Origin of the sequence: Lacticaseibacillus parakribbianus (assembly GCF_025490915.1) — a bacterium.
GTDB lineage: Bacteria > Bacillota > Bacilli > Lactobacillales > Lactobacillaceae > Lacticaseibacillus > Lacticaseibacillus parakribbianus.
This window is the reverse complement of sequence record NZ_JANQBA010000011.1, coordinates 57,672-98,785: the sequence shown is the minus strand read 5'-3', so window position 1 is coordinate 98,785 and position 41,114 is coordinate 57,672. Positions and strand designations below refer to the sequence as shown.

The following is a 41,114-nucleotide window of genomic DNA, read 5'->3' as shown; positions in this document are numbered from 1 at the left end:
GCTTGCCACTGGATCGCCGCCGAAGAAGGGTTTGTCACGGTGGCCGGCCACCGACCCCTATCCTAGTGATCACTTGAGTTTAGCTTAGCAGGTAAGCGGTTACCTGGCAAATTTTAAGCTCGCTAATGGCCGATATAATTTTTCGACTCTCTTGACAGCATAATAATTGTCTCAGTTCCCCTTGGCCAACCGCGGTGCGACGCGGTTGCTTGCGGCAATCAAAAAACTTCATGCAAACCGACAAAAAAGTCCATTCACGTTCTGGCTGGTTCAGGTAGACTCATCCCACGTAAGTCATTACTGACTGGTCTTATTGGTTTGTTATGGAAGGAGTTTCCCACATGAATCCGTACACCTGGGTCTGGCAATACGTCAGACGCAACCACGCCAAAATGGTTGTTGCGGTCATCTTAATTCTGCTCAATGCCCTGGCCATCGTGGTCGCCCCGCTGCTCGGCGGGATGATCGTCGACCAAGTCATCGAGCAGGGCCACACCGACCGCCTGATTCCCATGCTGGCGATTATGATCGGCGTCACCTTGTTTCGCACGGTCATTCGCTACATCTACTGCATCATCTTCGAGCAGATCGGCCAAAACGCGCTGTTCGACATTCGCCACGACCTGTTTGCCAAGCTGCAGTCACTGGACTTCAACTTCTTCAACACGGTTCGTACCGGCGACATCATGGCCCGAATGACCGGTGATACCGACGCCATTCGCCACATGATCTGCTGGGTGTCTTACAACGCCATCGAATGCGTCCTGTGGTTCTTGGCCGCGGTGATCGTGATGAGCGCCATCAACGTGCCGCTGATGATCGCGCTGGTCGTGTTGACCCCGATTATCGCGATTTTGACCTACAAAATGAGCTCGCAGGCGCTGCCAATCTTCTTTGAGATTCGCCAGAGCTTCGCGCGGCTCAACGCGATGGTCGAAGAGAACATCTCCGGTAACCGCGTGGTCAAGGCCTTCGCCCGTGAGCCTTACGAAATCGACAAGTTCGAAAAGCTCAACCTGGAGTACAAGGCGCGGAACATGGACTCCGCCGCCATTTCGCGGCGCTACCTGCCACCGTTGGACTTCATCGCCTCGCTGCTGTCCGTCATCGTCTTGCTTTTGGGCGGCGGTCTGGTCATCGCCGGCAAGATGTCCTTGGGCGACCTGGTCACCTTCAATGGGTTCTTGTGGATGCTCAACCAGCCAATGCGCATGAGCGGCTGGTTGATCAACGACATGCAGCGCTTCTCCGCCGCCACCATCAAGATTCGCTCGATGCTTGCGGCCAAGCCGGCGATCACCGGCAAGCCGGCGGCGGTGCCGGCCAAGGTTCGCGGCGAGGTCACCTTCGACCACGTCGACTTCGCCTATCCGGATGCCCCGGAGACTCCGGTGCTTGAAGACATCAACTTCGATGTGCTGCCCGGGCAGACCATGGGGATTTTGGGCGAAACCGGCTCCGGGAAGTCCACCCTGATGGACCTGATTGCCCGCTTCTACGACCCAACCGGCGGCCAGGTGCTGATCGATGGCAAGGACGCCCGGGACTGGCCGGTTCGCACCCTGCGCGATCAGATCACCGTGGTCATGCAGGATTTGTTCCTGTTTTCCGACAGCATCGAGGACAACATCAGCTACGGCAACCACCAAGCCGACGCGCCGTTCATCAAGCAGATGGCGACGGTCGCCTCGGCCGATGAGTTCATCGAGGAGATGCCGGAGGGTTACCACACCGTCGTCGGTGAACGCGGTGTTGGCCTGTCCGGTGGTCAAAAGCAGCGCATCAGCCTGACCCGCGCCTTGGTCAAGGATCCGCGCATCCTAATTCTGGACGACACCACCTCGGCTTTGGACATGGAAACCGAAGCGGAAATTCAAGACCACCTGAAGTCGGCCGCCGCCGACAAGACGGTGTTCATCATCGCCAGCCGGATCAGCTCGCTGAGGGCGGCCGATCAGATCATCGTGCTGCGCCACGGTCGCATCGTCGAGCGCGGGACCCACGAGACCCTGCTGGCGCAAAACGGCTACTACGCCGAAACTTACAAGAAGCAGCTCGGCGCCACCGACGGAGGTGATGACAATGGCCAAGCGTAACACCTTTGATGAAGACGAGGAGTACACCGAGAAGTTCAACCTCCACGACTACGCGCGGTTGGGCCACTACCTGCGGCCTTACAAGAAAAAGCTGGCGCTGGCACTGGGCTCGATTCTGATTGGGAACGTCGCCTTGATCCTCGGCCCTTATCTGACCAAGATCGCGATCGATGACTACATCCCCCACCACAACATGGCGGCCCTGGGCATTTTGTCCGCGGTGTTCCTGGTCACGTTGATTATCGCCTTTGCCTGCTACCGCTACCGGATTTGGACCATCACCGAAATCGGCCAGGACCTGCTGCGGGACATGCGAACGGACATCTTCACCCACCTGCAGACGCTGCCTTTCTCCTACTTCGACTCCCGGCCGCACGGCAAGATTTTGATCCGCGTGGTCAACTACATCAACACCTTGTCCGACCTGCTGTCCAACGGGCTGATCAACCTGATTTCGGATCTGATCAACCTTCTGGTCACCCTGGTCTTCATGTTCGCCATCAACTGGCGGCTGACCCTCTACAGCATGGTGCTGATTCCGGTGCTGGCCGTTTGGACCTGGGTGATTCAGCACTACCAGCACAAGGCCTTCCAGGAGCTGTCCAACAAGCAGTCCAACCTGAACGCCTACATTCACGAAGGCATCGCCGGCATCAAGGTCACCCAGGGCTTCGCCCAAGAGGCCAACGCGATTGAGACCTTCGACGGCGTCGCCGAGGAGAACCGCCAGACCTACATGACCGCCGTGAAGTGGCAGTACGCGCTGTGGCCGGGGGTCCAAAACATCTCGACTCTGACCACCGCCTTGATCTACTTCATCGGCATCCAGCAGGTCGGCGTCGTGGTTTCCACCGGGACCTTGATCGCCTTTCTCGGGTACGTCAACAACTTCTGGAACCCGGTCATCAACATCGGGAACTTCTACAACTCCCTGATCACCGCCAGCGCCTACCTGGAACGAATCTTCGAGACCTTGGACGAAAAGCCCGAGGTCACCGACCAGCCAGGGGCCTTCGCCCTGCCGCCGATTCACGGTGACGTGCGGTTCGACGACGTCTCCTTCCGCTACGAGCCAGATGAGCCCGAGATTTTGCACCACGTCGACTTCCACGCCGCCCCGGGCGAAACCATCGCTTTGGTCGGCCCGACCGGCGCCGGCAAGTCCACCATCATCAACCTGCTGTCGCGCTTTTACAACGTCTCCGACGGCCGGGTCCTGATCGACGGCGTCGACATCTCCCGCGTCACCATTCAGTCGCTGCGGGCTCAGATGGGCGTGATGCTGCAAGACACGTTCATCTTCTCCGGCACCATCATGGAAAACATCCGCTACGGCAAGCTCGACGCCACGGAAGAAGAAATCATCGAGGCCTCAAAGATTGCCCGGGCTGACGACTTCATCCGCGACCTCAAGGACGGCTACAACACCATCGTGCAGGAACGCGGCGTGTCGCTGTCGGCCGGCCAGCGCCAGCTGATTGCCTTCGCCCGGACCCTGCTGGCTGACCCGAAGATCCTGATTCTCGACGAGGCCACCGCGGCGATTGACACCCACACCGAGCAACTGCTGCAGGCTGGCCTGCAGGAGCTTTTGCGCGGCCGCACCAGCTTCATCGTCGCCCACCGCCTGTCGACCATCCAACGCGCCGACAAGATTCTGGTGATCAACCACGGCCAGATTGTCGAGGCCGGCAACCACGCCGAACTGATGGCCAAGCACGGCGAGTACTTCGACCTTTACGACGCCCAGCTGCGCATGCTCAAGGCGCTGTGAGCCACGTCAAAACGGCGACTGCCCCATCCGGGCGGCCGCCGTTTTTGGGCTGACGCGCATATCTGCAAATCGCGTTGACACCGCGCCGGCCGCCATGCTATAACCGGCGACAGACAGGAGGCTATGATGAAAAAAACAACGATGGGTGTGTTCATCGGCGTGGCGCTGCTCGCTTTGGGTGGCTGCAGTGCGACGCCAAAGGGGCCGGCCGCGACCGGCAGCCAGGCGGCCAGCAGTAAGCGGCAGGCCAAGGCCGGCCAAAAGGCGGCCAAGGCCGAAAAAGCCGCGAAGACCGAAAAAGCCGCGAAGACCGAAAAGGCCGCGAAGGCGAGCGAGCAGGCGGCCAGCACCAGCCGCAAGCAGGCGAACGCGACGCCTTGGGACCGCACCAAGGCGGCCAAGCTCGCGGCCTTCATGAAGCGCTGGGCCCCGACCATGGGCCAACGCTACGTCGCTTTTGACGGCACCCACCCCTTGAAGGTGGGGACCGGGCTAGTGTACCCGCAAGACCTCAACCAAGAGCTGGTCGAGTCGGCCCAGACCAAGATTGCCTGGTCGCCGACCGGCAAAGGCAACGCGACCTACAACGTCGTGGCGATTTACAATTACGACGGCACCGAGCCGCCCTTGCCCAATCGCATCACCTACTTCTTCGCCTTTCGAGACGGCCAGCCGGTCGCCTTGGTCGACCAAAGCCGAGACGGCCAGCCAAGCGCCGCCCCGACCAAAAACACCACGGTTCAATCAAGCTTTGCCACCATCGCCACCGGCGGCAGCGACCAGGCCCAGGCAACGCCCAATCCGGCGACCGCGGCCGACCACGCCACCAAAAAGGTCGGCCTGATGCTTTACGCCTTGGCGTTCGGCAAGGGCAACGACATCGCCGCGCTGTGGCAGGAACCGGGGCTTGCCGTGTACACCTACCAGACCCGCCTGCGCATCGACGCCGGCCACGCCGTCACGTCACTCGGGTTTGAAATCAGCGGCGACGTCGTGCATTACTGGCGCAAGGACGCAAGCTCCGGCAAGCCGACGGCCGAGCAGCCGGAAATCGAGCACACCATCAGCCTGAAGGCACTGACCGCGCGGTTCGGCGCCTCGACGCAGCAAAAGCGAGCGCTGAAGCAGGCAATCTCGGCGATGCCAGCGATCACCCACCAGTACTGACGCCCGGGCCCAGGTGGCCGCCATGGCGTGGACGCGGCGCAAGAGGCCCGACACGCGAAGGGCCAAGGCCGCGCCACCGCTGCGTCAAGCCTGCCGCCTCACGCACGGTCACCGAACCCCGACCGTGCGTGACCACCCGTGGTCACCAACACAAACAGGCCTGTCGCACTCGCCGTGCGGCAGGCCCTTTTGCGTCCGGCGCTCACACAATGCCGACCAGTCCCATCACGATGGCCAGCAGCAACACGCCCAGCAAAATCCAGTTGACGTTCACCTTCTTGCTCAACAGCCAGTAGCAACCAAGCGTCACCGCCAGCGGCACCAGCCCCTTCCACAGCTGATCCAGGTAGGTCTGAATCGCAATCGGTTTGCCGCCTTGAATCGGAATGGCCAGCTTGCTCTTGAAGGTGACCATCGTGGCGGTCATGCTGCCGATCATCATCAGCCCCAAGGTCGCCGCGGCCTTGCTCAACAGCTTCATGCTGCCGTTCTCGTACATGCGCTGAATGAACGTGTCGCCCAGCGTGAAGCCGGCGTAGGTCAGGTAGTAGCGCGTCAGAATCGATGGCACGTTGTAGATGATCAAAAACAGAATTGGGCCGAGCACCGAGCCCTGGCTGGCCAGGCTGATGCCGATGCCGGCGGCGATCACGCGCAACACGCCCCAGAAAATCGAGTCGCCGATGCCGGACAGCGGCCCCATCAAGGAGGTCTTCAACGCGACGATCGCCTCGGGGTCAAAATCCTTGGTCTCGGCGTTTTTCTTCTCCATCGCCGCGACCAGCCCCATCACGAAGGTCCCGACGTTTTGGGTGATGTTGTACCAGGTGGTGTGGCGCTGCATCGCCTCGCGGTGGCCGGTCGGGTCGCCTTTGTAGTAGCGGTCAAGGGCCGGCATCACCGAGTACATGAAGCCGGGCGCGTGGGCCTTGGTGGCCCCGGCGCGGCTGGCGAACACAGTGAACGACCGCCAGAAAATCCGGTTGAGCATTTTGCGGTCGGCCTTGGACACATTTTGCGTCAGCTTCATTCGAAAAACGCCTCCTCTTCTTTGGCTTGATCCGCAACGGCGGTCGGCTGAGCCGGCGCCTGGGTGCGACTTTGCGAAAGCGTCAGCAGCTGCTTGTCCAGGAGCCACTGCAAACACACGATGATGATGCCCATCGCCGCCACCGCGACCGAGGGCAGCGCCATGTAGGCCGACAGCACGAAGCCCAGGAAGTAGTACGGCGACAGCTGGCGGCTCCACAGCATCCGCATCAAAATGGCAAAGCCGACCGCCGGCAGCAGGCCCCCGGTGGCCGACAGCCCCGCCATCAGGTTTTGCGGAATCGCGGTGACCAGGTGCTGCACGGGCTTGGCCCCGGCCAAAACCGAGAAGAACGTCACCAAAGAGAACACGAAGTAATTCAAAAACCACATGCCAAAGTGCAGCCAGGTCAAGGCCCTCGGGTCGTTGTTGGCCGCGACGCGGTCAACCGCCGGGGCGAACACGTTCATCACCACGTTTTTCAAAAACATCGAGATGAAGGCAGCGAACACGCCGATCGGCACCGCCAGGGCCAAGGCGGCCTTGGTGTTGACATCCAGCGTGATCGCAAAGGTGGTGGCGAGCACGGTCGCGGTGACCGGCTCGGCCGACAGGGCCCCGCCGATGTCGACAGCCCCCATGAAGATGGCCTCAAGCGCCGCCCCCATCAGGATGCCGGTGCGAACATCACCGAACATCAGCCCGGCGATCAGGCCGACCACCAGCGGTCGTTCGATCATGGTTTGGCCCCACAGCCAGTTGCCGCCGAAGCAGACGAACACGCACAAGGCGGCCAGCGTTGCAGTTGGTAACATGGTGTAACCTCCTTTACAAAACGGCACCCGGCGCAGGGTCCCGGGCGGCCTGGGCCCGACGACGGCGCGTGGCGCGGTCGCCCAGGCTCGCCGGCCGCCGGTGCTGCGCCGGGCAGGGCGATTCTACGAGTGGGCGTTTTTCAGCAAGGACTGAACCGACTGCTTGGCGTTGCTCGGCAGCACCTGGCTGAAGGTCGGCACCCCGCTGGCGGCGAGCTGGCGCAGCGCCTTGACTTCGGGTGGCGTCAGCATCACCGTCGAACTCAGCGCCTGGGCGTCTTGGGCGTCTTGGGTAAAGCGGCCGACGTTGGCGACGTTGACCGCCTGCACCCCCGGCACCGCCGCCACGATGGTCGCGGCGTCTTGCACGGCGTTCACCAGCACGAACAGCCGCATGTCCTTGCCGCGCGGGTCCAAAAAGACCCGAATGGCGTCTTGCACCGAGCGAATCAGCAGCTTCTTGCCGGTCGGCGTCGCCATCTGCAGCGTCATCTGCACCGCCTTGGTCTTGGCCGCGTTGTCGTTGGCCACCACGATGCCCGGGGTGTTCAGCTCCTTGGTCCAGACCAAGGCGACCTGGCCGTGAATCAGGCGATCATCCACGCGAATCTGTACAATCATGCGTTCCTCCCTTCGAGGCGCTTGGCCTCAATCGAAAAAATCGGCGGTGCTGCCACCGTCACCGGTGGCGGCAAGCGTCACGCGCCGCACCTGGCTTTGGGCAATCAAGGCGTCCAGCCGGGCCGCGTCCAGCGGCTCGCTGTCCAAGAGCACCGCCAGCACCACCGCCAAGTTCACCTGGCTGACCACGAACACGTCCGGCGTGTCGCCGACTGCGCGAACCACGTCTTGGTTGACCGACCCGCCGTACAGATCGGTGAAAATCACCGCCGGTCGGCTCGCTTGGGCCACGAACGCCGCAATCTGCGGCCGGTCGTCGCCTTGGTCGACGTAGGCATCGAGCGCCGTCACTTGCTTGCCTAGCCCGGTCAAAAGCTGCAACGCGCTTTGCATCCCGGAGGCCAGGTGCCCGTGGCTGGCTATCATCAGACTCGTCATTGCCTCCCCTCCTTTCCCCTCAATCCTATCCCCCTCGCATCGTACCCGTCCATTATGAGGCTCGCCGGATGATGATAATTAGCGCCTCGGCCGAAAATATAAACGGAATATTCTTAAATATTGATTATTTAGTTATTAAATGTGTTATTTTATCGTGTAGCGTCACGCGTGTTATTTTCAGCGGCTGACCATTGACAAACCGCGGCAATCGCCCGATGATGGGCTTAGTTGTCGCCACAATTTCTGAAAGGATCTGCTCGCCATCAACCACAAAACTGCCAGTCCAATGCTCGTTGTGAGCGTCGTCGCCTTGATGTCGTTCATGGGGGTGTTGACCGAAACCTCGATGAACGTCACCTTCCCCACCCTGATGCATCAGTTCGGTGTCTCCTTGGGCACGGTGCAGTGGGTGACCGCCGGCTACCTGCTGACCGCCGCCTTGGTCATGCTGACCTCGGCTTACATGAAGCGGCGCTTCACCAACCGCCAGCTGTTCGCCACCGGCGCTATCCTGTTCGCGCTGGGCGATGTGATCTGCGGCGCGGCACCGGCCTTTTGGGTGCTGCTTGCCGGCCGGCTGGTTCAGGCCGGCTGCGTCGGGCTGTGTACCCCGCTGATGGTCAACATCATCTTGGACGTGGTGCCTCGCGCCAAGCTGGGCACCTACATCGGCATGGCCAACCTGATCATCCTGATCGCCCCGGCGCTTGGGCCAACCTTCGGCGGCGCGGTCGCGGCCTTTGCCGACTGGCGCATGATTTTCTGGTCGACCTTGCCGCTGGCCTTGCTCCTGCTGGTGGTCGGCCTGAAGGTGATTCGCCAGTACACCAACACCGAGCGTTACGCCTTTGACTGGGGCCGCTTTGCGGTGCTGGCCTGCGCCTTGGTCGCCTTGATTGTCGGCCTCAACGCCGCCGGCAGCGGCGGCTGGGTGACGCTGGCCGGCCTGCTGGTGGTCAGCGCCGCCATGTTCGCCTGGTTCTACCGGCTGTCTCGCCACCCGCGTCGCGCCTTGTTTTCGCTTGACGTGTTCAAGCAGCCGGCCTTTTTGTACAGCTTCCTGCCGTACATCCTGCTGCAGTTCGCCAACGTCGGCATCAACTTTCTTTTGCCCAACTACGTGCAAGACGTGTTCGCCGCCTCGGCCCTGATCGGTGGGTTGATCCTGCTGCCGGGCAGCCTGTTCAACGGGTTCGGCCAGCCGGTTTACGGCTGGATGCTGGACCGCTTCGGCGGCCCCCTGCCGCTGTACCTAGGCGACGGGTTGTTCACCGTCGCGCTGGTCGCCTTCGCCGTGGCCGGCCAGCGCCTCGGGGTGCTGGGCGTCACCATCGCCTACCTGGTCTTTGCCATCGGCCGCTCGATGGCCTTCGGCAACGCGGTCGCCTTTGGCCTCAAGCACCTGGAAAAGGGCCTGCAAAACGACGCCAACGCGCTGTACAACACCGGCCAGCAGGTGGCCGGCGCCGTCGGGACCACGGTGCTGGCGCTTTTGATGGGGGCGGTGTCGCGGCCCGGTTACACCCACGCCCAAAACGTCGCGGCCGGCTCGACCATCGCCTTTGGCCTGCTGGTGGCCATCGGCCTGCTCAACGCCTTTTTGTTCTCAAGGCTGTTCGCCAAAACCCAAGATTAGTCGCCAAAAACGCCACTCATGCAACTGATGAGTGGCGTTTCGTGTGTCTGGGTTAGCGACCGCCGGCGACGTCTGCGACCGTGGTGTCGCGGCCGCCGTGCTTGGCCGAGTACAGGTTGGAGTCGGCGCGACCGATCACGTTGTCGGTATGCAGATCGGCCTTGAAAATGCTGGTCAGCCCGGCCGACACGGTCAGGTGCAAAAGCGCATGGCCGACTTGAACCGGCGTGTTGCGGCAGTTGGCCACCATCCCCTCCACCAGCGCGGTGGCGCCGGCATCGTCGGCCCCACCGGCGATGATCAGCGAGAACTCCTCGCCGCCGGTGCGGTACAAGGCGCAGGGGTAATCGGCCGCCTCGATGAACGCCTGGCAACGCTTGGTGAATTGGCGCAGCACCGCGTCGCCGGCCAAGTGTCCGTAGGCGTCGTTGATGCGCTTGAAGTGGTCGAGGTCGAGCATCGCCAGGTGGACCGGCGGAATCTTGCCGGCCACCCGCAGCCGGCGCCAGCGGGCGATGTCCGAGGCGAACTTGGTGCGAGACAACGCGCCGGTCAAGTCGTCGTGCTCGGTGTCGTACATCAGGCTGCGCATCTGCTGCTTGCGAAAGATCAGCATCCGGTCGTAGAAGTAGCCGATCGCCATGACGGTCCAAAAGCAGCCGATGATGAGCAGCGTGTCGGCCAGCCGGTAGTGGTAGGCGTAGGCGTCAAACAGCCAGTACACCACCCCGGCGGCCCCCACCGCCGCAAACAGCGCCGCCGGCCGCCCCAGCAGCCAGTTGCGGTAGCGATTCAGCGGCACCAGCAAGACGAGCGTCGCCGCAAACCCCGCCGCCGCCCAGGGATTCCAGTCCCAAAACGGCCAAAACGACAGGAAGGTCGCCCCCAAAAACACCCACAGGGCCTTGGGATTGCCAATCTTGCTGGCCACCAGCAGCAGCGTCGCGTTGCGCAAGGTGTTGGCGGTCCATGAGTACGTGGTGCCAAGCACCCGCAAAAGTCGCACCAGCCACAAAATCATCAGCGCGTAGCCGACAATCAGCCAGGCGCTTTCGACGCTGACGTGCAGCCAGCGCTGCAGCAGCTGCGGCCCGACGTCATCGATCAGCTCAAGCGTCGCCACCAGCCCGATGATGAAGAAGAAAGACCAAAAAAAAGTATTCCCGAACAATTCCATGGGTACCCCCAAATACGCATGTGTTGCTCTAAGACTACCGCATTATTGCGCAAAAAACGAGCATTTTATCCATAAAATTTGCGCATGCAAAAGGCCGCCGAGAACGCGTCTCGGCGGCCGGCTTTCGCTTGCTCAGCAGCTCACCCCGGCCACGGTCAACCCGCGGTGGAAGGCCGCGAGCACCTCTTGGCCGTCGGCGATGCGCAGCCCGTCGTCGAAGCCATGGGCGTTGTCCTTCAGCCGAATCTGATGGGCGACAAAATCCAGGGTCAGGCCCTTTTCCAAGAAGAGCAGGTCGTAATCGGAGCTCCACAAGTGGACGCCGAAGTCATTGGCCAGCGCGACCGGGTAATCCGGATCCGGCGCATCCACCACGATCAGCGTGAACTTGGAGCCGATAGTGCAGGCGCCGCCCTGCAGCGAGTACTTACCGCCGCCGTCGTCGGCGATCAGAATCAGGGTCTTGTCCAGCAGGCTTTTTTGCGCCATCAGGTCCACGAAGCTTTGGGTCAGTGTAATCTTGGTCATGTGTTAACCCCCTTTGGCTGTCAGTATGCCGAACCCGGCCGAACTCGGCAAGCCCGGCGCCTATCCAGTTTCTTGACCGCGACTGTCTTTGCGGCCAAGCAGCCGCGCCACCGCCTGAAACAGCCGCAGCCGACGCCGCGCCGCCATCACGGCCTGGTAGCGGCGCGGCTGCTTGCGGTAAAAATCCTGATGCCAGGCCGCGGCCGGCCAGAAAGTGCCGACCGGTCGCAACCCGACGGCAAGCGGCCGCCCCAGCCTGGCGGCAAGCGCCGCGAGCTGTTGTTGGGCCACCGCCTGCTGGGCCGCGCCGCGGTAAAAAATCACCGGCGCGTACTGGCTGCCGCGGTCGAGGTACTGCCCGTTGCCGTCCAGCGGGTCGATCAGCTGCAAGAACGTCGCGACCAGCTCGCCGTAAGACATCAAGTTAGGCGCGAAGCGAATCTCGACGGCCTCGACGTGACCCGTGGTGCTGCTTGCCACCAGGTCCTGCGTCGGCCGCGGCACGGTTCCGCCGGTGTAGCCGGACACCACCGCCACCACGCCGGGCCGGCGGTCAAAGGGGTGGACCAAACACCAGAAGCATCCCCCGGCAAATACCGCGGTCTCATCGCTCAAGGCAGCCAACCGCCGGGCCGGCCGCTTCTGCGCCGCGGCCGCCGCCTTGGGGTCGACCAACCGCTGGTACAGCACCGCCACGCCGGGCGTCAAGTTATCGCGCAACGCCAGGGGTCGCAGGGCCGCCTCCAGCCGCGCCAGCACTGCGCGGTCGCGCTGGCCGGCCTCCAAACCGCGCTTGGCGTCCTGCAAAAGCCCGCGTTCGAAGTCACGGGTGTTGGGATCCAGCAACGCGTTGATGATTGCAGCGAGCATCAGCCTCACCTCCACTGCCATTATCCCACGGCAATTGGTTGTACACAACCGGATGTGTCAACGCCTTTTGCGACAAAGGCGTTGACATCCGCCGCGAACGTGATAGGATATTCCCAACATCTAAACACATTGGCATCAGGGAGACGAGTAGGTTGCGGCGTCTGCACAGTGAGCCGGGGGCAGTGGAAACCCGGCCGGTAAGCCGCCTTCGAATAACACTCCCTTCGCCTCGGGCTGAACTGGCAGTAGGCCTCGACGTCACCGGCACGTTACCATCCGGACGCGCATGTTAGTGCGTGATTGAGGTGGCCTGCTTGCAGGCAACTTGGGTGGTACCGCGAAAACAGTCCTTTTTCGTCCCTTGTCTGAGGCAGGGGACTTTTTGTTTGCCGAAGAACAAATCTAGATTACGGAGGCATTCTCATGACCACAATTTTCCCCCAGGATTACGACCCCAAGCTCAGCGTTCGCCAGACCCAAGAGGCGATTCGCTACATCCGCGAGACCTTCCAAGACGAGTTTGGCAAGCAGCTCAACCTGTCGCGTGTCTCGGCGCCGATGATGGTCGACGCCGCCACCGGGCTCAACGACAACCTGAACGGTACCGAGTCACCGGTGTCCTTCACAATGGCCGGGATGCCCGGCGCCACGATGGAAATCGTGCATTCGCTGGCCAAGTGGAAACGCGCCGCCCTCGGCCGCTTCGGCTTCCAGCCGGGCGAAGGGCTTTACACCAACATGAACGCGATTCGCAAAGACGAGGAGCTGGACAACTTCCATTCCATCTACGTCGACCAGTGGGACTGGGAGAAAGTGATCACCCAAGACCAGCGAACCGACGCCGTGCTTGAAGCCACGGTGCGGCAAATTTTCAAGGTGATCAAGCACATGGAACACGAGGTCTGGTACAAGTACCCGCAAGCGGTCCACAAGCTGCCCGACGCCGTGCATTTCGTCACCACCCAGGAACTTGAGGACCGCTGGCCGGACGTCGACGCGATGGAACGCGAAAACCGCATCGCCCATGAGCTCGGCTGCGTCTTCGTCAAGCGCATCGGCGGCCTCCTGAAGTCGGGCAAGCGCCACGACGGCCGGGCCCCGGACTACGACGATTGGACCCTGAACGGCGATTTGATCTTCTGGTACGAACCGCTTCAGCGCAAGCTGGAAATCTCCAGCATGGGCATCCGCGTCGATGAGGCCGCGATGAAACGCCAGCTGACCGCCGCCGACGCCTTGGACCGGCTACACTTGCCGTTCCACCAGGCCATCATGAACGGTGAGCTGCCTTACAGCATCGGCGGCGGCATCGGCCAGTCGCGCCTGTGCATGCTGCTTTTGGGCAAGGCTCACGTCGGCGAGGTCCAGGCCAGCGTGTGGCCCCAGGCGACAATTGACGCCTGCGCGGCACATCGCATTCACCTGCTGTAACCACCAAAAAGCTGACCGCGCGAACGGTCAGCTTTTTTGGCGTCAGCGGGTCAGCTTGGCCACCGCCACCGAAGGAATGGTGATGTTAGCCCCCAGCGTCGACTCGTAGGTGAACAGTCCGGTGGACACGCCGTAAATCGTGATGGTGTCATCTTCCAAAACCCGCGCGGCCACCAGGCTGGCCGGCCACTCCGCGAGCAGCATATTGCCATAATCGCCATTGACCGCAATTCTGGCCTGCACCACCCCACTGCCCTCCATGATCTGCGCCACCTCACCGGTGAATTTCACCTTCTTGCCTTCGTAGCTGGCCGGCGTTCTGGCCAACTGGCTGTACGTGATGCCGGTATCGTAGGCACGGGACTCGGCCGCCGCCTTTTCTGCGGCCGCTTTCTTCGCCGCCGCCGCCTTTTCCGCCGCGGCCTCTGCCGCGGCCTTTTTTTCCGCCGCGGCCTTTTTTTCCGCCGCGGCCTCTTCCTTCAACACGGTCGGGAGCCGTTTTTCAAGGGCCACTAGCGGCGCCGCATCGACCAGCTTTTTTTGGTCAGCGGTCAACGCGTCGTACTGGTCACGCGCTGCCTTCATCGCCGGCTGCGTCGCAACGGTGAGCGCCGCGACGTCAGGCAGCGCGTCCAGTGCCTTTTGGACCGCCGCTGCCGCCGCGCGATCCGCGTTTTGCTTCGCCACGTCGGCCCGCCTCAACGTCGCATACGGCGCCATCTCATCCTTGTAGGTGGTGTAGTCATCTGTCACCTGCGCCAAGCTCGCACTGGTGGCCTTGAGTTTGTTGGCGGTTTGAGTCGCAGCCGCTTTGGCCGCCCCAAGTTGGGTCGTCAGTCGCCCGTTGGCCTGCAAAATCCCGACCGCCCCACCCAGCACCAGCAACCCGAAAATCGTGTAAAGACCTTTGACGGTCAGGCTCAAGCCGCGGCGAAACCACACCAGCACCACCGCCAACGGCAAGGCAACCACCGTCAGCATCAGTAACCCCGCCTCTTGCGTCAGCCACCCCCACAGCCGGACCAACTTGATTCGCATATGCTGCCTCCCTTTAGTCGTGGTTGCGCAGTCGCGTCGATTGCCCCTGCGTCGACCATCTGCCTTGCGCCCAGCACTCGCCTCCTTAGATGCGCATTGAAAGATTACGCGATTGCGCCGGTTGACCCGCAACGCAAACAAGCCGCCCCTTCACAAGGACGGCCTGCGTCACGCGGTTGCGGCCCGACACCCGAAATCCGGCAGCACCGCCGCAGTCAGGCGCGTTGAATCTTCCCTAGGTCACGGCCCTTGGCCAGCTCGTCGACCACCTTGTCCATCTCACGGACGCGCCGCATCAGGGGGTCTTTGACCTGCTCCACCCGCACCCCGCAGATGACGCCGGTGACCCGGTCGGCACCGGCCGGCCGCGTCGCGTCGGCGAAAAAGTCAGCCAGCGTCTGCTCGCTTTGGTGCAGCTGGGCCGGGGCGTAACCGGTCAGCCAGCCCAGCACCGCATCCAGATCGGCCTGGGTGCGGCCCTTTTTTGAAATTTTGCTCAGGTATAGCGGATAAATGGCGGCAAAGGACATCGCCTCAATGGGTTTTGGCATACGCTCACTCCTTTTGGCCTATTTTACCACACCTTGACCCGCCGGTAGAAAGCGGTTACCATCGAAAGTAACGACGTGTTACGGGAGGAAAATGACAATGGTTAAACGATTACTAAGCACCGATTCAAGCGAAATTCTGGCGATGAACGGCGCCGAGCTGAAACAGAGCATCAAGGCCAGCGAGGGCCGCACCGTGTTGTCCGAAAACGTGGTGGCGGAGGCGGCCGGCGACGGCCTGACCACCAGCGAAATCGCGGCGGCATTCGGCGCCGACCTGATCTTGCTCAACGGCCTGGACGTCTTGAAGCCCGCGATTTTTGGCCTGTACCCCGACGAAGGCGCGGTGGTTCACCAAGACGGCGAAAGCATTCACCGCCTGCAGCACCTGGTCGGCCGGCCGATTGGCGTCAACCTCGAACCCGTCGACCCCAACGCAGACATGGCCGAGACGCGCCTGGAGATTCCGGAAGGGCGCATGGCCAGCGAAAAGACGCTGAAGGAGGCCGAAAAACTCGGCTTCAACTTCGTTTGCTTCACCGGCAACCCCGGCACCGGCGTCACCAATGCCCACATCGCCGGGGCCATCAAGGTGGCCAAGCGTGTCTTCTCCGGCCTGATCATCGCCGGCAAAATGCACGGCGCCGGCGTCAACGAGCCGGTGGTGTCGCTTGAGGCAACCCGGGCCTTCCTGGACGCCGGCGCCGACGTGATTCTAGTGCCGGCGGTCGGCACCGTGCCGGGCCTTGACGTAGACGACATCAAGCCGATTGTCAAGCTGGCCCACCAGGCCGGCGCCTTGGTGATGTCGACCATCGGCACCAGCCAGGAAAGCTCCGGGGCCAGCTACATCGAATCCGTCGCCATCCAAAACAAGATGCTGGGCGTCGACATTCAGCACGTCGGCGATGCCGGCTGGGGCGTGATGTCGCCAATCGAGAACATCTACGCCATGAGCAAGGCGATCCGCGGCGAACGCCACGCGATTTCGCGCATGGCCCGGTCGATCAACCGCTAACCCAAAGCCAGTAAAGCGCCGACTCCCCCATCGTGAGCCGGCGCTTTTTGGCGTCCCCATCAGCGCTTCACAAACACCTGCCAGTAAGCCCAGTAGGCCAAGGCGGCAAACACCACCGCGCCCCCGATCAGCCAGGCCAAGGCGACCGGCAGCGTCTGCGGCGCGGTGCCGGCCGCAAGCAGCCCCCGGGCGGCGTTGACAATCGGCGTCATCGGCTGGTGCGTGGCAAAAGCACGCACCGGTCCCGCCATGCCGCGCGTCGGCATCAAGGCCGAGCTGACGAACAGCAGCATCAGCAGCACGTATGAGAAGCCGCCGGCAGACGCGTAGTTGCTGGCCTTCAGCGAAAACGGAATGGCCAACAGCGTGATGGTCAGGGCAAACAGCACGGCGAGGCCGGCAAAGGCCAGCCACCCGCCGAGCCCGGCCTCGCTGCGGTAACCCATCAAGCAGCCGACCAGCAGGACCGCGGCGGCCGCTGCGACCATGAAGACCACCGACGCCAGCAAATGGGCCCCCAGAATCACCCAGCGGGGAATCGGCAGCGCGTGAAGCCGACTCAAGAAGCCGCTGGTCTGATCGTTGTTGATGCGCAAGGCGGTGTAAGCCGACCCCATCGCCATGGTCAAGAGCACGAAGCCCGGCAGCGCGTAATCCAGGTACTGGGTGGCCCCGGCCGCCCCGCCGGCGGTCACGATGCTGCCGCCCAGGACGTAGACGAAAAACAGCAGCATGAACACCGGCATCGCGATTACGGTGACCAGGGTGTCCCCGTTGGTGAAGTTTTGACGAATGATGCGACCGGTCAGGGCCGCCAGTTGCTTAAGCGTGAGCATGCTTTGCCTCCTTGGTGACTGCGAGATAGACGGATTCCAGGGTGACGGCGTTGGGAACGTAGCCGGTCACGACGAGCCTTGGGGCCAAGACGGCCAAGGCCTGCGGCGCAACGGCCGCCGCCAGCGTGAAGACGTCGCCGGCTAGCTGGTAGGGCAGCTGATGCTCGGCCAGCGCGGCCTTGGCCGCCTCGGCCTGCCCGGCGGCGACGGTCAACGCAAAGGTCGGCACCGCCGCCTGCTTGATCTGCGCCGGGGTTCCGACCTTGACGATGCGGCCCTCGCGCATGAACGCAATGCGATCGGCCAGGGCGTCGGCCTCGTCGAGGTACTGCGTGGTCAGAAAAATCGTGGTGCCGCCGTCTCGCAGCTCACGAATCAGGGCCCACAGCGCCAGGCGGTTTTGCGGGTCAACCCCGGTGGTCGGCTCGTCCAAAAACAGCACCGCGGGGTTGCCCAAAAGCGACATCGCCAGGTCCAGGCGCCGCCGCATGCCACCGGAATAAGTCGCCACCCGCCGGTCGAGAAAGGCGTCGAGGTCCAGCCGCTTGGCGACCGCGGCGATCGCCTGCTGGGGGTCGGCCAGACCCAGCAGCGTGGCGACCAGGCGCAGGTTCGCCCGGCCGGACACCGTGTCGTCCAGCGTCTCCGCCTGGGCGTTCAGCCCGATCACTCGCCGCACCCGGCCGCCCTGGGTGACCGGGTCGCACCCCTGCACCCGAATGCTCCCGCCGTCGGGCTGCGCCAGCGTCGTGAGCAGCTTGATCAGCGTGCTTTTGCCGGCGCCGTTGGCCCCCAGCAGCGTGAAAATCTCGCCCGGGGCGACCTCAAGCGTCACGTCCCGCAGCACGGTCAGCTTGCCGTAGCGCTTCTGGACCCCGTTGACGGCGATTGCAGCCACTTCTTCTGTCATCATGTTGTCTCTCCTTTGCCTTGTTACATTAGGTAGTAGATCCGCGCCGATGCGACCGCCGACCGCGATTCGGCCGTACTCACTATCGCTAGGTACCGGTACATAATAACAGTGAGTAGTGGAACTGTCAACCGTGCTGGCCAAAAAGTCGGCACCGCCGCCCTCACTTGAACCGCTTGACATGCGCCGCGATGATGCGCGTCACCGTCGCCCGGGACAGCCCGAAGTGCGTGGCCGTCGCCTGTTGCGTGTGGGTGGTCGCGTAATCGAGCACCGCCAGCCGCTGACCGGGGCCCAGCTTGGGCGGTCGACCCCGGCGAGCCGGCTGCGGGGCGAGCTGGACCTCGACGGCCAGCATTCGCGCCTGGGCCGCCGCCACGCTGTGCAGTACCGCCAAAAGCGCCTGGCTGGCCGGCGTCGGCCGGCCGGTTGCGTCGACCACCAGCCGGCCAGTGGCCAAGACGTCGACGCTGACGCCGCGAGCCATCAGTTCCGCCAGCTTGTTCAAGGCCCCGACCAAAGACGGCGCCAGCGCCGCCAGGTCGACCACCACGAGCTCATCGCCGGCCGCCAGCCGCACCCCAAGCGCCGAGAACTGCCGGCGATACTGATCCGCGTCGTGAAACACCCGCTCAGGAGCCAGGGCCTGCAGCGCTTGCGGCCGCGGCGCATCCGGCCCCCACCAGTAACCGTAGCGCATCGCGCCACCTCCTTGTCTCATTAATCCGCCTTTATGATACAATTTGCCTTCCCCCCTTCGCAAGCCGCGCCGCTTCGGACTTATAATGGGCTTCGTGGCCACTTTCGGCCAGGAGGCATATTTTTTTGGAAGACTTATTCGAACGCACCCCAATCCCCAAGGCGTACTTCACCCTCGCCCTGCCGGTGGTCGCCGGCATGGTCGCCAGCATGATCTACAACCTGGCCGACACCTACTTCATCGCCCAGACCCACAGCCCGGCGCTGGTGTCCGGCGTCGCGCTGTGTACCCCGCTGTTCTCGTTCCTGCTGGCCTTGGGTGACATCTTCGGGCTGGGCGGCAGCTCCGTGATCTCTCGGCTGCTGGGTGCCAGCGACCACAGCACCACCCGCCGGGTCTCGAGCTTTTGCTTGGTAGCCGCGGCGCTTTGCGGCGTGGTTTGCGCCGCCTTGCTCTTGGCCTTTGAGCGCCCGGTGCTCGGGCTGCTCGGTGCCACCGCGGCCACCTACGCCCCGGCCGCCGCGTTTTACCGCATCATGGCGATGGGGGCCCCGATCATCATCGTCTCGTTGGTGCCCAGCAACCTGATGCGAACCGAGGGCCAGGCCACCGCGTCGATGGTCGGCACGGTGATCGGCACGCTGGTCACCATCGTGCTGGATCCCCTCTTCATCCTCGGTCTGCACCTCGGCGCCGCCGGGGCGGCGCTGGCCACGGTAATCGGCTACGGGCTGACCGACGTGCTACTGCTGGTGTTGACCGCCAAGCGCTGCGTCGCCATCACGGTCGATCCCAGGCTGTGGCGGCTGCCGGCCGCGACGATTCGGGCCGTGGTCGCCATCGGCATTCCCGCGGCGATTACCAACCTGATGCAGGCCTTTGGCACCGCGGTGCTCAACCGCCACGTGGTCGCTTACGGCACCACCCAGATGGCGGCGCTTGGCATCACCCTGAAAATCTACATGGTGGTGATGTTGGTGATGGTCGGTTTCGCCTTCGGGGCCCAGCCGCTCTTGGGCTACAACTACGGGGCCCACAACCACCGGCGGTTGCGTGAGCTGATCCGCTTTGACCTGGTCGTGCTAGTCGGTTACGCCGTCGTCTTGGCCGCCGTGCTGGCCGCGGTGGCGCCGCACCTGATCGCGCTGTTCATGCCCCAGCCTGCCGTGGTCAAGGCAGGCGCCTTGATGCTGCGCCTGCTGTTGCTCTCCACCCCGGCGGTCGGCATCGTGCTGGTGATGACCACCCTGTTTCAGACCATCGGGGCGGCGCCGGCGGCCTTCGTCCTGGCGGTGGCCAGACAAGGCGTGGTCTTTTGGCCGGCGATTGTCGTGCTGCACCTTGTGGCCGGCTACCTGGGGGTGCTGTGGGCCCAGCCGGTGGCCGACATCCTGACGGCGATCCTTGCGGTGTGGCTGTTCGCCCGGCACCGCAAGCAGCTGTTCGGGACTGAATCATTGAACTAACACTGCAGTCAAAAGGCGCGGCCGCCACCCCCCAATGGGAAGTGACGGCCGCGCCTTTGGCGACTCAGCGGAACGGATTGAAAAAGCGCCCACCGTTGACCGCAAACAGCGAAAGACCGATGGCGATAATCACGCCGGTGCCGGCGATCACCGCCCAGTCGGCGGCGCCAAACGGCCGGTCCATGTACCACGAGCGGTGCTTGTCGCGCCCAAAGCGCCGCAGCTCCATCGCCTGGCTGATGGTTTCGATGCGATCCAGCGAGCTGAAGATTAAAGGCATCAGCACCTGCGCCGCTCCGCGCAACCGGTGCAACGGGCCGGCCTTTTTGGACAGCTCGTAACCCCGCGCCTGCTGCGACTGGCTGATCTGGTGGTAGACGTGCTGAATGTCTGGAATGTAGCGCAGAGACAGCGCCACCGCGTAGCTGATCTTGTAGGACAGGTGCAGCTTGTTCAGGCTCGCGGCGAACTCGCTGGGGTTGGTCGTGATCAAAAACAAGAGCGCCAAGGGTACCGTCACCACGTACTTCAGGGCCAAGTTGAGCTCGTAAAAGAGCTGCTCTTGCGTCAGCGTGAAGTAGCCGCTGCCGGCCAGCAGGTGGCGGGTGCCGTACAAGCTGACGCCGTACTCCGGGGAGAACAGGTAGACCGTCAGCAGGTTCAAAAGCGAGAACACCAAAATCAGCTTGACCACCAGACGAATCTGGCGCCAGTGGATGTGGGCCATCTTGAACAAGACCAAAGACATCACCACGATGGCCGCAGTGAAGCGCGTGTCGTAGCTCGCCATGGCGATCAGCGAAATGCCGATGAAGGCCAACAGCTTGGTCGCGCCGCTCAGCCGGTGCAGCCAGGTGTCGCCGGCCGCAAAGCCAAAGAGCGTGTTATTCATCCCCGGTCACCCGCCTTTCATGGGCAATCACCTGGCTGGTGAAGCGGTACGGGTCCAGGCCGAAGCGCTTGGCCAGCTGGTACAGGCTGGTTTCGGCCAAGCTGGCGGCCTTGATCACCGCGGTGTCCGACAAGACCGAGGCCGGCTGGGCGTCCAGCAAAATGCCGCGGTCGCCCAAGACCACCGTGCGGTTGGCATACTCCAGCATCAGGTGCATGTCGTGGGTGATCAGCATGATGGTCATGCCGTGCTTGCGGTTGAGCCGCTCCAAAAAGCGCATCATCTGCGTGTAGTGGCGCCAGTCCTGCCCGGCGGTCGGCTCATCGAGAATCAGCATCTCAGGGCGCAGCACCAAGATGGCGGCGATGGTCACGCGCTTTTTTTGGCCGAAGCTCAGCGCCGAAATCGGCCAGTGACGAAATTCGTACAGGCCGCAGATGCGCAGCGCCTCATCGACTCGGGCATCGCGTTCGGCCGCCGCCACCCCGCGCAGGTCCAGGCCCAAGCCGACCTCGTCTCGTATCAAGTTCTTGGAGATCATCTGGTTGGGGTCTTGCATGATGTAGCCGATGCGATCGGCGCGTTCCTTGATCGACAAGGAGGCCAAGTCGGTGCCGGCGAAGGTCATGGTGCCGGCCTGAGGCTGTTCGAAGCCGACCAGAAGCTGACTCAGCGTGGTCTTTCCCACCCCGTTGCGCCCGACCAAGGCGACCATGTCACCACGGTTGATGGTCAGGTCCAGGCCGTCAAAGATCTGCGTTTGCTTGTCGTAGCCGAAGCGCAGCCCCTGAACGCGCAGCAGCGGCTCGCCGGCCGCCGGCTTGGTCGGCCGCGCCTCCGCGGCCGACCACTCGGCAAGCCGCTGGGCCAGGTTCGGCGCCGCGACGGTGGTCACCGATTCGATGCCCTTAACCTGGGCCAAGTCGATGCCGGCGGCCGTCAGCGCCTGCAGGTACAAGGGGCTACGCACCCCGATCTGCGGCAACAGCGTCCCGTGCAGCAACTCGGCCGGGGTGACGTCGGCGATCAGGCGGCCGTTGTCAATCACCAGCACCCGGTCGACCGGCTGGGTCAAGACATCCTCCAGGCGGTGCTCAATGATCACCACCGTCACGCCCAGCCGGTGGTGCAAGTCCGCGATCAGCTCGATGGACGACTTGCCGGTCGCCGGGTCCAGCGCCGCCAGCGGCTCGTCGAACAGCAGCACCTGGCCGTTGTCAATCAAGACGCCGGCCATTGCGGTGCGTTGCTTTTGGCCGCCCGACAGGTCCTGGGGCGACTGCGCGAGCTGACCCTTGATGCCCAGCGTGGCGGCCACCGCCGCCACCCGCTCGTGCATCGCGGCGACGGCGGTGCCGTCGTTCTCGAGCGCAAAGGCGATGTCCTCGGCGGTGGTCAGGCCGACGAACTGGCTGTCCGGGTCCTGCAGCACCGTGCCGACGTGCTGGGAGAGGTCGAAGACGGAGCTTGCCGCGACGTCTTGGCCGCACACGGTCACCTTGCCGGTCAGCTTGCCTGGAATCGCGTGGGGAATCAGCCCGTTAATCAGGTTGCCCAGGGTCGACTTGCCCGATCCCGAAGGCCCGACGATCAAGACCTTCTCACCGCGCGTGATGGTCAGGCTGACGTCTTGAAGCGTGGGTTCCGCCTGGCTGTCGTACTGGAACGTCACGTGGTCGAATTGGATGATCGGTTCTGCCACCGTGGCACCGTCCTTTCTTGCGAGTTGCGCTGCTACTCCTTCTTCAAGCTGCCCTTCTTGGTGCGGGTCGCGGCGTAGGCCACCAGCAGAATCGTGCCGATGACGCCGGCCGAGACGCTGTTGGAAATCGCCGAGACGATGCCTTGCAGGTAGACCTTGTTGGCCGGCTCCGAGTACACCAGCACGTCAAGCGTCGGGGCGACCACCGCCCAGCCGCCGAAGTTGGTCAGGATCTGGACGCTGTTGTAGGCGAGAATCTTCTTGACGCCAAAGTCTCCTTGGGTCACATCAAGCCGCTTCCAAAACAACCCGATGATGCCGCCGACCAGGCCGGTGGTGAACACCCAGGTCCACCAAGGCGAACCGTAAGCGGTGAAGTCGGTCAAGGCGTGGCCGAGAAAGCCGGAGACGAAGCCGGCGATGGGGCCAAACAGGATGGAAAAGAAGCCCAAGAAGCCGTAAGACGTGTCGATGTTGGTGTTAGGAATGCCGCTGGGGATGGAGACCCAGCGCTTGAGAATGAAAATGATGGCGGTGCCGATGCCGATGGCGACGACCGTTTTGACGCTCAGTGTGTTTCGCTTGTTGTTCATGATGGAATCCCCCTAATTAATTAATCTTTTTGAATGCAATTTGCCAGTCAACGCCGGTGCCGATGTGGTAAAGCTTGGAAAACGAGTCCTGGTTGATCGCCACACCGAGGTTCAAAAGCGAGTTGACGTACACCAGCGGCTCGCCTTCGGACACCGCCGCGAAGGTGCGGGTGAACGGGATCTGGTTTTGGTAGCGCAGCTTGCCGTTGTTGCGAATCGTGACCTGAACCTGGTCACCGGCCGCGATGCCAGCCGCCCGGGCCGCCTTGGACGAGATGTTGGTCCAAAGCGAGCCGAAGCGGATGTCCAAGATGTCGATGGTGCCGCTGATGGTGTCGGCCGTGGTGGTGACGTTGCCAAGCGGCAGCCGCACCAGCTCGCCGGTGCCCAAGGGCGTCCCCAAATCGTCTAGGCTCACCTGACCGCTGGCCAGCCGGGCGCCATTGTAGGCGTAGACGTCGCGGCCGTGGAAGGTGTGGCTTTCCTGGCTGCCGGGCAAGGCGCTTTTGACCTCATCGATCTGCACCACGCGGCGGATGCCGACGTAGCGCTCCAGGTGGGTCAGCGTCCCGTTGTCCGGAGTGATGACGAAGTGGCCATCGGTGGTTTCGGCCGCGATGCTGCGGCGGTCCGACCCAACCCCCGGGTCGACCACCGACACGAATACCGTGCCGACCGGCCAGTACTTGGTGGTTTGGTAGAGGCGATAAGACGCCGCGAAAATGTCATAAGGCGGAATCTCATGCGTCAGGTCGTGGACGGCCAGGTTCGCATCCACGCCGTAAGCAACGCCGTACATGGCGGCCACGGCCCCATCGACTAGCCCAAAATCTGTTTGCAGTACCAACTTGTTACTCACGTTAACGCATCCTTTCTTCTCCTGCCCATAGCGACTGCGGAAAAACCAAAAGGCCGCCCCGAGATGTGCTCAACATCTCAGGACGACCCTATCGTCGCGGTACCACCTGAATTGCCTCGAAAGGCCACTCTAGGCTTAAGGCGCCACCACCCGGAACTTCCGCCCCTTGTAGGATTCATTCGTTTGAGCTGCGAGTTGACTTTTCAGCTACCATCAATCTCTTTGCACGCAGGTGATCAACTTACTATTTCCTAGCTGGGTTAAAATATACACGCATTGTAGCACAGCTTTTCCGAAAAGACAAAAAACTTGGGCAACTTGCGCGTCACAATCCGCCTCGAGCCGCATTCAATCCGCACGGCGAGCCGGTATACTGAAATCAGCCGGCGGTTCAACCCGCCAATTATTCCCACGAGGAGATTTCCACATGACCAACACAACACACGCGTTGCTTGCGGCCGTCGCCACTGCCGCCTTACTTTTGACCGGCTGTGCCGGCCAGCGGTCGGCAGACGCGCCGAGCGGCCAAAATGCCAGTCAGGCGAGCGGCCAGGCCGCGCCCGTCTCGCCTGCGACCGCGCTCAAGGGCGTGACCGCACGCGGCCTGACCGCCGCTCACCCAACCACGATCGATGTGACCACGCTGCCCAAAGGCGTGGCGGCCACCGCCGGCGTCAGCTTCCAAAGTGACGCCGGCGTGACGCTCACCCTGCTGACGTTCAAGGATGGCACGACCACCCAGGCGGCGCGGCGCCACTACGCCCAGGCCAATCAGCGCGTCTACGCCACCGACACCCGGCTTTTGACCGCCGGGCGCTGGCTGTCCCGCGGCTGGTTTGAGAAGTACCAACGCGCCATTTTCAGGCAGTAACCGCGGCGGCCGCCGACCCGGCCGCCTTTTTGGTGACCAAAAACGCCCGGCGAGTGACTCGCCAGGCGCGGTGTGTGAAATCACAAAGCAATAACGGGCATGCGGTTAGGCCTGAATCAGGCAATCACGATTATTCACAGTGGCGTCACAACGGCATGCCCGGGATCTCACTGAAGCTTGAGGTTGTTGATGTCTTCGTAGTACTCGGCGATGGCGGAGTGGTCCTCGGTTTCGTGGCCGTGGGCCTTGAGCGACTGCAGAATCTCCATCGCCTCTGCGGTGAACGGGGTGGCGACGTTGATGTCGTGGGCCGTGTCCAGCGCGTTTTGCAGGTCCTTGATGTGCAGCGCGACGCGGAAGCCCGGCTTGAAGTCGCCGGCGAAAATCTTGTTGGACTTTTGATCCATCACGACGGAGCCGGCCAGGCCGGTGTGAATCGCCTGGTAAACGGAGGCCGGGTCGACGCCGGCCTTTTTGGCCAGGCTGTAAGCCTCGGAAATGGCGGCGATGTTGATCGCCACGATCATCTGGTTGGCCAGCTTGGTGATGTTGCCGGCGCCGTAAACCGTGTCGACCAAGGTGACGGCACCACCCATGGTTTCAAGCAGCGGCTTATATTCGTCGAAGGTCTTTTGGGGGCCGCCGACCATGATGGCAATCGAGCCGTCGATCGCCTTAGGCTCGCCGCCGGACACCGGCGCGTCGAGGAACTCGACGCCCAGCTCGCCCAGGCGCTTGGCGAAGGACTGCGAGGCCTTCGGGGCGATCGAGGACATGTCGATCACGGCCTTGCCGGCGCTCAGGCCGGCGGCGATGCCGTTGTCGGCAAACAGCGCGGCCTCGACGTTCGGGGAGTTCGGCAGCATCGTGATGACGACCTGCGTCTTTTCGGCGACGTCCTTGCCGGATTCACCGCGCTCGGCTCCGGCGGCGACCACGTCGTCAACCGCCGCCTGGTTGAAGTCGAAGGCCACGACGCCGTAGCCGGCCTTCAACACGTTCTTGGCCATGGGCTTGCCCATGATCCCCAACCCAACAAAACCTACTTTGTATGTCATATTCAGTCACCTTTCTTGTTCAACAAAAACGCACGCATCACGGTTTCACCGGCGCAGGTCAGGTTCTCCTGAACATGCGCGATGGCCTCTTGCAACGATTCGGGCCCAAGCCCGACTGCCCACAACGCGTCGATGCCGGCGGCGTAAACCGCCGCCAGGTCGGCGCTGCGGGCCCCGACCAAGGCGACCACCGGCACCCCGTAGCGCTTGGCCGCCCTAGCGATGCCGATCGGCGCCTTGCCGTTGAGCGACTGGGCGTCCATTTTGCCCTCGCCGGTGATCACCAAGTCGGCATCGACCAGCAGCCGGTCGAGCCCGACCAGCCGGCGAATCGCGTCGATGCCCGGGAACACCTCGGCGTTGGTGAAGGCCATCAGCCCCGCCCCCAGTCCCCCCGCGGCGCCGGCGCCCGGGCGGTGGGCGATGTCTCGGCCAACCACCTGGCTCAACAGCTCGGCGTAATGGGCGAGCCCCTTTTCGACCGCCGGAATCTGGCGCTTGGTCAGGCCCTTTTGCGGCCCGTAAATGGCCGCGGCGCCTTTTTTACCATACAGCGGGTTCGTGACGTCCGACAATAGTCTCACGGACACGTTTTGAAGCCTGGAATCGAGCTGGCGAACATCGATAGTGGCCAACTCGCTCAGGCCTTGGGCCCCGCAGGGAATCGGCTGACCCTGGGCATTTTGGAACGACACGCCCAAGGCCTTGGCCATGCCCACGCCGCCATCGGTGGTGGCGCTGCCGCCCAGCCCGACGTAAATCACCTTGGCGCCTTCGTCAAGCGCCGCTTCGATCAGCTCGCCGACGCCGTAGGTCGAGGCGCGTAAGGCATCCGCGCTTTCCTGCGAGGTCAGGTTCAGCCCGCTGGCCTGCGCCATTTCCACCACGGCGGTTTCCGCATCCAGCATCCCGAACGTCGCCGAAACCCGCTGGCCCGCCAGCGGCCCGGTCACGGTTTTTTGAATCAAGCGGCCGTTCAGCGCCGTGGTCAGCGCGACCACCGTCCCCTCGCCGCCGTCGGCAATCGGGACCGGCGACACCGCCGCGTCTGGCTGGACCCGCCGAATGCCTTCGGCCACCCAGGTTGCGGCCTGTAGGCTGGTGGCACTGCCCTTGAAGGAATCGATTGCCACCACAATGTGCAATGGCGCCATGGCCATCACCTCCTTGACTGGTTGACTAACGCACCATGCTCGGCCGCTTGGCGTCGAACTGCCAGCCGGGAATCAGGTACTGCATGCCGACGCTGTCGTCGCGACCACCCAGGGCGTGGTCAACGTACAGCTGATGCGCCGCCGCGAGCTTCTCGTGGTCCAGCGTCACCCCCAGGCCGGGCACGTCGCGCGGCACCGCCAGCTCGCCGCCTTGAATGTGCGGGTGCGTGGTGCCGAGCTCTTGGCCGTCCTGCCAGATCCAGTGGGTGTCGATGCCGTTCAGCCGGCCCGGCGCCGCCGCCGCGGTTTGGGCCACCATCGCCAGGGAAATGTCGAAGTGGTTGTTGGAGTGAACGCCCCAGGTCAGGTCAAAATCGTTGCAGAGCTGCGCGACCCGCACGGCGCCGGTCATGGTCCAAAAATGCGGATCGGCCAGCGGAATCGACACGGAATCCAGGCGAATCGCGGCCTTGAGCTCGCGCCAGTCGGTCGCAATCATGTTGGTGGCCACCGGCAGGTCGGTCAGCCGGTGAAATTCCGCCAGCACCTCGCGGCCGGAGAAGCGGCCCTCGGCGCCGCAGGGATCCTCGATGTAGCTCAAGGTCCCCTTCAGCTCGCGCCCCACCTTGAGGGCGGTGTCAAGCGACCACGCCCCGTTGGGATCTAGATCGACCCGGGCGTTGGGGAAGGCCGCCTTGATCGCCTTGACGGCCTTGACCTCTTCTTCAGGGGCGAACACGCCGCCCTTGAGCTTGAAGTCCTCAAAGCCGTAGCGCTCATGCGCCGCCTTGGCCAGGGCCACGATGGCCGCCGGCGTGGTGGCCGGCTGCCGGCGCAGGCGGCCCCAGTCGTCCGAGTCGTCGTCGCCGGCCAGGTACGGCAAGTCGGTTCGGGTGCGATCGGCGATGTAAAACAGGTAGCCCAGAAACTTCACGGAATCTCGCACCTGCCCGTCGCCCAAAAGCGCCGCGACCGGCACCTCCAGGTACTGGCCCAACAGGTCGAGCATCGGTGCCTCGACGCCGGTCATCACGTGAACCGTGGTGCGCAGGTCGAAGGTCTGGGCCCCGCGACCGCCGGCGTCCAGACCGGCGTATTGGGCCTGGATGCGCTGCAGCACGGCCTTGTACTGGCTCAGCGGCTGGCCGATCACCAGCGGCTTGACCGCCTCAAGTGTCTGGCGGATTTGCTCGCCGCCGGGCACCTCGCCCAGCCCCTCGTGGCCCAGCGAATCCGTCAGAATCACGATGTTGCGGGTGAAGTAGGGCCCGTGAGCGCCGCTGAGGTTCAGCAGCATGCTGTCGTGGCCGGCCACCGGCACGACCTGCATGGTGGTAATGGTTGGTGTTGTCATCAGTTGTCCTCCAATTCAAGGCCTTGCGGGTGGTTGACCGGCCAGCTCGGCCGCATTCCGCGCAGCACCCGGTCGATTTCCTGGGCTGCCTGAAGCGCCATGCGGTCCATGGTTTCCGTCGTGTTGGACGCGATGTGCGGCGTCAAAATCACGTTGGGCATGCGCTGCAGCGGGTTGTCCAGCGGCAGCGGCTCCTGTGAGTACACATCAAGCGCGGCCCCGGCGATTACGCCGCGCTGCAGCGCGTCAATCAGCGCCGGCTCGTCGACGATGCTGCCCCGCGACAGGTTCAGCAAGTAGGCAGTCGGCTTCATCTTGGCCAGGCTGGCCGCGTCGAAGCTGCCGATGGTACTCGGCAAGGCCGGCAGGTGCAGCGTGACGAAGTCGGCTTGCGCCAGCAGCTGGTCGCGCGACAGTACCTTTCCGGCCTCCGCCGCGGTGACGAACGGATCGGCAATCAGAATCTGCATGCCGAACCCGGCGAGCTTGGCCGCCACCGCCCGGCCGATTTTGCCGTAGCCGATGATGCCCAGCGTCTTGCCCTCAAGGTCGAGGCCGTGGTGCGTGTACTTGTAGGCGAAGTCGCCGCTGGCCTGGTGTTCGATGTCGTTTTTCAGGTCCTTGGCCACCGCCAGCAGCAGCGCGATGGTGGTTTCGGCCACCGAGCTGGCGTTGGCCCAAGGCGTGTTGGTCACCCACTTGCCGGCCGCGCTGGCCGCGGCCAGGTCGATGTTGTCGACGCCGACCCCGTGTCGCGCGATAATCCTCACGTCGGGCAGCCCCGCAATCAGCGCCGCGTCGCAAGGGGCCGTTCGTAACAGCACCGCCTGGGCCCCGCGGCCTTCCTCCAGCAGCGTCTCGCGGTCAGTTGCACTGGCCACCACCACCCGGTAGCCGCGCTCGGTCAAAAAGTCCTTGCCGGCCGCCGCCACGTCCTGGGGTAACAAAACTGTTTGTGCCATCTTTGCCTCCGCACGGCCATGTCTCAGTGGTGAGCAAAATCTGCGCCACTCGCGGTTCGGCCGTTGTCCATGATTTCAGTATAGCCACTAACCCCTACGAAATGATTAGGCGTTTGCACAAGGTTCAAACGGATTTTTGGGGTAAATGACCCAATTCGTTGGTTAATTCGCTAGGCGACGCTGCCGCTACGTGGTAGACTGAGCGCGAGCGCTAATTAATTCATCAATTCACAAGGAGCCTTGCAGATGAAACTCGAACCCCAGCTCGCCCAGGCGATCGTTCACAAAATCATGGGCCAGCTGCCTTACAACATCAACATGATGGACGCAACCGGCAAGATCATCGCCTCGGGCGACCCCAGCCGTCTGAACACCCAGCACGTCGGCGCCGTCGACGCGATTCGCCAGCGCAGGCCGCTGGTCATGGCCCAATCCCACGGCGTGAACGGCCAGCCCGGCGTCAACATGCCGATCCTGTTTGAAGGCGCGGTGATCGGCGTGATCGGCATCACCGGTGACCCCGCGGTGGTCGAGCCCTTCGCGGCGCTTTTGAGCACCGCCACGCAGCTTTTGATCGCCCAAGAGCGGGACAACCGGGTCCAAAAGGCGCAAGAGGACCGGCTCAAGCGCTTCTTGTACCAATGGGCCCAGCTCAAGGACGGCGCCTTTCCCACCAGCTTGCGCCTGGAGGCCAAGGAGCTGAACATCGACCTGACCAAGCCGCGCTGGGCGGTCGCCTTGCGCGGTCCGGCGGCCAGCAGCCTGCCGATGGATGCCGAAGATTACGCGCTGGACCTGGTCGCCGATGTGTCGCTGGTGGTCACCGCGCTGCCGGCCACCCTGCAGCGCTGCCTGCGCTTCGGCGAGGACCACCACTTGGCCGTGGGAATCGGTCAGCCGACCACCAAGCTCGGCACCGCAATCGACCAGGCGCTTGAGACCCTGGAGATTGCGGCGCTGATGCCCCCGATGCACTACCACTACTTCGACCAAATCGAATTCCTCCACGCGCTGCTTGAGGCCGACCTGCCGCTGGCGCCACTTCTCGCCACCTTCCAGGAACTGGCCGCGACGCCGCGCGGTGAGGAACTGATCCAGACGCTTTTGGCCTACGTTCAAAACAACCAAAACGTCAACCAGGCCGTCGCCGCCTTGCACATCCACCGCAACACGCTGAACTACCGCCTGGGGCGCCTCAAGGCGACCACCGGCATGGACCCCCACCAGCTGCTGGACCTGATGCGGCTGTACATCGGCTACCTGCGCTTCGCCGACCGCAAGGCGGGGCAGCGCTGAGCAGCTTGCCCAAGGCCCTCGAACCACGCCACTCGTCCCGGCGAACCACGCCGCCAGTTGCGCGGGTTGCAGACCGCCAGTTCCGCAGGTCGCAGGCCGCCAAGCGCAAAAAACACCCTGCCTGCTCGGCAAGGTGTCACAATCACGGATTTTACTTGGCGGCTTCGACGCGCTTCTCGTAGGTGCGGACGATGTCGAAGTTGCTGTCCTTGGACTTGACGTAGCCCTCGTGACCGTACACTTCGGAGATAATCGCGTGGTCGGCCTTGGACTTGGCAATCTTCATGAAGGCCTTCGCCAGCTTCGCGCGAAAGGCCGGCTTGAGGGACTTGGCAACCGAAATCGTGTCGTTGGGAATCGGCTGCGTGAAGTAGATCGGCGTGAGCTTTTGCATCACGTCCGGCACGTCTTTTTGGACCACGGTTCGCGCGTCCTCCCAGACAAAGGCCGCGTCGGCGTCGCCGTTGAGCACGGCCATCACCCCTTGGTCGTGCCCCTTGACGGTGACCAACTTGGCCTGCGTCGCCACGTCGATGCCCTTGGCCTTGAGCTCGGCGGCGGGCCAGATGTAGCCTGACGAGCTGGTCGCCTCCTGAACCGCGATTTTCTTCCCCTTCAGGTCTTGAATGGACTTAATCGGGCCGTTGGTCTTGACCAAAATCTCGCTGCGGTATGAATCGGTCAGCTTGTCGGACGTCTTGCCGTCGGGCTGCACCACGGCGAAGCGCTGGGCCTGCAGCAGCACATCCGCGGCCTTTTGGCGATGCGCCTGCACGTAGCCGTCGGGCGGCAGGAAGCCGACTTGGACCTGGTTGGAGGCCATCGCCTCGACGATCGAGTTGTAGTCGGTCGACACGGAGACCTTCACCGGAATCCCGAGTTCCTTTTGCAGCAACTTGGCCAGCGGCTTGGCCTTGGCCTCCAGCGTGTTGGCCTGCTGCGATGGGACGAACTGCACGTTCAGCTGCTTGGGCTCATCTTGGGCCGACGCTTTCTTGGACTGACCACAGGCGGCCAGACTCATCACGGCGGCGAGGCTCAGCCCGGCCATTACGATCCGTTTGAAATTCATTTTGCACCCTCCAAAAAGTAGTTGTGTTCGTGAATTCTTGAACGGACCCATCATAGCACCGGTGTCGTGACATGGCAAGACATGGTGTCAACGGAATGAGAAAACCACGTGAAAACGCCTGGCCGCTGCCGCGACCAGGCGTCCTCTTGTGTCCTGACGTGAATGGCGATTAGAGCTGCACCTTGCGCCAGGCCAGGCCGCCAAAGAGCAGCATCGCCAGCCCGAGCCCAACCAGGCCGAAGTTGGCCGCGTCGCCGGTTTGCGGCAGGTTGCGGTTGGTCGCCTGCGCGGTCGCTGCCTTGCCGGTCGACTGCTGACTCAGCTGGGTCGCCTGGGCCGTGGCCTTGCCAGCGTGCTTGGCCGCCTTAGCCGCCTGTTTGGTCGCCTGCTTCTCGGACTTGGCCGCCTGCTTGGCGTCCTTGGCTGCCTTTTTTGCGTCCTTGGCCGCCTGCTTGGCGCGGCGTTCGGCCTCTTTTTGGACCTTGGCCGCGGCTTTTTCGGCGCTGGCATGCGCCTTAGCACCTGCGCGGTAGCCCACCGCGTAGCCGGCCTGATACTGCGCCGACCGGTTCGTCAGCTGCTTGGCCTGCGATGCCTGACCGGCCAGGCCGGCCGCCTTGCCGGCCGCCAAGCCGGCCGCGTAATCCGTCTTGGCCTGGGCCGCCAGCGCGGCCTCTGCGGCCTTGATCGCCGTCGTCAGCGCCTGCGTGGCACTGTCCGTAGCCGCCTGCGTCGCCCAGCCGTCGACCGCAACGGCCTTACCGGCGGTGATGGCCGCGGTCAAAGCCGCTTGGTCCAGGGCCTTGGGCAGCACTGCCTCGGCCTTGGTGATGGCCGCGGTCAAGGCCGTCTTGTCGGCCAGCGGGTTTTCAAGCTCCAGCACCGCGTCGAAGCTCGGGTCAAGCGACGCCTGGTAGTCGTCTGACATGAACGCGCTGTAGACGTCAAAAATCGTCTGCGCGTCGTTGATCGCCGCGGTGGTTTTGGCCACCGTCGCGTCGTCCCACTTGAGGTCGGCGGCCACGCGCTGCACGTGCCGCAACCCGGCCTGCTTCACCTGCGCCAGGGTGTAGCCCTTGGTTTCGGCAATCGCGGTCTTGGTCCAGCGGTAGGTCGTCGGGGTCACGTGGTTCAGATCGGTTTCGGAGTACGTGCGGCCGTCGCGGTCAACCGCGTACATGAACATCCCGCCCAAGTCGCTTTTAGCGATGAAGTCCGCCTCTTGGTGCGTGTGGCTGCCCAAAAAATCGCTTGGGTCCGTGTCGTACCAGCGGTTGTTGTCGCCTTCTTCGGGGAAGGTCAGCCCGGCCAAGAAGTGGCGGGTGTCAAAGCCCACCGCCTTGTAGTCGGCCGCGGCCGCCTCGGTGCGGGTGGTGGTGCTGCCGTACTGCTGGTAGCCGACGTAGCTGAAGTTCTTCACCACGTTTTGGAACGGCGCCATGTAGGAGCCGTTGGAATCGTAGATGAACAGCGTCCCGTTGTTGGCGCGTGGGCCGATGTACTTGCCCAAGGCGTTGATCAAAATATCGGTGAGCCCGGTCGTGGCCGCCGTCGGGTACTGCTCCATGTCAATGTCGAGCCCATCCAGCCCATACTGGCCGGACAGCGTCTCGATCTCCTGCTTCGCCCAGGCATCGACGGCCGCCATTGCCTCGTCGTCGTTGAACTGACTGCTGCCGTCAAGGGCGGCGTAGTACTTCTGGAAGTCGGACACCATGCCCATGTAGCCCAGGGCCCGGACCAGCTTCACCCCGCGCTGGTGCAAGGCCGGCGCGTAGGTTGTCTTGAGCGCCTCGAAGTAAGGCGCCGCCGCTTCCTCTTGACCGCCCGGCACGTAGCTGAACACGTTGACGATGTCGATGCCCCGCGGCAAGTCGAGCATGGTCTGCGTGTTGGCGTCCGGAATGTCCGTGTTGACGCCCTTCATGGTCTTGTCGCGCCAGGCGCGGTAGTAAACCATGAACGTCTTGCCGTTCGGTGACGCGGCCGCCTTAACGTGGTGCGGCGTTCCCAGCGCCAGCCCCACCAACAGCGCCAGGCCCATCCCCATCAGGGCCAGCAGCCGCGTGATGCGATACTCTTTTCGTTTCATTATTCTCCATCCTCCACTTTTCGCGTGTGACGCCTCAGTTACCCATCGAACTGGAAAATAAAGCTTAAATAATATCCTCGCAGTAAAGATAACGCGACGTGCCGGTCTCATCGCGCCTTAATTAACGCTTAATCTCTCCCCGCTCCTCTCAGCGGACATATTGTAACCGGTTTCTCAGTCGAGTGCAAGCGTGAGCAACCCCCGTCCGAGACTTCTTGGTATATCGCACGATGCCAAGTTTTGTGGCCGCCGGCTCCCGCAGAATCGCGCAACGGCGCCGCCGGCAGCGCCCGCGGCAGGCGCCGATCGCCGAGGCGGCATCTCCCGCGAGCGGCAGCGATCGCTGTCATTAAATAAATTTTTGATTTAACATCTCCAAAAAAAGCGCGCGGTCACGAAAAAAATCCGGCGCATCGCTGCGCCGGACGCGCCGAAGCCACCGCGGGGGTTCACCCGCGGCAGCCTCGGTCTTTTTGTTGCTACCTTGCGTTCTTGTGCCGTCGTCCCCCCGATCATCGCATCGCTGCGCGGTATCGTGGGACAAGCCCCCTGTCAGTCGGCACCGCAGCTACCTCGCAAGCGAGTAGGCACCGGACTGTGCGGCAGGAAGATGGTGGTCCACACCCTGGTGGTCGGTCCCAATCGGAGGGGACCGTTGCACGAAAACGTCGACGTTGTTGCCTGGTTCGGCATGGCATGAGTGGGGTACTGGGAATGCTTATGTCCCGGACCGTTCCCCATAGACAGTAGAGTTGCAAGCGCTGCGGCCGCGGCGCTTTCCCTGCCCGTTGACAATCATCTGATTATAATGTAAGCCCTGCCACGGTGGCCGTCAACTTATAAGCTCGCCCAGGCTCGGCTTCGTGAGCGTCGGTCCTGGGCCGTGCCTGGGCGCCGCCTTCGCCGCGCTACGCGAGCAAGAACCCCTGCTGGTGTAGCGCCGCCAAGAGCTCACCTCGCTTGGCCGGCGTCGTCGTCGCGGCCGCGGTCAGCAGGTGCGTGAAGGTCTCCTCACGCGCGTTAGTGCTGCGGTTGGCGTAGTACGCGCGAATCACCTCATCGTAGTCGGCGATGCCCGCCACTGCGGCGGTCGCGTCGTAGCCGTTCTCGAAGTGCATCATCGTTTGGGGCAACCGGGGCTTGGGCTGCGTCGCCTGATCCGGGTAACCGACCAAAAGTCCCAGCACTGGAAAGGTGTAGCGGGGCAGCTTCAGCAGGTCAATCAGGCGCAGCGGGTCGTTGAGAATGCTGCCCAAAAAGACAGTGCCCAGCCCGAGGCTTTCCGCCGCCACCGCCGTGTTTTCGGCGGCCAAAAGCGCATCGCTTTGCGCCTGCAGCAGCTTGTCGGCCGAACCGAGCACCTGTGCGTCTGCCGTTTGCGCCAGCGCCGCGGCGCGGTGCTGATCGGCGACGAAGACGAACAGTTGCCCGTTGCTATTCACATAGGCCTGCCGGCTGATGCCGGCAATCTCGGCGCGAAGCGGGGCGGCCGTCACGCTGATGACACTGAACGCCTGCATGTAGTGCGACGTGGCGGTGTGTTGCGCCACCGTCATCAGCTGCGCGACCGTGGCGGCCGTCACCGCTTGCGGGGTGAAGCGCCGAACAGAGCGGTGATTCAGTTGCCGCTGGATTGTGTCATTCATGATTGTGCTCCCTTTTCCGGCGCAAACGCGCCAATCTTGCGACTGATCAGTCGGCCGCGCCTGTCGCGCCAGTGGTCGGCGACGTGGCGGCCTTGAAGCGCCGAATCAGCTCCCCGATCAGCGCCTCGCGGTTGCCGCCGCGCAGCGTCACCGCGTAGTTTTGCGTCGCCATCGTCAGCCCGTGCGGCAGCCGCAACGCGACCAGCTCACCGGCAGCAAGCGCCGGCTGGGCCAGCGGGGCCGGCAGCACCGTGGCGCCGAGCCCCGCCACCGCCGCGGCCTGCAAAACGGCGGTGTTGGTGCTTTCAAGCAGCGGCACGACGTCTTGACCCAGCCGATGCACCCGCTCGTCGAACACATCGCGCAAGGTGCTGCCGGGCTCGCGCAGCAAAAACGGCGTCGCGGCCAGGTCACGAACGCTCAGCCGCCCTGGCGCCTGCAACCCAGGCGCCGCCACTAGCAGCAGCGCGGTGGCCGACAGGCGTGTGGCCCGGTAGGCACCACTGCTGACGTTGCCCTCGATGAAGGCGACGTCGATGTCGCCAACCATCAGGCGCCGCTTGATGGCCGCGACGTTTTCGGCGTACAGGCGCAGCTCAAGCGCCGGATGCGCCTGGCGAAAGGCGGCCATCACCCCCGGCAGCGTCACCTGGCCCAAAGTCAGGCTGGTGCCAATCCTCATCGGCAGCTGCGGCACCAACGTTTGGCCGAACGCCGCCAGCGCCGCGTGGTCTTTCAACAGCTGCGTGGCCTTGGCGCGAAAGGCCACGCCGACCGGGTTCAGCCGCAGCCGGTTGTCGACGCGGTCGAACAGCTGCAACCCGAGGCTTGACTCGAGGTCGCGAATCGCGTTGGACACCGCCGGCTGCGAGATGTACAGGCGAGAAGCGGCGCGGGTCATCGAGCGGCTGTCGGCCACGGCGACGAAAATTTCAAGCTGGCGAATGTTCACGGCGGCCTCCTGTTCCCCATCATTTTTCCGTGATGGTTGCAACACCTAATTCATAGTTTGAATGATACCACATTCCCCGTATGCTAGAGCATGAGGGATTACATGACAACCAATTGGCTTTTGTTTCGCATCTATTTCATGGCCAGCGGCTTCACCTTCTCCGGCGGCATGGCGATGCTGCCGGTGATTGAGCGCGAGCTGTGCGACCGCCGCCACCTGATCACCAAGGCGGCCTTGTACGAGTACACCACCCTGTCGCAGTCGCTGCCCGGCGTGATTGCCGTCACCAACGCCTGCTTCGTCGGCCGCAAAATCAACGGCCGCGCCGGCATGCTGGCCGCCGGCATCGGCGCGGTGCTACCGGCCTTCACCTTGATGCTGGCCGCGACCGCGGCGTATCAGCAGATTCCGCGGGCCGGCGTCTGGCTGGCGGTCATGCAGGCGATTCGCGCCGCCAGCGCCGCGTTCCTGTTCACCGCCGCGTATCGGCTGGCGAAATACAACCTGACGGATCCGGTCGCCATCGGTCTGGCGGCGTTTTGCCTGCTGGCGACCGTGCTGGGCCTATTGACCACACCGCTCTTGATCGTCGCGGCCGGCGCCATCGGCCTAATCGCCTACCGACCGCGGAAGGAGGCCAACCGATGATCTGGGCCATGATCTGGGCGTACCTCAAAATCGGTTTTCTGGGCTTCGGCGGCGGCTACGCGATGCTGTCTTTGATCTACGCCGAATCCACCAAGCTGGGGCTGACCCCGGCGCAGTTCGCCGACCTCAACGCGCTGGACGGCTTGATTCCCGGCCCGGTCGCAATCAACTCGGCCACCTACATCGGCCAGCTCGCCGGCGGGTTTTGGGTCGCCCTGGCCGTCACCCTGACCGTCTGCATCCCCTCTTTGGTGTTCGTGCCGCTGTACATGCACAACGAACAGCTCATTCAGGAAAATTGGGCCCTGAACGCGCTACTGCGTGGCATCAAGCCGGCCAGCGCCGGGCTGATCGTCGCCGTCGCGGTGCAGCTGGCGCTGACCACCATCGGCGGCATCGATTCCGTGTTCGCGCTGGCGACCGCCCATGTCGACTGGGTCAGCCTTGCGGTCCTCGGCGTCGTGCTGGTGCTGGATCTGAAGTGGCAGGTCAACCCCGTGGTGCTGATTGCGCTGGCCGGGGTGATTGGGGCCGTGGGGTATTGGGTTTTGGGGTAGAATAGCCCCCAAGGCAGATCAAAACAAGGAACAAATGCAAGCGGTGTAACACACCCCCCACTCGCAAGTAGGTTGCAGAGTGAGGCACAATCAACACTTCGTAATACGGCAGCACCTGCTACTGCGCCAAATCATCGATAGTGCTTCGCTGGGAATTTCAACTCACGCACCCCCGTGGGGTGCGAAGGTACTGCAGCAACCTCGGCGGGTAAGACGATATTTCAACTCACGCACCCCCGTGGGGTGCGACTATCCCGCAATTCCAAAAGCACGGCATCTGGCAGATTTCAACTCACGCACCCCCATGGGGTGCGACGAGGCGATGGCGGAGATTGTCCGGCAGATGGATGAATTTCAACTCACGCACCTCCGTGGGGTGCGACAGCAGAAATTCGTGGACAATTACGTTGAGTTGGATTTCAACTCACGCACCCCCGTGGGGTGCGACTGGGCTGTACAAGTCGTCAGGCTCGTCGGTGTATTTCAACTCACGCACCCCCGTGGGGTGCGACCGCTGATGAGATGGCCCCGCCAATCGCGGATAATTTCAACTCACGCACCCCCGTGGGGTGCGACCTGATACCAACACCTGCTGAACCGTTTGCCCCTCTAGATTTCAACTCACGCACCCCCGTGGGGTGCGACGTGTGGTTGAGTGAGCCAGTCCATCAGGGATCTTATTTCAACTCACGCACCCCCGTGGGGTGCGACTCATACGCGCTTCGGAGCGGCCGCACGGCCGAGATTTCAACTCACGCACCCCCGTGGGGTGCGACAAGCACGTCGGCGTAGTCGTCGACGGTCTTGCCAATTTCAACTCACGCACCCCCGTGGGGTGCGACTGGGCGAACCACATATGACCCGTTTGCTCAACACCCATATTTCAACTCACGCACCCCCGTGGGGTGCGACAACCTCATGCAGTACACCGGACTGCACGACAAATTTCAACTCACGCACCCCCGTGGGGTGCGACTAGCTCATCCTGGTGATGTCGACAAGCCGGGCTTAATTTATCGTACTTCACCGCCTGATTACCCACGAACCGCACCTGATTCTGACCCGCTGTCTTGATCGTAATATTACCCGCAATCTGTTCGGCGATGTCGGCATCCAGCCCGCCCCACAAGTGCGAGTAGTGCTTCAGCGTAATCTCAGGTGACGAATGCCCTAAGCGCTTAGACAACACCAGCACTGAGACATTGAACTCATTGATGAGATACGACGCGTGACTGTGGCGCAGCCCTTTGCCTTCGACTGGATGCACCTTCGCTAACTTGGCGTAGCGGTGGATAATTCGCGAGATCGTGGACTTGGTCATCGGCAAGCCGTCGTAGGTCATGATGAAGTCATCAATCCCGCCCAAACCGAAACTCGTCTGCACCTCGCGCCAGCGCCGCAGAATCCCCACGGTGTCATCGTCGAGCGTCAAGATGCGCTTGCCGCTATCTGTCTTCGTGTAGTCGTGGCGCTCCCAGTCATGCCGGTTCTTCATCACCAGCATGTGGTCAACGTGCAGCTGCTTCTTAGCGAGGTCAACATCCCGCCACCACAGCGCCGTGCCTTCGTTGACCCGCACGCCAGTCAGGAAGTACAGCCACAACATCACAAAGTTCAGGTGCCCGTAGATATCATCAATGCAGATTTGCGCGATAACTTGTTCAAACTCGGCTTTCGTCCAAAATGGTACGCTGCTTTTGGCCTTGGGGATCGCCTTAACGCGCTTCGACACATTGCTGGACAGATACTGCATCTGCACCGCGTGGTCAAGGGACTTGCGGAAACAGCCGAACACCAATCCAGCATAGCCTTGCGAGTAGCCCGCACCGCCGTCTTTCTCATCTGTGAGCAACCACGTGCGGAAGTTCTGCACGTCGGTGATATCGATGTCACGCAGCAGCAAGTCGCCAAACCGCGCGATACAGATATCAAAGCTGCGATTACGGACGGCGAAGGTGCTTTCCTCCACGTCGGTTTTGTACGCTGGGATATACGAGTCTTTCATGAATTGGCGGTAAGTCATGCGGAAGTTCGTAAACCCATGCGCCTCATGATATTCACGCTTCACCCGCGTCAGCTCCTTGTTCGCGGCAAACGCGGTACTGAATGGCATTCCTTGACTGTCCTTCCGCCCTTTCTTGCGGACGCGCTTGCCACTCATCTTGTCGGTGCCTAACTCGGTTTCATAGTAGAAGTTACCTTTGGCGTCTATGAATACGCCTGGATATTTGGTTTTACTCATTCTCAACAGCTCCATTCATCGGTGATCCGAGAATGGACTCAACGACAGAACGCGGCACGCGCCCTAAGTTTCGGTTGAGATACAAGGGATACCCCTTTTGTACCATCCTTTGCTTCGCTTGTCTAATGATATCGCGCGCGGTGTGCTGCTTAAACCCTAATGCCATCAGATCTTGATAGCAGACAAAACTCTTATCCAATTACGTCACTTCCTTCTCATTGATTGAAGTGAGATAATCAAACCAGATAGGACCCAAATCTTATCTGTGAAGGGTGACTACTTGCTTTGGTCGGCATAGTCGCTCTTTTTTGATGTCTCACTTGTTTCTGCATCCGTCAAAACGCCATTACGGTGGTGCTGATAGTGGTGAATCAAGTCCCAGTGGCGCTGCGTCAGCTTGCCGCCGTCAATAATCGCCTTCAGCTCAGTAGTGCCATTGTATTGATCAATCAGCTGCAACATCTTCAGCGACGGCGCGACCTGCTTCTTGAGCCAACGGGTAATGTGCGCGTAACTCAATGGTTCAGGATTGGTAGAAAGTCGCAGCTTGTCGCGATAATTGCCGATGAAAGCATCCCAGCGCGGATCTGTCGCCCACTGACTCTTCGCTTTGTGACTCGGCGTCAAAAAACGCAGGTAGCGATTGATGATGCCGAACACAACTTTCTCTGGATCATGCTCTGCCAACAAATTCTTAATTGCCGCAGCGGCGCGTTTGCGACGTAACCGGACTTCAAAGCGTGTCCGTATCGGCTGATCTTCAATCGCAATCTCAGGGTGCTTCTGGTGTTGCTCAAAGGCCTTGTCGTAAATACAGAAGTACACTTCACTTTGCGGCGACCCCAGATACAAGGTTCTGCCCGATACCTTCCACTGCTTGGTGCGATTATCTCGGAAACCATGAAAACGTGAGGTGAATTCATCACGGTCACACTTCTCAATCAAGGTTGGTACGTCAAGCAAGCCATTGCGATCATTGATGGCGAGGTCAACTCGGGTGAAATGACCGTCAAGCGCAATGCACGTCTCTAGGAAGTCGTACCAGGTGCGATCCTGCTGGCGCAA

Annotated in this window: 37 protein-coding genes, 1 pseudogene, 1 CRISPR repeat array and 1 other annotated feature (1 of these 40 only partly in view); of the genes and pseudogenes, 11 read left to right on the top strand and 27 right to left on the bottom strand. The window is 62.6% G+C overall.

All coding sequences use genetic code 11. The annotated features are described in order from the left end of the window. Positions 1 to 341 precede the first annotated feature (341 nt). The 3 genes from NUH19_RS09940 (at position 342) to NUH19_RS09930 (ending at position 5,037) form a co-directional block, all read left to right on the top strand. Entirely contained in the window at positions 342 to 2,096 is a 1,755-nt protein-coding gene (locus NUH19_RS09940) for an ABC transporter ATP-binding protein (RefSeq protein WP_262316404.1), read from the top strand. After that, positions 2,077 to 3,870 (top strand): ABC transporter ATP-binding protein, encoded by a 1,794-nt coding sequence (locus tag NUH19_RS09935; RefSeq protein WP_262316403.1) that lies wholly within the window; start codon positions 2,077 to 2,079, stop codon positions 3,868 to 3,870. The genes NUH19_RS09940 and NUH19_RS09935 overlap by 20 nt, the downstream gene beginning before the upstream one ends. A 126-nt stretch (positions 3,871 to 3,996) precedes the next feature. Beyond that, on the top strand, positions 3,997 to 5,037 hold the full coding sequence (locus NUH19_RS09930; RefSeq protein ID WP_262316402.1) for a DUF4767 domain-containing protein: 1,041 nt from the start codon (positions 3,997 to 3,999) through the stop codon (positions 5,035 to 5,037). A gap of 202 nt (positions 5,038 to 5,239) precedes the next feature. Here NUH19_RS09930 and NUH19_RS09925 read toward each other — a convergent pair whose 3' ends face one another. From NUH19_RS09925 to NUH19_RS09910, 4 genes are all read right to left on the bottom strand, one after another. Next, positions 5,240 to 6,067: a PTS system mannose/fructose/sorbose family transporter subunit IID gene (locus tag NUH19_RS09925; RefSeq protein ID WP_262316401.1), complete on the bottom strand. Its 828-nt coding sequence runs from the start codon at positions 6,065 to 6,067 to the stop codon at positions 5,240 to 5,242. Then, positions 6,064 to 6,882, bottom strand: a complete 819-nt coding sequence (locus tag NUH19_RS09920; protein ID WP_262316400.1) for a PTS mannose/fructose/sorbose/N-acetylgalactosamine transporter subunit IIC — start codon at positions 6,880 to 6,882, stop codon at positions 6,064 to 6,066. The genes NUH19_RS09925 and NUH19_RS09920 overlap by 4 nt, the downstream gene beginning before the upstream one ends. 123 nt (positions 6,883 to 7,005) lie before the next feature. After that, entirely contained in the window at positions 7,006 to 7,503 is a 498-nt protein-coding gene (locus NUH19_RS09915; protein ID WP_262316399.1) for a PTS sugar transporter subunit IIB, read from the bottom strand. A gap of 27 nt (positions 7,504 to 7,530) precedes the next feature. Next, a complete protein-coding gene (locus NUH19_RS09910; RefSeq protein WP_262316398.1) occupies positions 7,531 to 7,941 on the bottom strand; it encodes a PTS sugar transporter subunit IIA in 411 nt (136 codons plus the stop codon). 286 nt (positions 7,942 to 8,227) lie between these two features. Between NUH19_RS09910 and NUH19_RS09905 the strand changes: the two genes are divergently transcribed. Then, positions 8,228 to 9,577 (top strand): MFS transporter, encoded by a 1,350-nt coding sequence (locus NUH19_RS09905; protein WP_262316397.1) that lies wholly within the window; start codon positions 8,228 to 8,230, stop codon positions 9,575 to 9,577. A 52-nt stretch (positions 9,578 to 9,629) separates the two neighbouring features. On the opposite strand, the gene NUH19_RS09900 is transcribed toward NUH19_RS09905, so the two are convergent. From NUH19_RS09900 to msrA, 3 genes are all read right to left on the bottom strand, one after another. Next, positions 9,630 to 10,754 (bottom strand): GGDEF domain-containing protein, encoded by a 1,125-nt coding sequence (locus NUH19_RS09900; RefSeq protein WP_262316396.1) that lies wholly within the window; start codon positions 10,752 to 10,754, stop codon positions 9,630 to 9,632. Positions 10,755 to 10,886: 132 nt separating this feature from the next. Next, positions 10,887 to 11,282, bottom strand: coding sequence for an iron-sulfur cluster biosynthesis family protein (locus NUH19_RS09895; protein ID WP_262316395.1), 396 nt, complete (start codon positions 11,280 to 11,282; stop codon positions 10,887 to 10,889). Between the two features lie 60 nt (positions 11,283 to 11,342). Next, complete coding sequence (gene msrA, locus NUH19_RS09890) at positions 11,343 to 12,152, bottom strand: peptide-methionine (S)-S-oxide reductase MsrA (RefSeq protein WP_262316394.1); 810 nt, start codon at positions 12,150 to 12,152, stop codon at positions 11,343 to 11,345. A gap of 126 nt (positions 12,153 to 12,278) precedes the next feature. After that, positions 12,279 to 12,517: a binding site (T-box leader), on the top strand. A gap of 58 nt (positions 12,518 to 12,575) precedes the next feature. Between msrA and asnA the strand changes: the two genes are divergently transcribed. Next, on the top strand, positions 12,576 to 13,583 hold the full coding sequence (gene asnA, locus NUH19_RS09885; protein WP_262316393.1) for an aspartate--ammonia ligase: 1,008 nt from the start codon (positions 12,576 to 12,578) through the stop codon (positions 13,581 to 13,583). Positions 13,584 to 13,625: 42 nt separating this feature from the next. Here asnA and NUH19_RS09880 read toward each other — a convergent pair whose 3' ends face one another. Continuing rightward, positions 13,626 to 14,621 carry a hypothetical protein gene (locus NUH19_RS09880; protein WP_262316392.1) on the bottom strand — a complete coding sequence of 332 codons (996 nt, stop codon included), beginning with the start codon at positions 14,619 to 14,621 and terminating at the stop codon, positions 13,626 to 13,628. Positions 14,622 to 14,836: 215 nt separating this feature from the next. After that, the gene (locus tag NUH19_RS09875; protein ID WP_262316391.1) at positions 14,837 to 15,172 is read right to left on the bottom strand and encodes a DUF2200 family protein; all 336 of its coding nucleotides are present in this window, start codon (positions 15,170 to 15,172) and stop codon (positions 14,837 to 14,839) included. 97 nt (positions 15,173 to 15,269) lie between these two features. Here NUH19_RS09875 and NUH19_RS09870 point away from each other — a divergent pair, with 97 nt between their 5' ends. Continuing rightward, complete coding sequence (locus NUH19_RS09870; RefSeq protein WP_262316390.1) at positions 15,270 to 16,187, top strand: DUF7916 family protein; 918 nt, start codon at positions 15,270 to 15,272, stop codon at positions 16,185 to 16,187. Positions 16,188 to 16,246: 59 nt separating this feature from the next. Here NUH19_RS09870 and NUH19_RS09865 read toward each other — a convergent pair whose 3' ends face one another. The 3 genes from NUH19_RS09865 to NUH19_RS09855 form a co-directional block, all read right to left on the bottom strand. Next, entirely contained in the window at positions 16,247 to 17,023 is a 777-nt protein-coding gene (locus NUH19_RS09865; protein ID WP_262316389.1) for an ABC transporter permease, read from the bottom strand. Then, entirely contained in the window at positions 17,010 to 17,936 is a 927-nt protein-coding gene (locus tag NUH19_RS09860; protein ID WP_262316388.1) for an ABC transporter ATP-binding protein, read from the bottom strand. The genes NUH19_RS09865 and NUH19_RS09860 overlap by 14 nt, the downstream gene beginning before the upstream one ends. 160 nt (positions 17,937 to 18,096) lie before the next feature. Beyond that, positions 18,097 to 18,633 carry a recombinase family protein gene (locus tag NUH19_RS09855; protein ID WP_262316387.1) on the bottom strand — a complete coding sequence of 179 codons (537 nt, stop codon included), beginning with the start codon at positions 18,631 to 18,633 and terminating at the stop codon, positions 18,097 to 18,099. A 125-nt stretch (positions 18,634 to 18,758) separates the two neighbouring features. Here NUH19_RS09855 and NUH19_RS09850 point away from each other — a divergent pair, with 125 nt between their 5' ends. Then, positions 18,759 to 20,099 carry an MATE family efflux transporter gene (locus NUH19_RS09850; protein ID WP_262316386.1) on the top strand — a complete coding sequence of 447 codons (1,341 nt, stop codon included), beginning with the start codon at positions 18,759 to 18,761 and terminating at the stop codon, positions 20,097 to 20,099. Positions 20,100 to 20,163: 64 nt separating this feature from the next. Here NUH19_RS09850 and NUH19_RS09845 read toward each other — a convergent pair whose 3' ends face one another. The 4 genes from NUH19_RS09845 to NUH19_RS09830 are packed head-to-tail and all read right to left on the bottom strand — an operon-like array spanning position 20,164 to position 24,085. Next, positions 20,164 to 20,991, bottom strand: coding sequence for an energy-coupling factor transporter transmembrane component T family protein (locus tag NUH19_RS09845; RefSeq protein WP_262316385.1), 828 nt, complete (start codon positions 20,989 to 20,991; stop codon positions 20,164 to 20,166). Then, positions 20,984 to 22,693, bottom strand: coding sequence for an ABC transporter ATP-binding protein (locus tag NUH19_RS09840; protein ID WP_262316384.1), 1,710 nt, complete (start codon positions 22,691 to 22,693; stop codon positions 20,984 to 20,986). The genes NUH19_RS09845 and NUH19_RS09840 overlap by 8 nt, the downstream gene beginning before the upstream one ends. A gap of 32 nt (positions 22,694 to 22,725) precedes the next feature. Continuing rightward, entirely contained in the window at positions 22,726 to 23,286 is a 561-nt protein-coding gene (locus NUH19_RS09835) for an ECF-type riboflavin transporter substrate-binding protein (RefSeq protein WP_262316383.1), read from the bottom strand. Positions 23,287 to 23,302: 16 nt separating this feature from the next. Then, positions 23,303 to 24,085, bottom strand: a complete 783-nt coding sequence (locus tag NUH19_RS09830) for an SAM hydrolase/SAM-dependent halogenase family protein (protein WP_420844684.1) — start codon at positions 24,083 to 24,085, stop codon at positions 23,303 to 23,305. A gap of 487 nt (positions 24,086 to 24,572) precedes the next feature. Here NUH19_RS09830 and NUH19_RS09825 point away from each other — a divergent pair, with 487 nt between their 5' ends. Beyond that, a complete protein-coding gene (locus NUH19_RS09825) occupies positions 24,573 to 25,016 on the top strand; it encodes a hypothetical protein (protein WP_262316381.1) in 444 nt (147 codons plus the stop codon). A 167-nt stretch (positions 25,017 to 25,183) separates the two neighbouring features. Here the strand turns inward: NUH19_RS09825 and garR are convergent, their stop codons facing one another. Genes garR through NUH19_RS09805 form a run of 4 tightly spaced genes read right to left on the bottom strand, consistent with a single transcriptional unit; the run spans position 25,184 to position 29,544 of the window. Continuing rightward, complete coding sequence (garR, locus tag NUH19_RS09820; protein WP_262316380.1) at positions 25,184 to 26,074, bottom strand: 2-hydroxy-3-oxopropionate reductase; 891 nt, start codon at positions 26,072 to 26,074, stop codon at positions 25,184 to 25,186. Between the two features lie 2 nt (positions 26,075 to 26,076). Further along, positions 26,077 to 27,228, bottom strand: coding sequence for a glycerate kinase (locus tag NUH19_RS09815; protein ID WP_262316379.1), 1,152 nt, complete (start codon positions 27,226 to 27,228; stop codon positions 26,077 to 26,079). A 25-nt stretch (positions 27,229 to 27,253) separates the two neighbouring features. Continuing rightward, entirely contained in the window at positions 27,254 to 28,582 is a 1,329-nt protein-coding gene (locus NUH19_RS09810) for an enolase C-terminal domain-like protein (RefSeq protein WP_262316378.1), read from the bottom strand. Beyond that, positions 28,582 to 29,544: a hydroxyacid dehydrogenase gene (locus NUH19_RS09805; protein ID WP_262316377.1), complete on the bottom strand. Its 963-nt coding sequence runs from the start codon at positions 29,542 to 29,544 to the stop codon at positions 28,582 to 28,584. Before NUH19_RS09805 ends, NUH19_RS09810 begins: the two co-directional genes overlap by 1 nt. 246 nt (positions 29,545 to 29,790) lie before the next feature. Between NUH19_RS09805 and NUH19_RS09800 the strand changes: the two genes are divergently transcribed. Further along, positions 29,791 to 30,840 (top strand): CdaR family transcriptional regulator, encoded by a 1,050-nt coding sequence (locus NUH19_RS09800; RefSeq protein WP_262316376.1) that lies wholly within the window; start codon positions 29,791 to 29,793, stop codon positions 30,838 to 30,840. A 151-nt stretch (positions 30,841 to 30,991) separates the two neighbouring features. On the opposite strand, the gene phnD is transcribed toward NUH19_RS09800, so the two are convergent. The 4 genes from phnD to NUH19_RS09780 form a co-directional block, all read right to left on the bottom strand. After that, complete coding sequence (gene phnD / locus NUH19_RS09795; RefSeq protein WP_262316375.1) at positions 30,992 to 31,912, bottom strand: phosphate/phosphite/phosphonate ABC transporter substrate-binding protein; 921 nt, start codon at positions 31,910 to 31,912, stop codon at positions 30,992 to 30,994. 169 nt (positions 31,913 to 32,081) lie between these two features. Beyond that, positions 32,082 to 34,004 (bottom strand): EndoS/ChiA family endoglycosidase, encoded by a 1,923-nt coding sequence (locus NUH19_RS09790; protein WP_262316374.1) that lies wholly within the window; start codon positions 34,002 to 34,004, stop codon positions 32,082 to 32,084. A gap of 908 nt (positions 34,005 to 34,912) precedes the next feature. Continuing rightward, positions 34,913 to 35,650, bottom strand: a complete 738-nt coding sequence (locus NUH19_RS09785) for a nitroreductase family protein (protein ID WP_262316373.1) — start codon at positions 35,648 to 35,650, stop codon at positions 34,913 to 34,915. Positions 35,651 to 35,696: 46 nt separating this feature from the next. Continuing rightward, the gene (locus NUH19_RS09780; RefSeq protein ID WP_262316372.1) at positions 35,697 to 36,602 is read right to left on the bottom strand and encodes a LysR family transcriptional regulator; all 906 of its coding nucleotides are present in this window, start codon (positions 36,600 to 36,602) and stop codon (positions 35,697 to 35,699) included. Between the two features lie 102 nt (positions 36,603 to 36,704). Here NUH19_RS09780 and NUH19_RS09775 point away from each other — a divergent pair, with 102 nt between their 5' ends. Together NUH19_RS09775 and NUH19_RS09770 are read left to right on the top strand one after the other, a co-directional pair. Continuing rightward, complete coding sequence (locus NUH19_RS09775) at positions 36,705 to 37,250, top strand: chromate transporter (protein WP_262316371.1); 546 nt, start codon at positions 36,705 to 36,707, stop codon at positions 37,248 to 37,250. Further along, a complete protein-coding gene (locus NUH19_RS09770; RefSeq protein ID WP_262316370.1) occupies positions 37,247 to 37,807 on the top strand; it encodes a chromate transporter in 561 nt (186 codons plus the stop codon). The genes NUH19_RS09775 and NUH19_RS09770 overlap by 4 nt, the downstream gene beginning before the upstream one ends. A gap of 154 nt (positions 37,808 to 37,961) precedes the next feature. Continuing rightward, a CRISPR array of direct repeats spans positions 37,962 to 38,783; the repeat unit is 32 nt; unit sequence ATTTCAACTCACGCACCCCCGTGGGGTGCGAC. Between the two features lie 45 nt (positions 38,784 to 38,828). Here the strand turns inward: NUH19_RS09770 and NUH19_RS09765 are convergent. The 3 genes and pseudogenes from NUH19_RS09765 to NUH19_RS09755 form a co-directional block, all read right to left on the bottom strand. Beyond that, positions 38,829 to 40,049, bottom strand: a pseudogene (locus tag NUH19_RS09765) (tyrosine-type recombinase/integrase); the annotation flags it as partial. Next, positions 40,042 to 40,248, bottom strand: coding sequence for a DUF3173 domain-containing protein (locus tag NUH19_RS09760; RefSeq protein WP_003575700.1), 207 nt, complete (start codon positions 40,246 to 40,248; stop codon positions 40,042 to 40,044). The pseudogene NUH19_RS09765 and the gene NUH19_RS09760, both read right to left, overlap by 8 nt. Before the next feature lie 77 nt (positions 40,249 to 40,325). Continuing rightward, positions 40,326 to 41,114: the 3' portion of a replication initiation factor domain-containing protein gene (locus NUH19_RS09755; RefSeq protein ID WP_125712223.1), read on the bottom strand. Its footprint extends 492 nt past the window's final position; only the last 789 of its 1,281 coding nucleotides appear in the window; its start codon lies beyond the right edge, outside the window — the gene reads right to left on this strand; its stop codon occupies positions 40,326 to 40,328.

Bases quoted from the DNA above. Each gene is read 5' to 3' on its own strand.
- NUH19_RS09770 (WP_262316370.1), top strand. From the start codon at position 37,247: ATGATCTGGGCCATGATCTGGGCGTACCTCAAAATCGGTTTTCTGGGC.
- NUH19_RS09775 (WP_262316371.1), top strand. From the start codon at position 36,705: ATGACAACCAATTGGCTTTTGTTTCGCATCTATTTCATGGCCAGCGGC.
- NUH19_RS09900 (WP_262316396.1), bottom strand. From the start codon at position 10,754: ATGGAATTGTTCGGGAATACTTTTTTTTGGTCTTTCTTCTTCATCATC.
- NUH19_RS09790 (WP_262316374.1), bottom strand. From the start codon at position 34,004: ATGAAACGAAAAGAGTATCGCATCACGCGGCTGCTGGCCCTGATGGGG.
- NUH19_RS09930 (WP_262316402.1), top strand. From the start codon at position 3,997: ATGAAAAAAACAACGATGGGTGTGTTCATCGGCGTGGCGCTGCTCGCT.
- NUH19_RS09815 (WP_262316379.1), bottom strand. From the start codon at position 27,228: ATGGCGCCATTGCACATTGTGGTGGCAATCGATTCCTTCAAGGGCAGT.
- phnD (WP_262316375.1), bottom strand. From the start codon at position 31,912: ATGAATTTCAAACGGATCGTAATGGCCGGGCTGAGCCTCGCCGCCGTG.
- NUH19_RS09800 (WP_262316376.1), top strand. From the start codon at position 29,791: ATGAAACTCGAACCCCAGCTCGCCCAGGCGATCGTTCACAAAATCATG.
- NUH19_RS09825 (WP_262316381.1), top strand. From the start codon at position 24,573: ATGACCAACACAACACACGCGTTGCTTGCGGCCGTCGCCACTGCCGCC.
- NUH19_RS09865 (WP_262316389.1), bottom strand. From the start codon at position 17,023: ATGCTCACGCTTAAGCAACTGGCGGCCCTGACCGGTCGCATCATTCGT.
- NUH19_RS09880 (WP_262316392.1), bottom strand. From the start codon at position 14,621: ATGCGAATCAAGTTGGTCCGGCTGTGGGGGTGGCTGACGCAAGAGGCG.
- NUH19_RS09870 (WP_262316390.1), top strand. From the start codon at position 15,270: ATGGTTAAACGATTACTAAGCACCGATTCAAGCGAAATTCTGGCGATG.
- NUH19_RS09845 (WP_262316385.1), bottom strand. From the start codon at position 20,991: ATGAATAACACGCTCTTTGGCTTTGCGGCCGGCGACACCTGGCTGCAC.
- NUH19_RS09905 (WP_262316397.1), top strand. From the start codon at position 8,228: ATGCTCGTTGTGAGCGTCGTCGCCTTGATGTCGTTCATGGGGGTGTTG.
- NUH19_RS09805 (WP_262316377.1), bottom strand. From the start codon at position 29,544: ATGGCACAAACAGTTTTGTTACCCCAGGACGTGGCGGCGGCCGGCAAG.
- msrA (WP_262316394.1), bottom strand. From the start codon at position 12,152: ATGCTCGCTGCAATCATCAACGCGTTGCTGGATCCCAACACCCGTGAC.
- NUH19_RS09860 (WP_262316388.1), bottom strand. From the start codon at position 17,936: ATGATGACAGAAGAAGTGGCTGCAATCGCCGTCAACGGGGTCCAGAAG.
- NUH19_RS09910 (WP_262316398.1), bottom strand. From the start codon at position 7,941: ATGACGAGTCTGATGATAGCCAGCCACGGGCACCTGGCCTCCGGGATG.
- NUH19_RS09920 (WP_262316400.1), bottom strand. From the start codon at position 6,882: ATGTTACCAACTGCAACGCTGGCCGCCTTGTGCGTGTTCGTCTGCTTC.
- NUH19_RS09785 (WP_262316373.1), bottom strand. From the start codon at position 35,650: ATGAATGACACAATCCAGCGGCAACTGAATCACCGCTCTGTTCGGCGC.
- NUH19_RS09830 (WP_420844684.1), bottom strand. From the start codon at position 24,085: ATGTACGGCGTTGCTTACGGCGTGGATGCGAACCTGGCCGTCCACGAC.
- NUH19_RS09940 (WP_262316404.1), top strand. From the start codon at position 342: ATGAATCCGTACACCTGGGTCTGGCAATACGTCAGACGCAACCACGCC.
- NUH19_RS09935 (WP_262316403.1), top strand. From the start codon at position 2,077: ATGACAATGGCCAAGCGTAACACCTTTGATGAAGACGAGGAGTACACC.
- NUH19_RS09835 (WP_262316383.1), bottom strand. From the start codon at position 23,286: ATGAACAACAAGCGAAACACACTGAGCGTCAAAACGGTCGTCGCCATC.
- NUH19_RS09895 (WP_262316395.1), bottom strand. From the start codon at position 11,282: ATGACCAAGATTACACTGACCCAAAGCTTCGTGGACCTGATGGCGCAA.
- NUH19_RS09925 (WP_262316401.1), bottom strand. From the start codon at position 6,067: ATGAAGCTGACGCAAAATGTGTCCAAGGCCGACCGCAAAATGCTCAAC.
- NUH19_RS09855 (WP_262316387.1), bottom strand. From the start codon at position 18,633: ATGCGCTACGGTTACTGGTGGGGGCCGGATGCGCCGCGGCCGCAAGCG.
- NUH19_RS09810 (WP_262316378.1), bottom strand. From the start codon at position 28,582: ATGACAACACCAACCATTACCACCATGCAGGTCGTGCCGGTGGCCGGC.
- NUH19_RS09875 (WP_262316391.1), bottom strand. From the start codon at position 15,172: ATGCCAAAACCCATTGAGGCGATGTCCTTTGCCGCCATTTATCCGCTA.
- asnA (WP_262316393.1), top strand. From the start codon at position 12,576: ATGACCACAATTTTCCCCCAGGATTACGACCCCAAGCTCAGCGTTCGC.
- NUH19_RS09915 (WP_262316399.1), bottom strand. From the start codon at position 7,503: ATGATTGTACAGATTCGCGTGGATGATCGCCTGATTCACGGCCAGGTC.
- garR (WP_262316380.1), bottom strand. From the start codon at position 26,074: ATGACATACAAAGTAGGTTTTGTTGGGTTGGGGATCATGGGCAAGCCC.